Annotated in this window: 55 protein-coding genes, 1 pseudogene and 1 riboswitch (1 of these 57 only partly in view); of the genes and pseudogenes, 29 read left to right on the top strand and 27 right to left on the bottom strand. The window is 70.6% G+C overall.

The window, feature by feature from the left end; translation table 11 throughout:
* From def to IE255_RS07630, 3 genes are all read left to right on the top strand, one after another.
* A protein-coding gene (def, locus tag IE255_RS07640; protein ID WP_190049423.1) for a peptide deformylase crosses the window boundary here: on the top strand, positions 1–648 show its 3' portion. 3 nt of this gene lie to the left of the window's left edge; only the last 648 of its 651 coding nucleotides appear in the window; the start codon falls outside the window, past its left edge; it ends in the stop codon at positions 646–648.
* Between the two features lie 295 nt (positions 649–943).
* Positions 944–2,029 carry an epi-isozizaene synthase gene (cyc1, locus tag IE255_RS07635; protein WP_190049422.1) on the top strand — a complete coding sequence of 362 codons (1,086 nt, stop codon included), beginning with the start codon at positions 944–946 and terminating at the stop codon, positions 2,027–2,029.
* Entirely contained in the window at positions 2,026–3,396 is a 1,371-nt protein-coding gene (locus IE255_RS07630; RefSeq protein WP_190049421.1) for a bifunctional albaflavenone monooxygenase/terpene synthase, read from the top strand. The genes cyc1 and IE255_RS07630 overlap by 4 nt, the downstream gene beginning before the upstream one ends.
* A 14-nt stretch (positions 3,397–3,410) precedes the next feature.
* On the opposite strand, the gene IE255_RS07625 is transcribed toward IE255_RS07630, so the two are convergent.
* From IE255_RS07625 to IE255_RS07585, 9 genes are all read right to left on the bottom strand, one after another.
* Positions 3,411–4,373 (bottom strand): GlxA family transcriptional regulator, encoded by a 963-nt coding sequence (locus IE255_RS07625; protein WP_190049420.1) that lies wholly within the window; start codon positions 4,371–4,373, stop codon positions 3,411–3,413.
* 248 nt (positions 4,374–4,621) lie between these two features.
* Positions 4,622–5,629, bottom strand: a complete 1,008-nt coding sequence (locus IE255_RS07620; RefSeq protein WP_190049419.1) for a ribonucleotide-diphosphate reductase subunit beta — start codon at positions 5,627–5,629, stop codon at positions 4,622–4,624.
* Complete coding sequence (locus IE255_RS07615) at positions 5,629–7,980, bottom strand: ribonucleoside-diphosphate reductase subunit alpha (protein ID WP_190049418.1); 2,352 nt, start codon at positions 7,978–7,980, stop codon at positions 5,629–5,631. The genes IE255_RS07620 and IE255_RS07615 overlap by 1 nt, the downstream gene beginning before the upstream one ends.
* Positions 7,981–8,103: 123 nt before the next feature.
* Positions 8,104–8,232, bottom strand: a riboswitch (cobalamin riboswitch).
* Positions 8,233–8,285: 53 nt separating this feature from the next.
* Positions 8,286–8,792, bottom strand: a complete 507-nt coding sequence (locus IE255_RS07610) for a GNAT family N-acetyltransferase (RefSeq protein WP_190049417.1) — start codon at positions 8,790–8,792, stop codon at positions 8,286–8,288.
* A 72-nt stretch (positions 8,793–8,864) separates the two neighbouring features.
* Positions 8,865–10,493, bottom strand: coding sequence for a monocarboxylate uptake permease MctP (gene mctP / locus IE255_RS07605; protein ID WP_190049416.1), 1,629 nt, complete (start codon positions 10,491–10,493; stop codon positions 8,865–8,867).
* Positions 10,490–10,744 carry a DUF3311 domain-containing protein gene (locus IE255_RS07600; RefSeq protein ID WP_190049415.1) on the bottom strand — a complete coding sequence of 85 codons (255 nt, stop codon included), beginning with the start codon at positions 10,742–10,744 and terminating at the stop codon, positions 10,490–10,492. Before IE255_RS07600 ends, mctP begins: the two co-directional genes overlap by 4 nt.
* 127 nt (positions 10,745–10,871) lie before the next feature.
* Positions 10,872–11,072 (bottom strand): YbdD/YjiX family protein, encoded by a 201-nt coding sequence (locus IE255_RS07595; RefSeq protein WP_190049414.1) that lies wholly within the window; start codon positions 11,070–11,072, stop codon positions 10,872–10,874.
* Positions 11,044–13,182: a carbon starvation CstA family protein gene (locus IE255_RS07590; RefSeq protein WP_190049413.1), complete on the bottom strand. Its 2,139-nt coding sequence runs from the start codon at positions 13,180–13,182 to the stop codon at positions 11,044–11,046. The genes IE255_RS07595 and IE255_RS07590 overlap by 29 nt, the downstream gene beginning before the upstream one ends.
* 88 nt (positions 13,183–13,270) lie before the next feature.
* Entirely contained in the window at positions 13,271–14,035 is a 765-nt protein-coding gene (locus IE255_RS07585; RefSeq protein ID WP_190049412.1) for a GntR family transcriptional regulator, read from the bottom strand.
* 315 nt (positions 14,036–14,350) lie between these two features.
* Here IE255_RS07585 and IE255_RS07580 point away from each other — a divergent pair, with 315 nt between their 5' ends.
* The 6 genes from IE255_RS07580 (at position 14,351) to IE255_RS07555 (ending at position 19,962) form a co-directional block, all read left to right on the top strand.
* A complete protein-coding gene (locus IE255_RS07580; RefSeq protein ID WP_190049411.1) occupies positions 14,351–15,631 on the top strand; it encodes an extracellular solute-binding protein in 1,281 nt (426 codons plus the stop codon).
* A gap of 76 nt (positions 15,632–15,707) precedes the next feature.
* Positions 15,708–16,697: a carbohydrate ABC transporter permease gene (locus tag IE255_RS07575; protein ID WP_190049410.1), complete on the top strand. Its 990-nt coding sequence runs from the start codon at positions 15,708–15,710 to the stop codon at positions 16,695–16,697.
* The gene (locus tag IE255_RS07570; protein ID WP_190049409.1) at positions 16,694–17,539 is read left to right on the top strand and encodes a carbohydrate ABC transporter permease; all 846 of its coding nucleotides are present in this window, start codon (positions 16,694–16,696) and stop codon (positions 17,537–17,539) included. Before IE255_RS07575 ends, IE255_RS07570 begins: the two co-directional genes overlap by 4 nt.
* A gap of 9 nt (positions 17,540–17,548) precedes the next feature.
* Positions 17,549–19,114, top strand: a complete 1,566-nt coding sequence (locus tag IE255_RS07565) for a glycoside hydrolase family 3 protein (protein WP_190049408.1) — start codon at positions 17,549–17,551, stop codon at positions 19,112–19,114.
* Between the two features lie 57 nt (positions 19,115–19,171).
* Positions 19,172–19,420 (top strand): helix-turn-helix transcriptional regulator, encoded by a 249-nt coding sequence (locus IE255_RS07560; protein WP_190049407.1) that lies wholly within the window; start codon positions 19,172–19,174, stop codon positions 19,418–19,420.
* Positions 19,417–19,962 (top strand): hypothetical protein, encoded by a 546-nt coding sequence (locus tag IE255_RS07555; RefSeq protein WP_190049406.1) that lies wholly within the window; start codon positions 19,417–19,419, stop codon positions 19,960–19,962. The genes IE255_RS07560 and IE255_RS07555 overlap by 4 nt, the downstream gene beginning before the upstream one ends.
* 20 nt (positions 19,963–19,982) lie before the next feature.
* On the opposite strand, the gene nagB is transcribed toward IE255_RS07555, so the two are convergent.
* A complete protein-coding gene (nagB, locus tag IE255_RS07550) occupies positions 19,983–20,768 on the bottom strand; it encodes a glucosamine-6-phosphate deaminase (RefSeq protein ID WP_190049405.1) in 786 nt (261 codons plus the stop codon).
* 278 nt (positions 20,769–21,046) lie between these two features.
* On the opposite strand from nagB, the gene IE255_RS07545 reads away from it, so the two are divergent.
* On the top strand, positions 21,047–22,120 hold the full coding sequence (locus IE255_RS07545) for an SIS domain-containing protein (RefSeq protein WP_190049404.1): 1,074 nt from the start codon (positions 21,047–21,049) through the stop codon (positions 22,118–22,120).
* Here the strand turns inward: IE255_RS07545 and IE255_RS07540 are convergent.
* The gene (locus IE255_RS07540) at positions 22,114–22,866 is read right to left on the bottom strand and encodes an SDR family oxidoreductase (RefSeq protein ID WP_190049403.1); all 753 of its coding nucleotides are present in this window, start codon (positions 22,864–22,866) and stop codon (positions 22,114–22,116) included. The two genes, IE255_RS07545 and IE255_RS07540, sit on opposite strands and share 7 nt — an antisense overlap.
* A gap of 97 nt (positions 22,867–22,963) precedes the next feature.
* Between IE255_RS07540 and IE255_RS07535 the strand changes: the two genes are divergently transcribed.
* Both IE255_RS07535 and IE255_RS07530 read left to right on the top strand, forming a co-directional pair.
* Complete coding sequence (locus IE255_RS07535; RefSeq protein WP_190049402.1) at positions 22,964–23,614, top strand: TetR/AcrR family transcriptional regulator; 651 nt, start codon at positions 22,964–22,966, stop codon at positions 23,612–23,614.
* Between the two features lie 389 nt (positions 23,615–24,003).
* The gene (locus IE255_RS07530) at positions 24,004–25,479 is read left to right on the top strand and encodes a sensor histidine kinase (protein WP_190049401.1); all 1,476 of its coding nucleotides are present in this window, start codon (positions 24,004–24,006) and stop codon (positions 25,477–25,479) included.
* A gap of 206 nt (positions 25,480–25,685) precedes the next feature.
* On the opposite strand, the gene IE255_RS07525 is transcribed toward IE255_RS07530, so the two are convergent.
* Together IE255_RS07525 and IE255_RS07520 are read right to left on the bottom strand one after the other, a co-directional pair.
* Complete coding sequence (locus IE255_RS07525; RefSeq protein WP_003992873.1) at positions 25,686–25,943, bottom strand: WhiB family transcriptional regulator; 258 nt, start codon at positions 25,941–25,943, stop codon at positions 25,686–25,688.
* A gap of 322 nt (positions 25,944–26,265) precedes the next feature.
* Complete coding sequence (locus tag IE255_RS07520) at positions 26,266–27,234, bottom strand: diacylglycerol/lipid kinase family protein (RefSeq protein WP_190049400.1); 969 nt, start codon at positions 27,232–27,234, stop codon at positions 26,266–26,268.
* Positions 27,235–27,350: 116 nt separating this feature from the next.
* Between IE255_RS07520 and IE255_RS07515 the strand changes: the two genes are divergently transcribed.
* The gene (locus tag IE255_RS07515; RefSeq protein ID WP_190049399.1) at positions 27,351–27,803 is read left to right on the top strand and encodes a hypothetical protein; all 453 of its coding nucleotides are present in this window, start codon (positions 27,351–27,353) and stop codon (positions 27,801–27,803) included.
* A 37-nt stretch (positions 27,804–27,840) separates the two neighbouring features.
* Here IE255_RS07515 and IE255_RS07510 read toward each other — a convergent pair whose 3' ends face one another.
* The 3 genes from IE255_RS07510 to IE255_RS07500 all read right to left on the bottom strand — a co-directional run bounded on the left by IE255_RS07510 (position 27,841) and on the right by IE255_RS07500 (position 29,935).
* Entirely contained in the window at positions 27,841–28,983 is a 1,143-nt protein-coding gene (locus IE255_RS07510) for an RNA polymerase sigma factor SigF (protein WP_190049398.1), read from the bottom strand.
* Between the two features lie 17 nt (positions 28,984–29,000).
* The gene (locus IE255_RS07505) at positions 29,001–29,414 is read right to left on the bottom strand and encodes an ATP-binding protein (RefSeq protein WP_003992877.1); all 414 of its coding nucleotides are present in this window, start codon (positions 29,412–29,414) and stop codon (positions 29,001–29,003) included.
* Between the two features lie 260 nt (positions 29,415–29,674).
* Positions 29,675–29,935, bottom strand: a complete 261-nt coding sequence (locus tag IE255_RS07500; protein ID WP_190049397.1) for a UBP-type zinc finger domain-containing protein — start codon at positions 29,933–29,935, stop codon at positions 29,675–29,677.
* A gap of 62 nt (positions 29,936–29,997) precedes the next feature.
* On the opposite strand from IE255_RS07500, the gene IE255_RS07495 reads away from it, so the two are divergent.
* Positions 29,998–31,596: a Na+/H+ antiporter gene (locus IE255_RS07495; protein ID WP_190049396.1), complete on the top strand. Its 1,599-nt coding sequence runs from the start codon at positions 29,998–30,000 to the stop codon at positions 31,594–31,596.
* Between the two features lie 15 nt (positions 31,597–31,611).
* Here the strand turns inward: IE255_RS07495 and IE255_RS07490 are convergent, their stop codons facing one another.
* Together IE255_RS07490 and IE255_RS07485 are read right to left on the bottom strand one after the other, a co-directional pair.
* The gene (locus IE255_RS07490) at positions 31,612–32,520 is read right to left on the bottom strand and encodes a 1-aminocyclopropane-1-carboxylate deaminase/D-cysteine desulfhydrase (protein ID WP_190049395.1); all 909 of its coding nucleotides are present in this window, start codon (positions 32,518–32,520) and stop codon (positions 31,612–31,614) included.
* A 10-nt stretch (positions 32,521–32,530) separates the two neighbouring features.
* The gene (locus IE255_RS07485) at positions 32,531–32,995 is read right to left on the bottom strand and encodes a DUF6010 family protein (RefSeq protein ID WP_190049394.1); all 465 of its coding nucleotides are present in this window, start codon (positions 32,993–32,995) and stop codon (positions 32,531–32,533) included.
* A gap of 285 nt (positions 32,996–33,280) precedes the next feature.
* Between IE255_RS07485 and IE255_RS07480 the strand changes: the two genes are divergently transcribed.
* The 3 genes from IE255_RS07480 to IE255_RS07470 all read left to right on the top strand — a co-directional run bounded on the left by IE255_RS07480 (position 33,281) and on the right by IE255_RS07470 (position 36,871).
* Positions 33,281–34,687 carry a family 2B encapsulin nanocompartment shell protein gene (locus tag IE255_RS07480; RefSeq protein ID WP_190049393.1) on the top strand — a complete coding sequence of 469 codons (1,407 nt, stop codon included), beginning with the start codon at positions 33,281–33,283 and terminating at the stop codon, positions 34,685–34,687.
* 111 nt (positions 34,688–34,798) lie between these two features.
* Complete coding sequence (locus IE255_RS07475) at positions 34,799–35,974, top strand: family 2 encapsulin nanocompartment cargo protein polyprenyl transferase (protein ID WP_229906319.1); 1,176 nt, start codon at positions 34,799–34,801, stop codon at positions 35,972–35,974.
* Between the two features lie 285 nt (positions 35,975–36,259).
* Entirely contained in the window at positions 36,260–36,871 is a 612-nt protein-coding gene (locus IE255_RS07470; protein ID WP_190049392.1) for a GNAT family N-acetyltransferase, read from the top strand.
* 284 nt (positions 36,872–37,155) lie between these two features.
* Here the strand turns inward: IE255_RS07470 and IE255_RS07465 are convergent, their stop codons facing one another.
* Positions 37,156–37,773 (bottom strand): TetR/AcrR family transcriptional regulator, encoded by a 618-nt coding sequence (locus IE255_RS07465; protein ID WP_190049391.1) that lies wholly within the window; start codon positions 37,771–37,773, stop codon positions 37,156–37,158.
* Positions 37,774–37,884: 111 nt separating this feature from the next.
* Between IE255_RS07465 and IE255_RS07460 the strand changes: the two genes are divergently transcribed.
* The 3 genes from IE255_RS07460 (at position 37,885) to IE255_RS07450 (ending at position 40,498) form a co-directional block, all read left to right on the top strand.
* A complete protein-coding gene (locus IE255_RS07460; protein ID WP_190049390.1) occupies positions 37,885–38,469 on the top strand; it encodes a dihydrofolate reductase family protein in 585 nt (194 codons plus the stop codon).
* Between the two features lie 369 nt (positions 38,470–38,838).
* Entirely contained in the window at positions 38,839–39,252 is a 414-nt protein-coding gene (locus IE255_RS07455) for a YciI family protein (RefSeq protein ID WP_190049389.1), read from the top strand.
* Between the two features lie 25 nt (positions 39,253–39,277).
* Positions 39,278–40,498, top strand: a complete 1,221-nt coding sequence (locus IE255_RS07450; RefSeq protein WP_190049388.1) for an RNA polymerase sigma factor — start codon at positions 39,278–39,280, stop codon at positions 40,496–40,498.
* Between the two features lie 15 nt (positions 40,499–40,513).
* On the opposite strand, the gene IE255_RS07445 is transcribed toward IE255_RS07450, so the two are convergent.
* Positions 40,514–41,248, bottom strand: a complete 735-nt coding sequence (locus tag IE255_RS07445; protein ID WP_190049387.1) for a VOC family protein — start codon at positions 41,246–41,248, stop codon at positions 40,514–40,516.
* 104 nt (positions 41,249–41,352) lie between these two features.
* On the opposite strand from IE255_RS07445, the gene IE255_RS07440 reads away from it, so the two are divergent.
* Together IE255_RS07440 and IE255_RS07435 are read left to right on the top strand one after the other, a co-directional pair.
* Positions 41,353–42,507, top strand: a complete 1,155-nt coding sequence (locus tag IE255_RS07440; RefSeq protein ID WP_190049386.1) for an inorganic phosphate transporter — start codon at positions 41,353–41,355, stop codon at positions 42,505–42,507.
* A 16-nt stretch (positions 42,508–42,523) separates the two neighbouring features.
* Positions 42,524–42,757 carry a hypothetical protein gene (locus IE255_RS07435; protein ID WP_190049385.1) on the top strand — a complete coding sequence of 78 codons (234 nt, stop codon included), beginning with the start codon at positions 42,524–42,526 and terminating at the stop codon, positions 42,755–42,757.
* Between the two features lie 61 nt (positions 42,758–42,818).
* On the opposite strand, the gene sodN is transcribed toward IE255_RS07435, so the two are convergent.
* Positions 42,819–43,214 carry a superoxide dismutase, Ni gene (sodN, locus tag IE255_RS07430; protein ID WP_190049384.1) on the bottom strand — a complete coding sequence of 132 codons (396 nt, stop codon included), beginning with the start codon at positions 43,212–43,214 and terminating at the stop codon, positions 42,819–42,821.
* On the opposite strand from sodN, the pseudogene sodX reads away from it, so the two are divergent.
* Positions 43,102–43,611 (top strand): annotated as a pseudogene (sodX, locus tag IE255_RS40100) (nickel-type superoxide dismutase maturation protease); the annotation flags it as partial. The gene sodN and the pseudogene sodX overlap by 113 nt on opposite strands.
* Positions 43,612–43,676: 65 nt before the next feature.
* On the opposite strand, the gene IE255_RS07420 reads toward sodX, so the two are convergent.
* Positions 43,677–44,336: a CGNR zinc finger domain-containing protein gene (locus IE255_RS07420; protein WP_229906317.1), complete on the bottom strand. Its 660-nt coding sequence runs from the start codon at positions 44,334–44,336 to the stop codon at positions 43,677–43,679.
* 89 nt (positions 44,337–44,425) lie between these two features.
* Between IE255_RS07420 and IE255_RS07415 the strand changes: the two genes are divergently transcribed.
* Positions 44,426–45,196 (top strand): class I SAM-dependent methyltransferase, encoded by a 771-nt coding sequence (locus IE255_RS07415; protein ID WP_190049382.1) that lies wholly within the window; start codon positions 44,426–44,428, stop codon positions 45,194–45,196.
* Between the two features lie 58 nt (positions 45,197–45,254).
* On the opposite strand, the gene IE255_RS07410 is transcribed toward IE255_RS07415, so the two are convergent.
* Genes IE255_RS07410 through IE255_RS07400 form a run of 3 tightly spaced genes read right to left on the bottom strand, consistent with a single transcriptional unit; the run spans position 45,255 to position 47,943 of the window.
* Positions 45,255–46,016: an amino acid ABC transporter ATP-binding protein gene (locus IE255_RS07410; RefSeq protein ID WP_308280865.1), complete on the bottom strand. Its 762-nt coding sequence runs from the start codon at positions 46,014–46,016 to the stop codon at positions 45,255–45,257.
* A complete protein-coding gene (locus tag IE255_RS07405; RefSeq protein WP_190049381.1) occupies positions 46,013–46,954 on the bottom strand; it encodes an amino acid ABC transporter permease in 942 nt (313 codons plus the stop codon). The genes IE255_RS07410 and IE255_RS07405 overlap by 4 nt, the downstream gene beginning before the upstream one ends.
* Before the next feature lie 32 nt (positions 46,955–46,986).
* Positions 46,987–47,943, bottom strand: coding sequence for an ABC transporter substrate-binding protein (locus IE255_RS07400; RefSeq protein WP_190049380.1), 957 nt, complete (start codon positions 47,941–47,943; stop codon positions 46,987–46,989).
* A gap of 651 nt (positions 47,944–48,594) precedes the next feature.
* On the opposite strand from IE255_RS07400, the gene IE255_RS07395 reads away from it, so the two are divergent.
* The 4 genes from IE255_RS07395 (at position 48,595) to IE255_RS07380 (ending at position 52,154) form a co-directional block, all read left to right on the top strand.
* Positions 48,595–49,827 (top strand): NAD(P)-dependent malic enzyme, encoded by a 1,233-nt coding sequence (locus IE255_RS07395; protein WP_190049379.1) that lies wholly within the window; start codon positions 48,595–48,597, stop codon positions 49,825–49,827.
* A gap of 477 nt (positions 49,828–50,304) precedes the next feature.
* On the top strand, positions 50,305–51,270 hold the full coding sequence (locus IE255_RS07390; RefSeq protein WP_190049378.1) for a zinc-binding dehydrogenase: 966 nt from the start codon (positions 50,305–50,307) through the stop codon (positions 51,268–51,270).
* Between the two features lie 102 nt (positions 51,271–51,372).
* Positions 51,373–51,582 carry an HTH domain-containing protein gene (locus tag IE255_RS07385; RefSeq protein WP_003992902.1) on the top strand — a complete coding sequence of 70 codons (210 nt, stop codon included), beginning with the start codon at positions 51,373–51,375 and terminating at the stop codon, positions 51,580–51,582.
* Complete coding sequence (locus IE255_RS07380) at positions 51,582–52,154, top strand: Clp protease N-terminal domain-containing protein (RefSeq protein WP_190049377.1); 573 nt, start codon at positions 51,582–51,584, stop codon at positions 52,152–52,154. Before IE255_RS07385 ends, IE255_RS07380 begins: the two co-directional genes overlap by 1 nt.
* A 10-nt stretch (positions 52,155–52,164) precedes the next feature.
* On the opposite strand, the gene IE255_RS07375 is transcribed toward IE255_RS07380, so the two are convergent.
* Together IE255_RS07375 and IE255_RS07370 are read right to left on the bottom strand one after the other, a co-directional pair.
* Entirely contained in the window at positions 52,165–53,220 is a 1,056-nt protein-coding gene (locus tag IE255_RS07375; protein ID WP_190049376.1) for a PadR family transcriptional regulator, read from the bottom strand.
* A gap of 1 nt (position 53,221) precedes the next feature.
* Positions 53,222–54,193: a DUF4097 family beta strand repeat-containing protein gene (locus IE255_RS07370; protein ID WP_190049375.1), complete on the bottom strand. Its 972-nt coding sequence runs from the start codon at positions 54,191–54,193 to the stop codon at positions 53,222–53,224.
* Between the two features lie 148 nt (positions 54,194–54,341).
* On the opposite strand from IE255_RS07370, the gene IE255_RS07365 reads away from it, so the two are divergent.
* Positions 54,342–55,172: a hypothetical protein gene (locus IE255_RS07365; RefSeq protein ID WP_190049374.1), complete on the top strand. Its 831-nt coding sequence runs from the start codon at positions 54,342–54,344 to the stop codon at positions 55,170–55,172.
* Positions 55,173–55,380 lie beyond the last annotated feature (208 nt).

Raw genomic sequence — 55,380 nt, 5'->3', positions numbered from 1 at the left:
GCTCAGCAGGACACCGATCAGCAGCGCGCGGGTGTGCTCCCCGTCGATGACGAGGGGTACGTGATCGACACGGAGGACTGCGAGGAGCGCGAGGCTGCCTGGCGGGAGCGGGGGACCTCGCGGCCGATCACGGTGGTCGGGAACCCGGTGCTGCACAAGGAGTGCAAGGACGTCACCGACTTCGGCGAGGAGTTCCAGCAGCTCGTCGCGGACATGTTCGCCAGCCAGCGCACCGCCGAGGGCGTGGGCCTGGCCGCCAACCAGATCGGCGTCGACCTGAAGGTCTTCGTCTACGACTGCCCGGACGACGAGGGCGTCCACCACACCGGCGTGGTCTGCAACCCCAGGCTCGTCGAACTGCCCGCCGAGAAGCGCCGGCTGGACGACAGCAACGAGGGCTGTCTGTCGGTGCCCACCGCGTACGCGCCGCTGGCCCGGCCCGACTACGCCGAGGTCACCGGGCAGGACGAGCAGGGCAACCCGATCAAGGTGCGCGGCACCGGATACTTCGCACGGTGTTTGCAGCACGAGACCGACCACCTGTACGGATACCTGTACATCGACCGGCTCTCCAAGCGCGAGCGCAAGGACGCGCTGCGGCAGATGGCCGAGAACGAGCCCCGGTACCCCGTGGTCGCCAACGACTGAGATCCCAGCCGCACCAGGCGCACGGCGTCTGTTCGGGTTTCCCACCCTGAACAGGCGCCGTTCGTCTGTGTCGTTCGCCTGTCCGTCGCACGTTCGATCGCTTCTGCTCTCCTGCCGATCCCACACCAGTCACACAACGGGAGGTTCCCGGCACTGTGGGGTAGTGAATGAAGCAAATGCGTTCCCAGAACGGTCAGTTGTAGTGCTGAATGGGATGTGCGGGGTATGCAACGGCGCACGCCCGGCACGAAGGGAGGGGCGCCCGCGCCAACTGGCGGCTGAGAGGGGTTAGTTCGTGCATGCTTTGTCACACGGCACCACATCGGCACCGACCACGATCGCAGTACCACCGTCGCTCTCCCTACCGGTGATCGAGGCGGCGTTTCCAAGGCAACTCCACCCGTATTGGCCGAAGTGCCAGGAGAAGACCCGGGCCTGGCTCCTGGAAAAACGGCTCATGCCCGCGGACAAGGTGGAGGAATATGCCGACGGCCTGTGCTACACCGACCTCATGGCGGGGTACTACATCGGTGCCTCCGACGAGGTGATGCAGGCCATCGCCGACTACAGCGCCTGGTTCTTCGTCTGGGACGACCGCCACGACCGGGACATCGTGCACGGCCGTCCGGTCGCCTGGCGGCGGCTGCGGGACCGGCTGCACACGGCCCTCGACTCCCCCGGGGAGCACCTGCACCACGAGGACCCACTGGTCGCCGGGTTCGCGGACAGCGTGCTGCGGCTGTACGCGTTCCTGCCGACGACGTGGAACCTCCGCTTCGCCCGGCACTTCCACGCGGTGATCGACGCCTACGACCGCGAGTTCCACAACCGCACCCACGGAATCGTGCCGACGGTCGAGGAATACCTCCAGCTGCGCCGGCTCACCTTCGCGCACTGGATCTGGACGGATCTGCTGGAGCCGACCGCCGGATGCGAACTCCCCGACTCCGTGCGGAAACACCCGGCATACCGTCGGGCGGCGCTGCTGAGCCAGGAATTCGCCGCCTGGTACAACGACCTCTGCTCGCTTCCGAAGGAAATAGCGGGCGACGAGGTGCACAATCTCGGAATCAGCCTCATCACCCATGAGGGGCTGACCCTGGAACAGGCGGTCGCGGAAGTCCGGAGCCGTGTCGAGGAATGCGTCACCGAATTCCTCGACGTCGAGCGGGAGGCATTACGGTTCGCCGACGACCTCGCCGACGGCACGGTGCGCGGAAAGGAACTGAGCACCGCCGTCCGGGCCTGTCTGAGCAATATGCGCAACTGGTTCAGCTCGGTCTACTGGTTCCACCACGAGTCCGGCCGGTACATGGTCGACAGCTGGGACGACCGGTCCACGCCCCCGTACGTCAACAACGAAGCGGCAGGTGAGAAATGACCGTCGAGTCTGTGAAGCCGGAAGCTCCCGTGGTCCCGGAGCCGGGGGAGCCGCCCCGGGCGGGTGGCGGGGTCCCCGTCCTCGGCCACGGCTGGAGGCTGGTGCGCGACCCGCTGGCGTTCATGTCCCGGCTGCGTGACCACGGCGAGGTGGTCCGCCTCAAGCTCGGGCCGAAGACGGTCTACGCCGTCACCACCCCGGCCCTCACCGGCGCACTGGCGCTGAGCAACGACTTCATCATCGCCGGGCCGCTGTGGGAGTCCCTGGAGGGCCTGCTCGGCAAGGAAGGCGTGGCCACCGCCAACGGCCCCCGGCACCGGCGCCAGCGGCGCACCATCCAGCCCGCCTTCCGGCTCGACGCCATCCCCGCCTACGGGCCGATCATGGAGGAGGAGGCGCACGCGCTGACCGAGCGCTGGAAGCCCGGCCGGACCATCGACTGCACCTCCGAGTCGTTCCGGGTGGCCGTGCGCATCGCGGCCCGCTGCCTGCTGCGCGGCGACTACATGGACGAGCGGGCGGAGCGGCTGTGCGTCGCGCTCGCCACCGTCTTCCGCGGCATGTACCGGCGGATGGTGATCCCGCTCGGACCGCTGTACAGGCTGCCGCTCCCGGCCAACCGCGAATTCAACCGGGCATTGGCCGATTTGCATCTCCTGGTCGACGAGATCGTCGCCGAGCGCCGCGCATCCGGTCAAAGGCCGGACGATTTGCTGACGGCATTGCTGGAGGCGACGGACGAGAATGGCGACCCCATCGGGGAACAGGAGATCCACGACCAGGTCGTCGCGATCCTCACGCCCGGCAGCGAAACCGTGGCGTCCACGATCATGTGGCTGCTGCATATGCTCGCGGAACACCCGGAACACGCCGACCGTGTGCGTGACGAAGTAGAAGCCGTCACCGGTGGGAGGCCGGTGGCATTTGCAGACGTCCGAGGACTCAGGCACACCAACAATGTCGTCGTCGAGTCCATGCGTTTGAGTCCCGCCGTCTGGATTCTGACGCGTCGGGCGGTACGGGACACGGAACTCGGCGGTTACCGCATTCCGGCCGGGGCGGACATCGTCTACAGCCCGTATGCGATCCAGCGCGATCCGAAGTCGTACGACCGGCACCTGGAGTTCGACCCGGACCGCTGGCTTCCGGACCGGGTCAAGGACATCCCGAAGCACGCCATGAGCCCGTTCAGCACGGGCAACCGCAAGTGCCCGAGCGACCACTTCTCGATGGCCCAGCTGACGCTGATCACGGCGGCGCTGGCCACCAAGTACCGCTTCGAGCAGGTGGCCGGCTCCAACGACAGCACGCGCGTCGGCATCACGCTCCGGCCGCACGAGCTGCTGCTGCGGCCGGTGCCGAGGTGACGGCCCGGTGATCGTCAGGCCGCTTCGGGGCCTCTGAACGTCCGCCGGTAGGCGTTCGGCGTCGTGCCCACGGCCCGGACGAAGTGGTGGCGCAGCGCGGCCGCGTTGCCGAACCCCGTTCGACCGGCGATCGCGTCCATCGTCTCGTCCGTCGCCTCCAGCAGCCGCTGGGCCAGCAGCACGCGCTGGCGCAGGATCCAGCGGTAGGGAGTCGTCCCGGTCTCCTGCTGGAAGCGACGGGCGAAGGTGCGCGGCGACATGTGGGCGCGGGCGGCGAGCTGCTCGACGGTGACCTCCTCGTCGAGGTGCCGCTCCATCCACGCCAGCACGTCGCCGATCGTGTCGGCCTCGGAGTGCGGCAGCGGGCGCTCGATGTACTGGGCCTGGCCGCCGTCGCGGTGCGGCGGCACCACCATCCGCCGGGCGATCTTGTTGGCGACCTCCGAGCCCTGCTCCTTGCGGACCAGGTGGAGGCAGGCGTCGATGCCGGCGGCCGTGCCGGCTGAGGTGATCACCGGGTCCTCGTCGACGTAGAGCACGTCCGGCTCGACGACCGCCCGCGGGTACCGCCGGGCGAGGTCCCGCGCATGCTTCCAGTGCACAGCGCAGCGGCGGCCGTCCAGCAGCCCGGCGGCGGCCAGCACGAAGGCGCCTGAGCAGACGCTGAGCACCCGGGCGCCGCGGTCGACCCCGCGGCGCAGGGCGTCCAGCAGCTCCGGCGGGAACGTACGGGACGCGTAGCTGTGCCCGGCCGGCACCGCGATCAGATCGGCCGTCTCCAGCCGCTCCAGGCCGTGCTCGACCTGGAGTGAGATGCCCGAGTTCATGCGCAGCGCCGGGCCCTCGGCCGAGGCGACGGCGAAGTCGTAGACCGGTAGTCCGTCGTCGCTGCGGTCGGTGCCGAAGACCTCGCACACCACGCCGAGCTCGAAGGGGTTCACGCCGTCGAGGAGGACGACGGCCACGTTCTGGAGCATGCCCCCAGTGTGCACCGCCCGTGGCAGTAATTCGAGGGTCTACGGCAGTACTGCCACTGCCGGTAAGGAGTCATCGGCGCGACAGTGGTGTCCATGGACACGAACCAGGCACAGACACTCATCGCAATGGTCTTCGTACTCGGGACGCTGGTCCTCCTGGTCCTCCCGTCCGTGATCGGCCTCGTGCGCGACCGGCGCGTAGACCGTCGGATCCGGGAGGCCCAGGAGGCCCGCGAAGGCGCGCCGGCTCAGAAGTCCTCGTCCAGGTCGACGGTGCCCTCCACCGCCACCTGGTACGCGGAGGGCCGCCGCTCGAAGAAGTTGGTCAACTCCTGAACACCCTGGAGCTCCATGAAGGAGAAGGGGTTCTCCGAGCCGTACACCGGGGCGAAGCCCAGGCGGGTCAGCCGCTGGTCGGCGACGCACTCCAGGTACTGCCGCATCGACTCGGTGTTCATGCCCGGGAGGCCGTCACCGCACAGGTCGCGCGCGAACTGCAGCTCGGCCTCGACGGCCTCCCGGAGCATGTCCGTCACCTCCTGCCGGAGCCGGTCGTCGAACAGCTCCGGCTCCTCCTTGCGGACGGTGTCGACCACGTCGAAGGCGAACGACATGTGCATCGTCTCGTCGCGGAACACCCAGTTGGTGCCGGTGGCCAGGCCGTGCAGCAGGCCCCGGCTGCGGAACCAGTACACGTAGGCGAAGGCACCGTAGAAGAACAGGCCCTCGATGCACGCGGCGAAGCAGATGAGGTTGAGCAGGAAGCGGCGGCGGTCGGCCTGTGACTCCAGCCGGTCCAGCTTCTCCACCGAGTCCATCCACTTGAAGCAGAACTCGGCCTTCTCCCGGATGGACGGGATGTTCTCCACGGCAGCGAAGGCCGCCGCGCGGTCCTCCGGGTCGGGGAGGTAGGTGTCGAGGAGCGTCAAGTAGAACTGGACGTGGACGGCCTCCTCGAAGAGCTGCCTTGAGAGATACAGCCGTGCCTCGGGGGAGTTGATGTGTTTGTAGAGGGTCAGCACGAGGTTGTTCGCGACGATCGAGTCGCCCGTCGCGAAGAAGGCGACCAGCCGGCCGATCAGGTGCTGCTCCGCCGGTGACAGCTTGGCGAGGTCGGTGACGTCCGAGTGGAGGTCGACCTCCTCCACGGTCCAGGTGTTCTTGATGGCGTCCCGGTAGCGCTCGTAGAAGTCCGGGTAGCGCATGGGGCGCAGAGTCAGCTCGAAGCCGGGGTCGAGAAGGTTCTGGGTGGTCATCACTGGCAGGCCTCGCAGGACTCGGGGTTTTCCAGGGAGCAGGCGACCGCTTCTTCCGGCGCAGGCTGCTGCACGGGGACGGTGGCCTGGGCGGCGCGGGCGATGCGGGTCGCCGGGCGCGAGCGCAGGTAGTACGTGGTCTTCAGCCCGGACTTCCAGGCGTAGGCGTACATCGAGGAGAGCTTGCCGATGGTCGGCGTCTCCAGGAAGAGGTTCAGGGACTGGGACTGGTCCAGGAACGGGGTCCTGGCCGCCGCCATGTCGATCAGGCCGCGCTGCGGGATCTCCCAGGCCGTGCGGTAGAGCGCGCGGACGTCCTCGGGGATCCAGGCGAAGCCCTGGACCGAGCCGTTCGCCTCGCGCAGGGCCTCCCGGCTGCGGGCGTCCCACACGCCGAGCCGCTTCAGCTCGTCCACCAGGTAGGAGTTGACCTGGAGGAACTCACCGGACAGCGTCTCGCGCTTGAACAGGTTGGACACCTGCGGCTCGATGCACTCGTAGACGCCCGCGATGGAGGCGATGGTGGCCGTGGGCGCGATGGCGAGGAGCAGGGAGTTGCGCATGCCGGTCGTGGCGATCCGCTCGCGCAGGGCCGCCCAGCGCTCCGGCCAGGTCAGTTCCACGTCGTAGTGGTCGGGGTGCAGCACGCCCCGGGCCGTACGGGTCTTCTCCCAGGCCGGCAGCGGGCCGTTGCGCTCGGCGAGGTCGGCGGAGGCCTCGTACGCGGCGAGCATGATCCGCTCGGCGATCCGGGTGGACAGGGACTTCGCCTCGGGCGAGTCGAAGGGCAGGCGCAGCTTGAAGAACACGTCCTGGAGGCCCATGGCGCCGAGGCCGACGGGGCGCCAGCGGGCGTTGGAGCGGCCCGCCTGCTCGGTCGGGTAGAAGTTGATGTCCACGACCCGGTCGAGGAACGTGACGGCCGTGCGGACGGTCTCGTCCAGGCGCTCCCAGTCGATGTCCCCGTCGCTCACGAACGCGCCGAGGTTGACCGACCCCAGGTTGCAGACCGCCGTCTCTCCGTCGCTGGTGACCTCCAGGATCTCCGTGCAGAGGTTGGAGGAGTGGACGACGTGGCCCGGCTCGGCCGTCTGGTTGGCGGTGCGGTTGGCGGCGTCCTTGAATGTCATCCAGCCGTTGCCGGTCTGCGCGAGGGTGCGCATCATGCGGCCGTACAGCTCGCGGGCGGGCAGCGTCTTCCTGGCGAGGCCCTTGGCCTCGGCCGCGCGGTACGCGGCGTCGAACTCCTCGCCCCACAGGTCGACCAGCTCGGGCACGTCCGCGGGGGAGAACAGCGACCACTGCGCGTCGGCGTTCACGCGGCGCATGAACTCGTCCGGCACCCAGTGCGCGAGGTTCAGGTTGTGCGTGCGGCGGGCGTCCTCGCCGGTGTTGTCGCGCAGCTCCAGGAACTCCTCGATGTCGGAGTGCCAGGTCTCCAGGTAGACCGCGGCGGCGCCCTTGCGGCGACCGCCCTGGTTCACGGCGGCGACCGAGGCGTCGAGGGTCTTCAGGAACGGGACGATGCCGTTGGAGTGGCCGTTGGTGCCGCGGATCAGCGAACCCCGGGCGCGGATACGGGCGTAGGCGATGCCGATGCCGCCGGCGTGCTTCGAGAGACGGGCGACCTGGTGGTAGCGGTCGTAGATGGAGTCCAGCTCGTCCTTGGGGGAGTCGAGGAGGTAGCAGGACGACATCTGAGGGTGCCGCGTACCGGAGTTGAAGAGGGTGGGGGAGGAGGGCAGGTAGTCGAGGCGGCTCATCAGCCGGTAGAGAGCCGCGACTTCGTCCACGGCGCGGAGGGTGTCGTCCTCGGCGAGGCCGCTCGCCACGCGCAGCATGAAGTGCTGGGGCGTCTCGATCACCTTGCGGGTGATCGGGTGCCGGAGCAGGTAGCGGCTGTGCAGCGTGCGCAGGCCGAAGTAGCCGAAGCGGTCGTCGGCGGTGGTGTCGATCAGCGCGTCGAGGCGGGCCGCGTGCAGCCGGACGAACTCGGCGGTGCGGTCGGCGATCAGGCCCTCGCGGTGGCCGACCGCGACGGACTCGGTGAAGGACGTGACGCCCTGTGAGGCGGCCTCTTCGCGGATGCCGATCGTCAGCAGCCGGGCGGCCAGCCGGGAGTAGGCGGGATCCTCGGAGATGAGGCCGGCGGCCGCCTCCGTCGCGAGTTCGCGCAACTCCGTCCCGTCCGCCCGCGCGGACCGGCCGCGCAGCGCGGCGGCGGCGACCCGGCCGGGGTCGGCGTCGGGGAGGTCGGCGGTCAGCTCGGTCAGGATCCGCAGCAGCGCGGCACCGGGAGCGTCGTGCTCGTCTTCGGCGGCTGAGACCGGATCCGCTGGCGCGATGGTCACGTGGGGCTCTCCCTCGCTCGGCACGGGGCCTCGCCGAGGGCAGGGGGGAGCACGCGAGCGCACGGGGCGTCGCGTCCACCGGCCCATTCCACGAGGCCCGGAAGTCAGGGCACACCGGCCGGTTGGCCGGGTGCGCTGTCGGCAGGTCCTCGGACTGACTCCCATACACGCACAAAGAGGCATGGGTACACCGTTGCGGGACAGTTCCGGATTCGCACCGGATTCCCCTGCGGCGACAGCGAGCATGAGCATACATCTTGTGCCGGGTAAGGATCACGCCCCTATATGTTGTGTCGCAGATGACTTCAGAGCGTCAACTCGTAGGCGAGGAGAGTGATGTCGTCGAGCTCCGGAATCGGGTTCCAGTCGCGCTCCGGGACACGGACGAAGCCGAGGCGTTCGTAGATGCGGTGTGCGGAGTGCATGGTGCGCTGCGTCGACAGGACGACGCGGACGCAGCCGTCCGTCGCACGGGCGCGGTCGACGCAGGCGCGGACGAGTGCCTCTCCGGCGCCGCGGCCGCGGGCCTCGTGGGCGACGGCGAGCATCCGTATCTCGGCCTCCTCGGGCCGGGCGATGTCGGCCATGGGGCCGCCGGAGGGGACGAAGGTGACGCCACCGAGGAGGTGTTCACCCCGTGTGGCCACCAGGACGTCCGCGGCGGCGGCCCGCTTGGCCACGTCCTTGAGTTCGCCGAGGTACCAGTCGCTCTCACCGAAGTCGAGGAGGCCGTCCTGCAGGTAGGCCTGGGCGGTGATCTCGCCGAGGGCGTCGTACTCGGTGGGCTTCACTCGCCGGATGAGGATGTCCATGGTCCGAGTGTGCGGGACGGGTATGACAACGGGCCGCCGGTTTCTCACCGGCGGCCCGTTGTCACCTACAACTCAGTGCGAGGTGCCCGCCGTCGCGGGCGGAAGCTCCACCTGGACCCCGGGGTCGCCCGCGTCCGCCGTGTAGTCCTCCGGCTTGGTCTCGTCGATGCCGTCGGGGGCCTTCAGGGCCCTCAGGACGAAGGTCAGGACGACGGTGACAACGACGTTCAGGACGAACGCCGTGAGACCGATGTAGCCGATCTCGCCGATGCCCGGGATCTCCTTGGAGGAGCCGCCGAAGTGCTTCTGGGTCGGGGAGGCGACGCCGTACGCGGCGACCGTGCCGTAGATCATGCCGACCGCCCAGCCCGCGAGCAGCGCCCAGCGGTGGAACCAGCGGGTGAACAGGCCGCCGACCAGGGCCGGGAAGGTCTGGAGGATCCAGATGCCGCCGAGCAGCTGGAAGTTGATGGCGACCGTCTTGTCCATGGTGAGGACGAAGGCCAGGGCGCCCACCTTCACCAGCAGGGAGACCAGCTTGGAGACCTTGGTCTCCTGCGCGGGCGTGGCGTCGGGCTTGATGAAGTCCTTGTAGATGTTGCGGGTGAACAGGTTCGCGGCCGCGATGGACATGATGGCCGCCGGCACCAGCGCGCCGATGCCGATCGCCGCGAAGGCCACGCCCGCGAACCAGTCCGGGAACATGGTCTCGAACAGCTGCGGGATCGCCAGCTGCCCGTTCTGCACCTTGATCCCGGCCGCGATCGCCATGAACCCGAGCAGCGCGAGCAGGCCCAGCATCAGCGAGTACAGCGGCAGGATCGTGGTGTTGCGGCGGATCACCTCACGGCTCTTCGAGGACAGCGTCGCCGTGATGGAGTGCGGGTACATGAAGAGCGCGAGCGCGGAGCCCAGCGCCAGCGTGGCGTACGTCCACTGCCCCGCCTCCGGCGGCACCAGCGCACCGCGCGGCGCGCCCGTCGCCGGGTTGGTCTGGCCGTAGGCCTCGCCGGCCTTGGCGAAGATCTCGTCGAAGCCGCCCAGCTTGATCGGGATGTAGATGATCGCCACCGCGATGACGATGTAGATCAGGGTGTCCTTCACGAACGCGATCAGCGCGGGGGCACGCAGGCCCGACGAGTACGTGTACGCGGCGAGCACGCCGAAGGCGATCAGCAGCGGCAGGTCCTTGATGAACCAGTTGGTGTCCTCGCCGCCGCCGACGCCCATCACGTCCAGCACGGCTTGGATGCCGACCAGTTGGAGCGCGATGTACGGCATGGTCGCGAGGATGCCGGTCAGCGCCACCGCCAGCGACAGGCCCTTCGAGCCGAAGCGACCGCGCACGAAGTCGGAGGTCGTCACGTAGCCGTGCTTGTGGGACACCGACCACAGGCGGGGGAGGAACGTGAAGATCAGCGGGTAGATCAGGATCGTGTACGGCACCGCGAAAAAGCCGGCCGCGCCCGCCGCGTAGATCGCCGCGGGGACGGCGACGAACGTGTACGCCGTGTACAGGTCGCCGCCGAGCAGGAACCAGGTGATCCAGGTGCCGAACGAGCGGCCGCCCAGGCCCCATTCGTCGAGGCTGTGCTCGTTCTCGGCCCTGCGCCAGCGCGCGGCCAGGAAGCCCATGACCGTGACGAGCAGGAAGAAGAAGATGAAGACGGCGAGTGCGACGCCGTTCACGCCGTCCTTCATCGCGTACCTCCCCGACGGGCGCGCTGGTCACGCTGCCACAGCTTGTAGGCGACCATCGTCAGCGCGGTGGAGATCAGCACCCACGCCATCTGGTACCAGTAGAAGAACGGGATCCCGATGAACGCCGGGTCGGTCTTGGCGTACGAGCCGACCCACAGCATCGCCACGAAGGGCGCTATCAGGCACAGGGCGATGACGACGCGCACAGGCGTCACCACCGGCCCTCTGCTCTCTTCCGGGGCTTGCGACATCAGGCGGCTCCGTCCCCTCAGTGATCACCTGTGCAATGCGCAGGCAATCTAGGTCAGGGTGTGGCGAGAACGGAACCCCTCGTCCGTAATGCGGTACTCAAAAGAAATCAGTTTCCGACAGCAGTCCTCAGCAGCAGCGGAATCCCTGGCGGGGGTCCTTCTCCTGGCGTTCCGTGCGCATCCGCTCGAAGTCGCGGCGGGACGGCACCTCCGCGTCCGGATGCTGTCGCCGGACATGCGTGACATAGCGGTCGTAGGCGGACTCGCCGGTCAACTCCCGCAGGTACCAGCACACACCCCTATACGCGCGGCTCAGCGCCGACCGCATGACGGGCCTCCTCCTTCTCCTCCTTCGTCGCGAACAACCCGGCCGGGGCGACGATCCCCGACTCGACGTAGGGCGCCTCGCTCAGCGAGGACAGCGCCGGGCGGCGTACGTGCCGGACGCACACGCGGGCCGCGTCGGCGATGACGACCACGACCAGCAGGGCCAGGACCGCCGAGAGGACGCCGTCCACCGTGGAGTTGGTGACCACGGTGTGCATGTCGTCCATGCTCTTGGCGGGCGGCAGCACCTCGCCCCGGTCGATCGCGTCCTGGAACACCCGGCGCTGCTCGAAGAAGCCGACCTTGGGGTCGCTGGAGAACACCTTCTGCCAGCTCGCCGTCAGCGTCACCGCCGCGTCCCAGGCGAGCGGGATCCCGGTGATCCAGGCCCACTTGAGCCGGCCGCTCTTCACCAGCAGAGTGGTGCACACCGCCAGGGCGACCGCCGCCAGCAGCTGGTTGGAGATGCCGAAGATCGGGAACAGCTGGTTGATGCCACCGAGGGGTTCGTGGACGCCGACCCACAGGAAGTAGCCCCACAGTCCGCACACCAGCGCGCTCGTGAGCACCAGGCCCGGCTTCCAGCTCACGTTCCGGAAGGGCCGGTAGACGTTGCCCAGCATGTCCTGGAGCATGAACCGGCCCACGCGGGTCCCGGCGTCCAGCGCGGTCAGGATGAACAGCGCCTCGAACATGATGGCGAAGTGGTACCAGAACGCCTTCAGGCCGCCGCCCGTGACCCTCGAGAAGATCTCCGAGACGCCGACGGCGAGGGTGGGCGCGCCGCCCGTGCGGGACAGCAGGCTCGCCTCCTCGACGCTCTTCGCGGCCTGCGCGAGGTCCTGCGGGGAGATCTGGTAGCCCCAACCGCTCACGACCTGTGAGGCGTTCTCCACCGTCGTGCCGATCACCCCGGCCGGCGCGTTCATCGCGAAGTACAGACCCGGGTCGATGATGCTCGCCGCGATCAGCGCCATCACCGCGACCGACGACTCCATCAGCATGGAGCCGTAGCCGATCATCCGGACCTGCGTCTCCTTCTGGATCATCTTCGGGGTGGTGCCGGAGGAGATGAGCGCGTGGAAGCCGGACAGCGCGCCACAGGCGATGGTGATGAAGGCGAACGGGAAGAGCGAGCCCGCGAAGACCGGCCCGTCGCCGCGCGAGGCGAAGTCCGTCACCGCGTCCATCTTCAGCGTCGGCAGCGCGATCACGACGCCCAGCGCCAGCAGCACGATCGTGCCGATCTTCATGAAGGTCGACAGGTAGTCGCGCGGCGCCAGCAGCATCCACACCGGCAGGATCGAGGCGATGAACCCGTACGCCACCAGCCAGACGACCAGCGTCGCGGGCGCCAGCGTGAACGTCCCGGCCCAGGACGACTCGGCCACCCAGCGGCCCGCGACCAGCGCGAGCAGCAGCAGCGCGACGCCGATCAGCGACACCTCGACGACCCGGCCCGGCCTGAGCACCCGCAGGTAGAAGCCCATCAGCAGGGCGATCGGGATCGTCATGCCGATGGAGAAGGTGCCCCAGGGGGACTCGGCGAGGGCGTTGACGATGACCAGGGCCAGCACGGCGAGCAGGATGATCATGATGGCGAACGCGGCGAGGAGGGCCGCCGCCCCGCCGAACGGGCCGATCTCGTCCCGGGCCATCTGCCCCAGCGACCTGCCGTCGCGCCGGGTGGAGAAGAACAGTACGACCATGTCCTGGACCGCGCCGGCGAAGATCACGCCGGCGATGATCCAGATCGTGCCGGGCAGGTACCCCATCTGGGCGGCCAGCACCGGGCCGACCAGCGGGCCGGCGCCCGCGATCGCCGCGAAGTGGTGGCCGAGCAGCACGCGCCGGTCGGTGGGGTGGAAGTCGATGCCGTTGTTCAGCCGCTCCGCCGGGGTGGCCCGGGTCCGGTCGACCTTGAGCACCTTGTACGCGATGAACTTCGCGTAGAAGCGGTAGGCGATCGCGTACGACCCGAGAGCGGCCGCGACCATCCAGGCGGCCGAGACCTCCTCGTCCCGGGACAGCGCGAGCACGGTCCAGCCCGCCGCGCCGACCAGCGCGACGAGGGTCCATAAGGCGATGGTGCGGGGCTTCGCGGTACGCACTGGGGGAGCCCTCCCGTCCATGCGGCGACGGGAGGAACGTAGAGCAGGAACAGACGTTCCGCTACACCGCGTGCACTGCTCCTGAGGCCTACTCCTGAGGCCGCTTGAGCCGCGCCACGAACTTGTACCGGTCCCCCCGGTACACCGACCGCACCCACTCCACCGGCTGGCCGTCCCGGTCCAGCGAGTGCCGGGAGAGCATCAGCATCGGCAGGCCGACGTCCGTGCCGAGCAGGCCGGCCTCGCGCGGGGTGGCCAGCGAGGTCTCGATGGTCTCCTCGGCCTCCGCGAGGTGGACGTCGTAGACCTCGGCGAGGGCGGTGTAGAGGGACGTGTACTTCGCCAGGGACCGGCGCAGGGCCGGGAAGCGCTTGGCGGACAGGTGGGTGGTCTCGATGGCCATCGGCTCGCCGTTGGCCATGCGCAGCCGCTCGATGCGCAGGACGCGCCCGCCGGGGGTGATGTCGAGCAGCTCGGCGAGCCGGTCGTCGGCGGTGATGTACCCGATGTCCAGCAGCTGCGACGTGGGTTCGAGGCCCTGGGCGCGCATGTCCTCGGTGTACGAGGTCAGCTGGAGCGCCTGCGAGACCTTGGGCTTGGCGACGAACGTGCCCTTGCCCTGGATGCGCTCCAGCCGGCCCTCGACGACCAGTTCCTGGAGCGCCTGGCGCACGGTCGTGCGGGAGGTGTCGAACTCGGCCGCCAGCGTGCGCTCGGGCGGGACCGGCGTGCCGGGCGCCTGGGTCTCCGTCATGTCGAGCAGGTGCTTCTTCAGGCGGTAGTACTTGGGCACGCGTGCGGTACGGACGGGCGCCCCGGTCTCGTTCTCCGCACTGCTGACGTCGGTGCTCATGCTCCGCCTTCCCGGCTGGGTCTGCCGACACGATCCCACTTGTATACCGTCGGCGCCTCTTTTGGTCTAGTCCACGCATCGCTGTGGTCTACCCGCAGTATGCCGTGCCCGCCCGGGTTTTCGCTGGCTTCTTACTTAAAGGTTCCTGCATATGTAGGTCGCATAACAGCTGGTCAGCGCCGTCTCGGGAGCCTTGACAGGCTTCCTGGTCTGGTCCAAGCTCCACCTGCTGGTCTACACCATTGGTCCAGGCCCGGCCCCACGTTCACTGCGGGGAGGCAGGGGGGTTGTGTGGGCATCCCTGAGGAGGGTGGCGTGAAGCGCAAGCTGACAGCCGCGATCGGTATCGCGGGCATGATGGTCTCCATCGCGGCGTGCGGGGGCGAGGGCGGCGGCTCGGACAAGGGCGGCGCGGACGCCAAGGAGCTGACCGTCTGGCTCACCGTCGACGCCCAGAACAACTGGCCGGAGCTGGTGAAGGCCGCCGACGCCGCGATGCGGAAGAAGCACCCCGGCCTCAAGATCAACCACGAGTACTACGGCTGGCCCGACAAGAACGCCAAGCTCGACGCCGTCCTCGCCACGGACAAGGCCCCCGACGTGGTCGAGATGGGCAACACCGAGATGCTCGGCTACATGGTCAATGGCGCCTTCGCCCCGCTCGACCCGGCCGAGTTCGACAACTCGGCCGCCTGGCTGGACGGCCTCAAGGCCTCGGTCACCTACGAGGGCAAGACCTACGGCGTCCCGTACTACGCCGGCGGTCGCGTCGCCAACTGGCGCAAGGACGTGGCGGCTTCGGTCGGCGTCAAGGCGCCCCCGAAGACCTACGAGGAACTGACCGCCGCCCTGGACAAGATCCAGAAGAAGCAGGGCGACAAGTTCAGCGCCTGGTACCAGCCCACCCGCGACTGGTACGCCGCCATGTCCTTCGTCTACGACGCCGGCGGCGCCATCGCCACCGAGTCGGGCGGCCAGTGGAAGGCCTCCCTCTCCTCGCCCCAGTCCCTCAAGGGCCTCAAGGAGTTCAAGAACGTCGTCGACTCCTACATGCACGGCGACAAGACCAAGGACGAGTCCGACCGCTACATCGTCTACGGCCAGGGCAAGTCCGCCATGATCTTCGCCGCCGCCTGGGAGGGCGCGACCGCCGAGGACCCGAAGAACGACAAGACCGGCAAGCTCAAGGGCAACCTCGAGAACTTCGTGATGCCCGGCCCCTCCGGCAGGAACATGCCCGTCTTCCTCGGCGGCTCCGACCTCGCCGTGCCGGTGAAGTCCGACGCCCAGGCCCTGGCCGCCGAGTGGATCAACGCGTTCGCCGGCTCCTCGGGTCAGAAGGGCCTGATGGCCAAGGGCAACCTGCCCAACAACAAGACCGACCTCGCGACGCTGAAGAACGACCCGAAGACGGCGGTCCCCGCGACGGCGGCCGAGTCCAACTGGTTCGTCCCGATGGCCCCCGGCTGGGGCCAGGTCGAGAAGGCGCAGATCCTCCAGACCATGCTCCAGAGCATCGGCACCGGCAAGAAGTCGGTCGAGGCCGCCGCCAAGGAGGCGGACGCCGCGATCGACAAGGTCATCAACACCAAGTGACCCAGGCGGGCGGGGCTCCCCAGTCGGTGGAGCCCCGCCGCCCGTCAAGACCTGAGGGACCGCCGAGGAGCGCGCGATGAGTGCCGCAGACACCACCACCCCTGCCAAGGTGCCGCCCCCGCGGCAGGCACCACCGCCGGTCCCCGACGACCGGCGGCCGAGCGGGCAGCACAGGCCGGGCGGGACCGCGGTCCCCTGGCTGCTGCTCGCGCCCTGCCTGCTGATCCTGGCCCTGGTCATGGGCTATCCGCTGGCCCGGCTGGTCACCCTGTCCTTCCAGAAGTTCGGGCAGTCCCAGCTGTGGGGCTTCCAGCCGGCCGAGTCGGTCGGGTTCGACAACTTCGCCAAGGTGCTGGGCGACGGCGAGTTCTGGACCGTCGTGCTCCGCACGATCGTCTTCGCGACCGGCGCCGTCGTCCTCACGATGGTGATCGGCATGGCGCTCGCCCTGCTGCTCCAGAGGGTCTCCGGCTGGCTGAAGGTGCTCATCAACATCGTCCTGGTGGCCAGCTGGGGCATGCCCGTGATCGTGGCCACCACGGTCTTCAAGTGGCTCTTCGACTCGGACTACGGCGTCTTCAACGCGTTGCTCAGCAAGCTGCCCGGCATCGACATGATCGGCCACAACTGGTTCGCCAGCGGGCCCGAGGGCCTCGCCGTGATCATGTTGCTGGTGGTGTGGGGCGCCGTGCCGTTCGTGGTCATCACGCTCAGCGCGGGTCTCACCCAGGTCCCGAAGGAACTGGAGGAGGCGGCCCGCCTGGACGGCGCCGGCTCCTGGGGCGTCTTCCGCTATGTCACCCTGCCCGTCCTCAAGCCGATCATCGTGATGCTCACGACCCTGTCGGTCATCTGGGACATGGGCGTCTTCCCCCAGGTGTTCGTCATGCGCAACGGCCATCCCGAGCCGGAGTTCCAGGTCCTCAACACCTACTCCTACGACCGGGCCTTCGTCGTCAACGACTACGCCCAGGGCTCGGCCATCGCGCTGATCACCGTCCTGCTGCTGCTCGGCGTGGTCGCCGTCTACATGCGGCAGATGCTGAAGATCGGAGAGGTCGAATGAGTACGCTCGCCGGAGCCGGCCGCCGCAAGCACGCGCGGCTGGGCTGGAACCTCCTCGGCCTCCTGGTCTTCCTCACCGCGGGCTTCCCGCTCTACTGGATGCTCAACACGGCGTTCAAGCCCGCCAAGGACGCCATCGACCCGGACCCGAGCCTGCTGCCGACCGGTCTCACCTTCGCCAACTTCGGCCGGGCGCTGGACATCGCCGACTTCTGGGGCCCGGTGGGCCGCAGCATGGTGGTGTCGCTGGCGGTGGTCGTCATCGGCATGGTCGTCGGGCTGCTGGCCGCGCTCGCCATCTCCCGGTTCGCCTTCCGCGGGCGCAAGATCGTGATCGTGGGCATCCTCGCGGTCCAGACGGTCCCGCTGGTCGCCATGATCATCCCGGTGTTCCTGCTCCTCAACGACCTGGGCCAGTACGACCGCCTCACCGGCCTCATCATCACGTACCTGACCTTCATCCTCCCGTTCACCGTGTGGACGCTGAGGGGCTTCATCGTCAACATCCCGAAGGAACTGGAGGAGGCGGCCATGGTCGACGGCTGCTCCCGCACGGGCGCCTTCCTCCGGGTCGTCTTCCCGCTCCTGGCCCCCGGCATGGTCGCCACCTCCGTCTACGGCTTCATCCAGGCCTGGAACGAGTACCTCTACGCCCTGATGCTGCTCAGCCAGAAGAACCAGACCGCGACCGTCTGGCTCGGCAACTTCACCACCAAGCACGGCACCGAATACGCCCCGATGATGGCCGGAGCCACGATGATGGCCGTGCCGATCGTCGCCCTCTTCCTCCTCGTCCAGCGCAAGATGGCCGCGGGCCTGACCGCGGGCGCCGTGAAGGGATGACCTCACCCGATGACGACAATCGCCCGTGGCACCGACACCCTCACCCGCGACGCCCTGACCGTCCTCCAGCCCGGCTTCACCGGAACCACCGCCCCCGACTGGCTGCTGCGCCGCCTCGGCGAGGGCCTCGCCTCCGTCGGCCTCTTCGGCCGCAACATCGCCTCACCGGGCCAACTGGCCGCCCTGACCGCCCAGCTGCGCGCCGAGCGCGACGACGTCCTGGTCGCGATCGACGAGGAGGGCGGCGACGTGACCCGCCTGGAGGTGCGGTCCGGCTCCTCCTTCCCGGGCAACCACGCCCTCGGCGCGGTCGACGACGTGGAGCTGACCCACCGCGTCGCCCACGAACTGGGCCGCCGCCTGGCCGCCTGCGGCGTGAACCTCGACTGGGCCCCGTCCGCCGACGTGAACTCCGACCCGGCCAACCCGGTCATCGGCGTCCGCTCCTTCGGCGCCGACACCGGCCTGGCCGCCCGGCACACCGCCGCCTATGTGACGGGCCTCCAGTCCGCCGGGGTCGCCGCCTGCACCAAGCACTTCCCGGGCCACGGCGACACGGCCGTCGACTCCCACCACGCCCTGCCGCGCATCGACGTCTCCGCCGAGGTGCTGGCCGAGCGCGAACTGACCCCGTTCCGTGCCGCCATCGCCGCCGGCACCCGGGCCGTGATGAGCGCCCACATCCTGGTCCCGGCCCTGGACCCCGACCGCCCGGCCACCCTCTCCCGCCGCATCCTCACCGGCCTGCTGCGCGGCGAACTCGGCTACGACGGCCTCATCGTCACCGACGGCATGGAGATGCGCGCCATCGCGGACACCTACGGCATCGAACGCGGCAGCGTCCTCGCCGTCGCCGCGGGCGCCGACGCGATCTGCGTGGGCGGCGGCCTGTCCGACGACGCGACCGTGCTGCGCCTGCGCGACGCCCTGGTCACGGCGGTCCGCGCGGGCGAACTCCCGGAGGAACGCCTCGCCGACGCGGCCGACCGCGTGCGGGCCCTGGCCCGCTGGACCGGCTCGGCGGGCCGCTCGCCCGAGGACCCGCCCGGCGGCGAGATCGGCCTGGAGGCCGCCCGCCGCGCCCTCACGGTGACCCCCGCACCGGGCCTCGGCAGCCCCGGAGCCTTCGAGCCCCTCACCGAACCGCCCTACGTCGCCGCCCTCACCCCCGTCGCCAACATCGCGGTCGGCGACGAGACACCATGGGGCGTCGCCGCCGAGCTGACCCACCTCCTGCCGGGCACCGTCACGGGCAGCTTCTCCGCCGGGAACACTGGGGACGCCGGGGGCACCGGTCACGGCACGGAGAGGGAGGCCGGGGAGAGCGCCGGACGGGCGGCCCTCCAGGCGGCCGGTCCCCGCCGCGTCGTCGCCGTCGTCCGCGACGAACACCGCCACCCCTGGATGGCCTCGGCCCTCGACACCCTGCTGGCCGCCCGCCCCGACACCATCGTGGTCGAGATGGGCGTCCCCCAGGCCACCCCGCGCGGCGCCCTGCACATCGCCACGCACGGCGCGGCCCGCGTCTGCGGCCGGGCGGCGGCCGAGGTGATCGCCGGAATCACGGGGCGGTAAGGCTCAACCAGGACCCATGGGTTGTAAGGCTGCGTCTGAATATAGTACTTCTTATACATGAGCGAGCAGGTGCACAACAGGTTGGCCGTGGTGCGCGCCGAACGGAAGGTGTCGCGCCAGAGCCTGGCCGAGGCAGTGGGAGCCCACTACCAGACCATCGGCTACATCGAGCGGGGGCAGTACAACCCGAGCCTCGACCTGGCGCTGAAGATCTCGAAGTTCTTCGGACTGCCGGTCGAGGCCCTGTTCTCCCTCGAACCGTTCCGGCCGCTCACGGACGAGGTATACGGGAGGAACCAGCCATGACGACGACGCGCCTGACCCGCTACGACCGGAGCATGCTGCGACTGATGAACGACCGCCGCGGGGCGGCCTGGTACGCCACGGCGGCCCGCCGCCGTCTGGCCGTCGCCGCGCACATCACCCTCACCGCGGCCATCGGCGGGCTGATGACCCATCTCTTCCTCGCCGAGGGCGAGCCGCTGTGGACCATCGCCGTGATGGCGGTGCTGCTGGTGCCCTGGATGGTCGCGACCGGCGTGATCAACAGCGCCACCCGGGGCCTGCTGGAACTGCGCGAACGCGCCCTGGACGAGCGGCAGTCCGCCGAACGCAGCCGCGTCCTGGCCCGGGCCCACCGCGCGACGACCCTGCTCCTGGCGACGGCGGTACTCGGCCTGCTGGTCGCGGGCATGGCCGACGGCCACGCCCCGAAGGCCTACGCCGGCCCCCTGCTCATCGCCGTCCTGGTGGTCCACTGGCTGATGCCACTGTGGGTGGCCGGCCTGCACGCCCAGGACGAGCCGTCCGAGGACGACGCCCTGGGGACCGGGCCCCTCGGCCGCTGAGACCTGATCCGAACGACAGGCTAGATGCCCTGCCACTCCGGCTTGTTGGCGTACGTGTGCCGGAAGTAGTCCGCGAGCTTCAGCTTCGACGCGGCGGCATCGTCGACGACGACGGTCGCGTGCGGGTGGAGCTGGAGCGCGGACGCGGGGCACACCGCGGCGACCGGCCCTTCCACCGTCGCCGCGACCGCGTCCGCCTTGCCCTCGCCGGTGGCGAGCAGCACCAGGTGCCGGGCCTCCAGGATCGTGCCGATGCCCTGCGTGATCACGTGGTGCGGCACCTGGTCGATCTCGCCGTCGAAGAAGCGCGCGTTGTCGATCCGGGTCTGCTCGGTCAGCGTCTTGATCCGCGTCCGCGACGCCAGCGACGAGCACGGCTCGTTGAACCCTATGTGCCCGTCGGTGCCGATCCCGAGCAGCTGAAGGTCCACGCCCCCGGCGTCCGCGAGGGCCTTGTCGTACGCCTCGCACGCCCCCTGCACGTCCGCGGCCGTGCCGTCCGGACCCATGAACTGGTCCATCGCGATCCCGAGCGGCTCCAGCACCTCCCGCCGCAGCACCGAGCGGTAGGACTCCGGATGGTCGGCGGGCAGCCCCACATACTCGTCGAGCTGGGCGATCCGCGCCCGCGCGACGTCCACGGCACCGGAGCGCACCTTGGCCGCCAGTGCCTCGTACACGGGCAGCGGCGTCGAGCCGGTGGCCACGCCGAGCAGAGCGCCGGGCTTGCGCCGGAGCAGCTGGGCCATGGCCTCGGCGATGAGCTCGCCGCCCGCCTTGGCGTCCGGAACGATGACAACTTCCACGCTGGGCCTGCCGATCTGAGAGGAATGCTCACCTGGGACCGGACCCGGGAGGGTCGTGTGGTTTAGACCAATCTAACAGAGCGGACCCGCCCCTCCCAGGGTGAACGCCGCCCCTCCCGCAGGGACGACCCGACCGTGCCGACCAGGCCTCCGGCGGGTGAACAGAGCCGGTCCTTCCGTGACCGCGGCGTGCACATCGGCCCTCCCGCGCGGGCGTTCCGCGACCCGGGGGAGTGGAATGGGACCTGCATCCGCCCGCGCACCGGAAGGACCCCGTCATGACCGCCGCCGCCACACCGGACCCCCTCAGCGAACTCCCGGGCCGGACCATGGCCCGGGAGATGGCGGAGCAGCCCGCCGTCCTGCGCCGGATCCTGGCCGACGGCGCTCCCGCCATCCGAGACGTGGCACGGCGGATCGCCGCCCGCACACCCCGCTTCGTCCTGCTGACCGCGCGCGGCACCTCCGACAACGCCGCCCTCTACGCCAAGTACCTCCTGGAGATCCGGCTCGGCCATCCCTGCGGGCTCACCTCGATGTCCACCACCACGGCCTACGGCGCCCGCCCGGACCTCACCGACGTCCTCGTCATCACCGTCAGCCAGTCCGGCGGCTCCCCGGACCTGGTCGCCTCCACCCGGGCCGCCCGCGAGGCCGGCGCGATCACGCTGGCCGTCACCAACAACCCCGACTCACCGCTCGCCGGCGTCTCCGAGTACCACATCGACATCATGGCCGGACCGGAGAAGGCCCTCCCCGCGACCAAGACCTACACCGCCTCCCTCCTCGCGCTCTACCTGTTCGTCGAGGGCCTGCGCGGCGGCGACGGCGCGCAGGCGCACGTGCTGCCGGACCTCGCCGAGCAACTGCTCGCCCGGCAGGACGAGGTGCGCGCCCTCGCCGCCCGCTACCGCTTCGCCGAGCGCATGGTGATCACCTCACGCGGCTACGGCTATCCCACGGCCAAGGAGGCCGCCCTGAAGCTGATGGAGACCAGCTACATCCCCGCCCTCTCCTACTCCGGCGCCGACCTGCTGCACGGACCGCTCGCCATGGTCGACAACGTCTCCCCGGTCATCGCCGTGGTCACCGACGGCAAGGGCGGCGAAGCGCTCCAGCCCGTCCTGGACCGGCTGCGCGGCCGCGGCGCCGACCTCGTCGTCATCGGCCCCAGGAGCCAGGTCGAGCAGGCGTCGGCCGGCTTCGTCCTGCCGACGGAAGGCGTCGCCGAGGAGGTCCAGCCCATCCTGGAGATCATCCCCCTCCAACTCCTGGCCTACGAGGTCACCATCGCCCGCGGCCAGGACCCGGACGCCCCTCGCGCCCTGGCGAAGGTGACGGAGACTCACTGAAGCGAACCCCCCGTCACATCCACCCAGCTCCCCGTCACCCACCGCCCGCCGTCCGAGACCAGGAACGCCACCACGTCGGCGACCTCGGCGGGTTCGCCCACGCCGCCCAGCGCCGATATCGCCGCGGCCTTCGCCCAGCCGTCGGCACTGCCGCGCAGCAGCCCGGCCGTGTTGTCCGTGTCGATGATCCCCGGCGCCACCGAGTTCACCGTGATGCCCCGCGGGCCCAGCACCTTGGACAGGTCCCGGGAGAAGACGTCCAGCGCGCCCTTCGTCATCGCGTACGCCATGTTGTCCGGCATCACCGCGGTCCGGGCCAGCCCCGACGAGATGTTGACGACCCGGCCGCCGTCCCGCAGTCGCGTCATGCCGTGCTTGAGGATGAAGAACGGTGCTTTCACGTTCACCGCGAAGACCTTGTCGTACTCCCGCTCGCCGAGTTCCCCGATCGGCCGCGTGTTGCCGATCCCCGCGTTGTTCACCAGGATGTCCAGCCCGTCCGCGTGCCGGTCGAACTCCTCCCACAGCGCCTCGGCGTCTCCCGGCACACCCAGTTCCACACCCAGCGTGAACGCCGAGCCGCCCGCCGCCTCGATCGCCGCGACCGTCTCCTTCGCCGCCGCCTCGTTCCTGCCGTAGTGCACCGCGACCCGCGCGCCGTCGCGCCCCAGCCGCTCGGCGATCCCTCGCCCGATGCCCCTGCTCGCCCCCGTGACGAGTGCCGTCCTGCCCGTGAGCACGCCCATGGCGGCGCCCCCTTCGTATTTTCCTAGCGGTCGCTACAGAAATGACCGTACAACAGCCCGCCGACATTTCTCTAGTGCCCGCTATAAAATGCACCCCATGGTGAACGAGGACGGAACCGCCCGCGCCGAGGGCAAGACCAGAGGCAGGCCCCGCGGCCGCCCCCGCTCCTTCGACCGCGAGACCGCCCTGGAGAAGGCGCTGCTCGCTTTCTGGGAGCACGGCTACGAGGCCACGTCCGTCTCGGACCTCACGCGCGTCATGGACATCGGCGCCCCCAGCCTCTATGCGGCCTTCGGCGACAAGCGGTCCCTCTTCGACGAGGTCGTGCGCGTCTACGGCACGAGGTACGGCGCGTTCACCGACCGCGCCCTCGCCGAGGAACCCACCGCGCGGGCCGCCGTCGAGCGCACGCTGCGGGAGGCCGCCGTCGCGTACACCGAACCCGGCCATCCGCACGGCTGCCTCGTGGTCCACGCCGCCGCGAACTGCTCGAACCCCGAGGTCGAACAGTCGCTGCGGGACCGCCGCAACGCCAACATCGCCGCCTTCGAGAGCCGTATCAGGGCCGATGTCGCCGCCGGCGTGCTGCCCCCGAGCACCGACGCCGCCGCCCTGGCCCGGCACACCGGAGCGATGATCCAGGGCATGTCACAACAGGCACGCGACGGGGCGAGCCGGGAGGAACTGGAGGCGGTCGCGGAAATTGCCATGTCCATCTGGCCCCGCACAGGAACCCACACGGGTTAGGCTGCGTGGTGGACGCCGGTGCGCCCGGCGCGTCGCGGAAATAACAACAACGAACAGCCTCCAACGCATGGACACCCCCGAGTGGTCTAGTCCAGAATGCGTGACGAGAGCGCGTGTGCAGCGTGCACCAGCCTCCGCCTTCCCCGCACAGGAAGGCGGACCGAGGAACCGAGGCTCTCTGCCCTGACTGCCCCGGCTCCTCATCCTTCGGCCGACCGGGACCGCACACCCCACGGCCGATACTGCTCCGGGCTGCGGTGCCGGGAGGGTTGAGGGTCCCTCTCAGGCGCCGCGGCCCGCGGGTGTTTCCGGCGGCCGGCCGTTCCAGGGCCGTACCATCCCGGTCCCGGTATTTCAGAGCCGTACAAACGCCCGGGTACGCTCGCCACGTGCCCTCCATGAACGAACTCGTACGCCAGCACACCGCCCTCGACGACACCGACCTCGAGTGGCTGCACCTGCTGGTCTCGGAGTGGCAGCTGCTCTCCGACCTCTCCTTCGCCGACCTGGTCCTGTGGGTCCCCACCAGCGACGGCACCCGGTACGTCTCGGTCGCCCAGATGCGGCCCAACACCGGCCCGACCTCGTACCAGGACGACATGGTGGGCCATCTCGTCCCGCGCGGCCGCCGCCCCATGCTGGACGCCGCCCTCGACGAGGGCCGCATCGTGCGCGAGGGCGACCCCGAGTGGCGCGAGGAGGTCCCCGTCCGGGTCGAGTCGATCCCGGTACGGCGCGAGGGGCGCGTCCTCGGTGTCATCGCGCGCAACACCAACCTCCTCACCGTGCGCACCCCGAGCCGCCTGGAGCTCACCTACCTCCAGAGCGCCTCCGACCTCGCCCAGATGATCGCGGCCGGTGCCTTCCCGTTCGCGAACCAGCAGCTCGACATGGACGCCTCGCCCCGCGTCGGCGACGGCCTCATCCGGCTCGACGCCGACGGCATCGTCCAGTACGCCTCCCCGAACGCCCTGTCCGCCTACCACCGCCTCGGCCTCGCCTCCGACCTCGTCGGCCAGCACCTGGGCCGGACCACCGCCGAACTCGCCCCGACCCGGGGCCCGGTGGACGAGGCGCTCGCCAAGGTCGCCAGCGGCTGGGCGCCGCGCGAGTTCGAGATCGAGGCCAGGGACGGGGTCATCCAGCTCCGGGCGATCCCGCTCAAGCCCAAGGGCACCCGCATCGGTTCGCTGGTCCTGCTGCGGGACGTCACGGAACTCCGCCGCCGCGAGCGCGAGTTGATCACCAAGGACGCGACGATCCGGGAGATCCACCACCGGGTCAAGAACAACCTCCAGACGGTGGCGGCCCTGCTGCGTCTCCAGGCCCGGCGCATCGAGTCCGACCGCGGCCGGGAGGCCCTCGAAGAGGCGGTGCGGCGCGTCGGATCGATTGCGATCGTGCACGAGACGCTCTCCCAGAACCTGGACGAGCGCGTGGAGTTCGACGACATCGCCGACCGTGTCCTGGCGATGGTCGCCGAGATCTCCCCGGGCAAGGTCACGGGCCGGCGCACCGGCCGCTTCGGCATCCTCGACGCCGAGGTCGCCACCCCGCTGTCGATGGTGCTGACCGAGGTGCTGCAGAACGCTCTGGAGCACGGCTTCCGCGAGGGCGACACCGGCACGGTCGAGGTGTCGGCGATCCGCGGCGGCACGACGAAGGAGGCCCGACTGCTGGTCACCGTCCAGGACGACGGCGTCGGCCTGCCGGCGGGCTTCGATCCGCACACCGCCGGCAACCTCGGCCTCCAGATCGTACGGACCCTGGTGGAGGGCGAGTTGGGCGGCACCTTCGACATGGTCCAGGCCCCGGAGCGCGGCACCCGAGTGATCCTCGACATTCCGGTGCGGTCACAGAAGTAGCAGGTCACCGCGGTAGGAGGGGCCCCAGCCCGTCAGGGAAGGGGCCGTGAACAGCATTGAGCCCCGGGCCACTTGGTGGCCCGGGGCTTAAAGCTCGCTGCTGCTGTGTAAGCGCATCGGGGGAACTGCGCGCTGCGGCTCGGGGGCGGGAGATGCGTACTCGCTGTACGCGCCGCCAAGCTCAGGCTGTCAGCAGGGGTGGGGTGTCAGGCGGAGGCCTGACGGGCCCGGTTGCGGGCGGCACGGCGCTTCATGGCGCGGCGCTCGTCCTCGCTGAGACCACCCCAGACGCCGGAGTCCTGGCCGGACTCGAGCGCCCACTGCAGACACTGCTCGATCACCGGGCAGCGACGGCAGACGGCCTTGGCTTCCTCGATCTGCAGCAGCGCAGGACCGGTGTTGCCGATGGGGAAGAAGAGCTCGGGGTCTTCCTCGCGGCAAACGGCGTTGTGACGCCAGTCCATGGCTGCTACCTCTCCTTGGTATTACGTGCAGGGTGTGCTTGTGAATGTGAACGCTTTCACGAATCCCTCAACAAGTGAAGGGCCGACCGCCAGGTTCCCTGGCGTGGGTCCTGTGAATTGAAGAGGGGTTCTGGTGATCAGTGGAGGCCGGTGTTGCGGGCCGTCCCGATCGCCACGTAGAGACTCGCAAACCTCAGCGGCGGATACAACCCCTTCCGGAAAGTTTTTTTTGATTCTTCGGTGTCGACTAGGTCACAGCCGTACTTCCATGGGGTGGATCCTGGCCTAAACGTTCGAGTGAAAGGACTTTAGCCAGTTCTGCTCACACAATCACACGCAGTGCACGGCGTACGCCTGTGAACGTCACGCTCGTTCGCAGCCCCAGGTGGTCACCGTCCATCTGGAGGGGGAGCGGCACCTTCGAATGCAAGGTGAACTCCGTCAAGTCGTGCAGAGAGGTGGCGTGCTTTCCATGGGGTCCGCGCTCGGGGGACGAAGTGAGCAACTGGGTGCCATACCGGGCAACCGCCGCGGTGGACAGGCGGCTGAGACCGAAGAGATCGAGGCCGGTATCGAACGAGGCCTTAGGTGCCGCATAGATCGGGCGATTCCCCAGAAACGTCCACGGTGAGGTGTTCGAGACTATGGACAGCACCAGATCGGTGACCGGGTCTTCCCCGGCCCGCTCCAGCGTGATCGTCCCGTATCGGCGGTTCGGTTCACCGAGGAGTTGGCGCAGGACCTGGCGTACGTAAAGAGCGTGTGTGGATTTCCGGCCGCGCTCGCGGTGCTGCTCCACCCGGCCGACCACGCCGGCGTCGAAGCCGAGGCCCGCGTTGAAGGTGAACCAGCGGGCCGGCACGGCCTCGTCCTCCGTGCCCGGCGTGCCCGAGGTCAGACCCAGGCCTACGGTGCGTTCGCTGCCGTCGCGCAGGGCGTCCAGCAGGGCGCCGGTGGCTTCCACGGCGTCGTTGGGCAGGCCCAGGGCGCGGGCGAAGACGTTGGTGGATCCGCCCGGCACCACGGCGAGGCGGGGGAGGTGTCCGGGGGCGGGGCCGGCGTGCAGCAGGCCGTTGACCACCTCGTTGACCGTGCCGTCGCCGCCGAGGGCCACCACCAGGTCGATGTCGTCGCTGTCCGCCGCATGGCGGCCCAGGTCGCGCGCGTGGCCGCGGTACTCGGTGGTGACCGCCTCCAGCTTCATCTCGCTGGCGAGCGCGTGGATCAGTACGTCGCGTGTGCGCGCACTTGTGGTGGTTGCCGCCGGATTGACCACGAGGAGTGCACGCATGACTGGCAGCGTACCTACTGGGGGGTACCGGGCACAGGCCGAGGTAGGGATCGGGTAAGAGAGCGGGAGCGAACCTCGCCACGGGGGGCGCGTACGACGAGGGCTACCCTTCAGGGGTGAGCAGTGAGCAGACCCCCACCACCACCGTGGAAACCACCGGCCCCCGCCCGCGGCGACTGACGTACGCCGCGCTGCTGGCCGCACTGGAGGGGCTCGCGCTGGTCGTCGGCGGCGTCTGGATTCTCGTCCTCGGCTTCACGGGCCACCCGGACGACCGGCAGCAGGCCGTGACCGGGGGCATCACGCTGGTCGTGCTCGCGCTGCTGCCGCTGCTCGCCGCGCGCGGGCTGCTCGGGCGCCGCAGCTGGAGCCGCGGCCCGGCCGTCATCACCCAGCTCATGGCGCTGCCGGTGGCCTACAACCTGCTCCAGGCCGACAGCATGGCCATCCCGGGCGGGATCGCCCTCGCGGTCGTGGCCGTCGCGGCGCTCGTGCTGCTGGTGAACCCCGAGACGACCCGGGCCCTCGGGATCCGCGGGCCCGGCAACTCCGGCGATACGGCGAAGTAGCCGTCACTCCTCAGGCGTCACTCCTCGACCTCAGGCGTCACTCCTCGACGAGGAGCTTCTCCCGCAGCTGCGCCAGCGTGCGCGCCAGCAGCCGGGAGACGTGCATCTGCGAGATGCCGACCTCCTGCGCGATCTGCGACTGGGTCATGTTGCCGAAGAACCGCAGCAGCAGGATCCGCTTCTCGCGCGGCGGCAGGTCCTCCAGCAGCGGCTTGAGGGACTCCCGGTACTCCACGCCCTCCAGCGCCTCGTCCTCGGCGCCGAGGGTGTCCGCGACCGCCGGGGACTCGTCGTCGGTGTCGGGGACGTCCAGGGACAGCGTGGAGTACGCGTTGGCGGACTCCAGGCCCTCCAGGACCTCCTCCTCCGAGATCGCCAGCTTCTCGGCGAGCTCGTGGACCGTGGGGGAGCGGCCGTGCAGCTGCGAGAGCTCGGCCGTGGCCGTGGTCAGCGACAGGCGCAGCTCCTGGAGCCGGCGCGGGACGCGCACCGCCCAGCCCTTGTCGCGGAAGTGCCGCTTGATCTCGCCGACGACCGTCGGGGTCGCATACGTGGAGAACTCCACGCCGCGGTCCGGGTCGAAGCGGTCGACCGACTTGATCAGCCCGATCGTGGCGACCTGGGTGAGGTCGTCCAGCGGCTCGCCGCGGTTGCGGAAGCGGCGTGCGAGGTGCTCCACGAGCGGCAGGTGCATGCGGACCAGCTGGTTGCGCAGCTCCGCGTACTCGGGACTGCCGTTGCTCAGGGTGCGCAGTTTGAGGAACATCTCGCGCGCCCCGCTGCGGTCCGGAGAGCCGTGCTGCGCACCCTGTGCCTGGTGCGCGCTCGGCGTCTCGTCCTCGGAGTGTCGCTCGTGCTCGCTCATCGTCCCGCCCGTCGCCCTTCCCCGAGCCCTCGCCTCCTCCGCCACTCTCGACTTCCCGCGAGTGGGAGGACCCCCCTGGACAGGGGATGCGGTGATCCCCCCGCCCGGAGGCGCGCTCCGCATGGCACTGTCCCGGTCCTGCCGCCCGCCGTCCGGGAGGACGGCCCCCGCGGAGTCGTCCTCCGGATGCGGGCGGGCCTGCTCGGGGATGCCGTCGATGCCGTCCGCCATGGGCCGGGCCCCGCTCGGACCGCCCGTGCCCGTGCCTGTGCCCTCGGCCGGCAGCTCTCGTGTGCTGCGCTCTTCGTCCCGCACCGGCCCGTCCTCGTTCCTCACGCCGGCCCGGGTCCCGCGCCGCGCTGTTTGTAGAGGCTGATCGAAACGGTTTTGTCCTTGTCCACGGCAGAGGAGACCTTGCCCGCCAGAGCGGACAGGACGGTCCAGGCGAAGGTGTCCCGCGAGGGGGCATGACCATCCGTGGTCGGTGCCGAGACGGTGACCTCGAGTGAGTCGTCGACGAGGCGGAAGACACAGCTGAGCACCGAGCCGGGCACGGCCTGCTGAAGCAGGATCGCGCAGGCCTCGTCCACCGCGATGCGCAGGTCCTCGATCTCGTCGAGGGTGAAGTCCAAACGGGCCGCGAGACCGGCCGTGGCCGTACGCAGCACCGACAGGTAGGCACCCGCGGCCGGCAGCCGGACTTCCACGAAGTCCTGGGTCGCGGGCTCGCCTGCGATCTGGGACACCCTCACCTCCATGGTGGTACAAGCGTTCTAGGGCCGAGGGTTGCCCCCCGGAGGTAACGCGATACGTGGTTCAGCGGTGACGCTATCGCGCTCTCGACGGTCCTGTCCCCGGGACCCCAACCCCTGTCGTCACTCACAGTAAACCTGTGGACACGCTCCGTGTCTAGGGGTTGGGCGGGCCCAAATGGGAAGAGCGCGCGCCGGATTGACGTACCCAGACGTCAGACGGTCGAACCGTCCTGCGCCGGGGTCCTGTCGAGTCACACAAGGACATGGTCGACGAAACACCACCGCCAGGTCTCCCCGGGCTCGTGAGTCCGCATCACAGGGTGCCCGGACTGATTGTGGTGCTCCGCCGCGTGCCTCCCCGGGGAGGAGTCGCAGCAGCCGACGTGACCGCAGGTGAGGCACAGCCGTAGTTGCACCGGATCCATGCCCTCCGCCAGACACTCCGGACACGTCTCGCTGAGCGGGCCGGGTTCGGGGTGCGGCAGCGCGTCGGCATGCGTGCACTGTTTCATGATTGCCAGGTTACGACGGTCGGGCGGAAGACCGCGTCGAAAAAGAGGGTGGGGCGAGAACGATGGGCGTGATGCCACTGTTGCTGCTGGTGGCGGGCAGCGCCGTGATCGCCGCGGCCGCGCGGCGCACGCCGGTGCCGGCGCCGCTGCTGCTGGTGGCGGCCGGGCTGCTGGTCAGCTACGTCCCCGGAGTGCCCGACTACACCCTCGACCCGCACATCGTCCTGCCGCTCATCCTGCCCCCGCTGCTGCACACGGCCGCCACCGACAGCTCCTACCTCGACCTGCGCGCCCAGCTGCGGCCGGTGGCGATGCTGTCCGTCGGGTACGTGCTGTTCGCGACCTTCGCCGTCGGCTGGGCCCTGTACCTGATCGTGCCGGACCTGCCGCTGACGGCGGCCCTGGTGTTCGGCGCGGTGGTGGCGCCGCCGGACGCGGTCGCGGCCACGGCCGTGGCCCGCCGGGTCGGACTGCCCTCGCGGATCACCACGATCCTCCAGGGCGAGTCCCTGCTGAACGACGCCACCGCGATCACGGCCTACCGGGTCGCCCTGGCCGCCGCCGTCGGCGAGGGCGCGACCTGGGCCGGGGGCATCGGCGAGTTCCTGCTCGCGGCGGTCGGCGGCGTCCTGGTCGGGCTGGTGCTGATGGCGCCGATCCACTGGCTGCGCACGCACGTGAAGGAGGCGCTGCTCCAGAACACGCTCTCCCTGCTGATCCCGTTCGTCGCGTACGCCACCGCCGAGCAGGTGCACGCCTCCGGTGTCCTCGCGGTCGTGGTCGTCGCGCTCTACCTGGGACACCGCGCGTGGCAGGTCGACTTCGCCACCCGTCTCCAGGAGGAAGCGGTGTGGAAGATGGTCGCGTTCGTCCTGGAGTCGGCGGTGTTCGCGCTGATCGGCCTCCAGCTGCCGGTGGTGCTGAGGGGGCTCGGCGAGTACGAGGGCGCCGAGGCGGCCTGGTACGCGCTCGCCATCTTCCTGGTGGTGGTCGCGGCCCGGTTCGTGTGGGTGTACCCGGCGGCCTTCCTGCCGCGGCTGATGTCGGCACGGATCCGTGAGCGCGAGGAGAGCCTCACGTGGAAGGGGCCGTTCATCATCGCGTGGGCCGGGATGCGGGGCGTGGTCTCGCTGGCCATCGCCTTCTCCATCCCGCTCACCATGCACGACGGGGAGGAGCCCTTCCCGCACCGCAACCTCATCCTGTTCCTGACCTTCACGACGGTCATCGGGACCCTGGTCGTGCAGGGCCTGACCCTGCCCCCGCTGATCCGTCTGCTGAAGTTCCCCGGGCGGGACGCGCACGCCGAGACGCTCGCCGAGGCCAACGCCCAGGCCCAGGCCTCCCGGGCCGCCGAGCGGCGCCTGGACGAGCTTCTCTCCGACGAGCGCAACGCCCTGCCCGCCCCGCTCGCCGACCGGCTGCGCACCGTCCTGGAGCGCCGCCGCAACGCCGTCTGGGAACGGCTCGGGCAGGCCAACCCGGTCACCGGGGAGTCCGTCGACGACACCTACCGGCGGCTGTCGCGGGAGATGATCAGCGCCGAGCGGGAGGTGTTCGTCAGGCTCCGGGACGGCCGCTACATCGACGACGAGATGCTGCGGACCCTGCTGCGCAGGCTGGACCTGGAGGAGGCGGCGGCCTTCCGGGAGGCGGCGTAGGGACCGCGCCGACCGTCAGGGGAAGGGGCGGCCGGTGACCACGGCCGCCACCGTCGTCCCGCGCGGGAAGGCCCCTTCCCCGGCAAGCGCGACGAGCCCGTACAGCAGCTTGGCGACGTACAGGCGCTCGACGGGCAGGCCGTGACGGTGCTCGAAGTCCGCCGCGAAGGCGTCGAGCTCGTCGGGCACGCGCGCGTAGCCGCCGAAATGGAAGCGGTCGTCCAGGTTCCAGGCGCCGCGCGGGCCGCCGAAGGCCCGCTGCTGCAAAGCCTCCGTGTCGGCGGTCAGGAAGCCGCCCTTGAGGACCGGCACACCCAGGGCGCGCTGCCCGGGGCCGAGACCGGCGGCCAGTCCCGCCAGCGTGCCGCCGGTGCCGCAGGCCACGGCGACGACATCGGCCCGGCCGCGCAGCTCGGCGCCGAGCGCCCGGCAGCCGCGTACGGCCTCGGCGTTGCTGCCGCCCTCGGGGACGACGTAGGCCTCCTCGGCGTCCGCCGCGCGCAGGACGTCGGCCAGGGTCCGCGGCTCGGACTTGCGGCGGTACGTCGCCCGGTCGACGAAGTGCAGCCGCATGCCGTCCGCCGCGCAGCGGGCCAGCGAGGGGTTGAGGGGCCGGCCGGCCAGCTCGTCGCCGCGTACGACACCGACCGTGGGGATGCCGAGTAGCCGGCCGGCCGCGGCCGTCGCGCGCAGGTGGTTGGACCAGGCGCCGCCGAAGGTGACGACCGTACGGCCGGCCGCCGCCGCGAGGTTCGGCGCCAGCTTGCGCCACTTGTTGCCGATCAGCTCCGGATGGATCAGGTCGTCCCGCTTCAGCAGCAGCCGGACGCCCCGGCGCTCGAACCGGCCGTCGACGACCTCCTGCACCGGCGAGGGCAACCGGGGGCGCAGTGCGGCGAGGCCGGGAGGGCCGGGGCTGGTCACCCGGCCATTGTCACCCGGGGGTGGGGGAGGGGGACTCGGGGCCGAGACCTTCCCGGGAGCCCGGCTCGGGCCGCGGCCGCCCGGGCCGGCGCCGGTCGCGCACCAGCTCGATGAGCGACGGTCCGCCCCGCAGGCACCAGAGCGCGATCACCGGGTCGCAGATCGCGCAGCCCAGGGACGAGGTGTGGGCGGACGGGACGATCGGGTTGCCCTTGACGTGGTGGACGATGTCCCACGCCGTGTGCAGCAGCCAGCCGACGCCGATCCACGTCCACGACTCCAGGCCGCGGAAGGCGACATAGGTGACGAGCGCGGTGAAGGCGAACTCCCAGCCGCCCAGACCGCCGCCGCTGAGATACGCGGCACCGGCACCGGCGACCATCAGCGCGTTCAGACGCCGCCGGTGAGGCTCTCGGACGAGGGACATCAACAGGGCGTAGAGGACGCCGATGCCGATCGGCGCGATGTACTGCATGGAGGGGGCCGTTTCTGGAGTGGGTGGCGGGGACGGTTCACCACGCTAGGTCCGGCCCCGGACGCGCCCCAGAGGCATTACCGACAGGTTCCCACGGGTTGTCGCCACCCGGTCCGGGGCCGGGTCGCGGCTCCTTCGAACACCCGAAATGTGCCCCCTCTGCCCAGGGGTACGAAGATCCATTCCCGCTCTTTCGGGTAATACCACCGCGGCGCCGCGTGCGGAAGGCTTGCGCATGCACGTCGATGCCCGGGGCGTCGATCACAAACGGGAGGGCAGTTCTCTATGTCGGTAGGCGAAGAGGTCCGCGCGGAGGAGACCAAGCCGCAGCAGAGTCTCGGCACGGCGGCCGCGCGGAACCTGGCCACCACGACCAAGTCCGTGCCGCAGATGCAGGAGATCAGCTCCCGCTGGCTGCTGCGCATGCTGCCCTGGGTGGACATCCAGGGTGGTACGTACCGCGTGAACCGGCGACTGACCTTCGCCGTGGGCGACGGACGGATGACGTTCGTGAAGACCGGCGACCGCGTCGAGATCATCCCCGCGGAGCTGGGCGAACTGCCCGCGCTGCGGTCGTACGAGGACGAGGAGGTGCTCTCCGAGATCGCCCGCCGCTGCGAGCAGCGGGAGATCCAGGCGGGCCAGGTGATCGCCTCCTTCGGAAGCCAGTCCGACGAGGTGTACCTGCTCGCGCACGGCCGGGTGGAGAAGATCGGCACGGGCCCGTACGGGGACGACGAGTCCCTCGGAGTCCTCGCCGACGGCGCCTACTTCGGCGACGAGGCCCTCCTGAACGAGGACGCCATCTGGGAGTACACGGCCCGCGCGCTCACCGCGTGCACCGTACTCGTGCTGCCCCGCCAGGAGTTCGAGCAGATCGCGGAGCGCTCGGACACGCTGCGCGAGCACCTCGAGCAGCGCCGCGCGATCCCCCGGCAGCGCTCCAACAAGTACGGCGAGAAGGAGATCGACCTCGCCTCCGGCCACTCCGGCGAGCCGGACATCCCGCACACCTTCGTCGACTACGAGGCCCGGCCCCGTGAGTACGAACTGAGCGTCGCCCAGACCGTGCTGCGCATCCACACGCGCGTGGCCGACCTCTACAACCAGCCGATGAACCAGACCGAGCAGCAGATCCGGCTGACGGTCGAGGCGCTGAAGGAGCGCCAGGAGCACGAGCTCATCAACAACCGCGACTTCGGGCTCCTGCACAACTGCGAGTACGACCAGCGGATCCAGCCGCACGACGGCGTCCCCGGCCCGGACGACCTGGACGAGCTGCTCAGCCGGCGCCGCGGCACCAAGCTGCTCCTCGCCCACCCGCGCGCGATCGCCGCGATCGGCCGGGAGCTCAACAAGCGCGGGCTGGTCCCCGAGACCATCGACATGGCCGGCAACCGCATCCCCACCTGGCGCGGGGTGCCGATCTTCCCGTGCAACAAGATCCCGGTGACGGAAGCCCGTACGACGTCGATCATCGCCATGCGTACCGGCGAGAGCGACCAGGGCGTCATCGGCCTGCGGGCCTCCGGCATCCCGGACGAGATCGAGCCGAGCCTGTCGGTGCGCTTCATGGGCATCAACGAACAGGCCATCATCAAGTACCTGGTCACGGCCTACTACTCGGCCGCGGTCCTGGTACCGGACGCGCTGGGCGTCCTGGAGAACGTCGAGATCGGCCGCTGGACGTGACGCTTCCGGTGCGTCGGCCGTGTCCCCGCCCGGCAGGGCGGGTACATCCTCGGGGCACGCGCCCAGCGGCAGCGGAAGCGCCACCGTCCGCTCGTTCTCCGAGGCGGTCCCATGGGTGAGTCCCTCACGGATGTGGAGTTCGAGGCGGAGACGACGCTGCCCGCCCCCGGTGGGCAGCGCGGCGCCGAGCCCCGGCGAGCGGCCGGGGCTCCGGAAAGGCGGGGCCCCATCGGGACGCAGCAGGACGGCCGGCCGGGACCGGCCGAGGGGCACGAGGCGGTCATGCTCCTGGAGCGGGCCCGGGCGGAGGTCGATCCGGTGCTGCGGGCCGCGCTCGGCTCACTGCCCGGGCCGATGCGCCGGATCGCGCGCTACCACTTCGGCTGGGAGCGGGCGGACGGCACCCCGGACGAGGGCGGCTCCGGCAAGGCGATCCGTCCCGCGCTCGTCCTCGCCGCGGCGGCCGCCCTCGGGGGACCCGAGGCACGGGCGGAGGCGGTCCGGGCGGCCGCGGCGGTGGAGCTGATCCACAACTTCACGCTGCTGCACGACGACGTGATGGACCGGGACGCCGTCCGCCGCCACCGGCCCACCGCGTGGACCGTGTTCGGCGACGCGGACGCGATCCTCGCCGGGGACGCCCTTCAGGCGCTGGCCCTGCGGCTGCTCGCGCAGGATCCGCATCCGGCGGCCCGGGTCGCCGCCGCCCGGCTCGCGGACTGCGTGGTCGAACTGTGCGCGGGGCAGCACGCGGACACGGCCATGGAGCGGCGCGGCGCCGGCGAGGTCACGCTGGACGAGGTGCTCGCGATGGCGGAGGCCAAGACGGGCGCGTTGCTGGGGTGCGCGTGCGCGATCGGCGGGCTGTACGCGGGCGCCGGGGACGCGGACGTGGCGGCGCTGGACGCGTTCGGCCGGGAGGCCGGGCTCGCCTTCCAGCTCATCGACGACGTCATCGGCATATGGGGCGACCCGAGCCGCACGGGCAAGCCCGTCGGTGCGGACCTGGCCGCCCGCAAGAAGTCCCTGCCGGTCGTCGCGGCCTTCGCCTCCGGCACAGCGGCGGCGGCCGAACTCGCCGAACTGTACGCCCGCCCCCGCGAGAAGGAGGACCTGGACCACATCGCCCTGACCGTGGAGCGCGCGGGCGGCCGTGACTGGGCACAGGGCCAGGCGGCCGACCGGATGGCCCGGGCGATGCAGCAACTGGCGCGCGCGGTGCCGGACCCGGAGGCGGCGGGCGGTCTGCTGGCCCTCGCCGAGTTCGTGACGCGGCGCAGCAGTTGACGGCCGGCGCGTGGCCGGCGAACGGCAGCACCCGGTGACCCTTCGGGCGTCCGAAGGGCAGGACCCCGGAGCGCCGGGGCCGTGCGGCACCTGACTTCGCACGGCCACCGGACTCCGGCCGGCGGGTCCCGCACTTCCCCACGGTGTGCGGGGCCCGCCCCCATCCGGGCGCCTGGCTCGATCAAGTCGTTCGACGGAATCGCGCCAAGCTGCCGCCCCAGCCTCCAGGGCGGCCCCCGACCGTCCTACGATCAACGCCCGTCGGGACGAGCGAAGGGGCGGGACATGGGCGTGGCGATCCGGACGGCGGGCGAGGGGGACCGGGAGCTGGTCGTCCGGCTCCTGGACGAGGCGTTCCGGGACGACCCCGTGAGCGGCTGGGTCTTCCCCGGTGCGGAGGACCGCCGCGCCAAGCACCCCGGGCTCATGGCCGCCTTCACCGACACCGTGCTCGAGGCCGGCCGGATCGACGTCACCGAGGACGGCTCGGCCTGCGCGCTGTGGCTGTCCGTGCCGGCCGACGACCATGACGGCGACGCCGAGGACGACGGTCCGGCCCAGGCGCGGGAGGCCGTCGACCCGGACAACGAGCGCATCGAGGCGATCGGCCGGCTGACGGCCGCGATCCACCCCTCCGGGCGGGCCCACGAGTACCTGTGGATGATCGCCGTGGCCCCGGACCGCCAGGGCGAGGGCCTCGGCACCGCGCTCATCGAGTCGGTCCTCGACCGCTGCGACCGCGAGGGACGGCCCGCCTACCTGGAGGCCAGCAACGCCCGCAGCCGCAAGCTGTACGAGCGCCTCGGGTTCGAGCCGGCCGGCCCGGCCCTCGACCTCCCGGACGGCCCGCCGATGTGGCCGATGTGGCGCGAGCCCCGGCCACACGAGGCTTCCTAGACCGGTTCGGCCCGGTTCGGCCCGGCCCGGTCCTGGTCCTGGGTCCTGCGCGGCCCGGTCGTGGTCCTGCCCGGTCGGTCCTGGCCCTGCCCGGCCAGTCCTAGCCCTTGCCCGACCAGTCCTAGCCCCGACCGGTCGGGGCTGGCCCTGGCCCTGACCGGCTGGCGCTAGTCCTCCTGGCCGGCCCGGCCCTCCTAGCACCGGCCCTCAGGCCTCTCCGGCCTCTCCGGCCTCTCCGGCCTCTGACCCTCCGGCCCCTCGGACCTCTCCTGCCTCTCTGGGGCCTAGGTCCCTCTGGCCTCTCCGCCCTCCGGCCCCTCCCGCAGCACCGTCGCCACGATCCGCTCCACCAGCCCGTCCGGTACGCCCACCCCGGGCAGTACCCCCTCCAGGACGCCCGGCAGGGTCAAGTGCTCCAGGAGCAGTCCGAGCATGGCCAGGTACAGCACGGTGACGGACTCGTCACCGCCGGGCAGCCCGGCCGTGCGGTGGAACTCCATGGCCTCCTCCAGGTCGCCGCGTACCGACTTGGTGTAGGAGGCGAGCAGTTCGGGACGCCGGGTGGCCTCCAGGCGCAGCTCCATCAGGGCCAGATAGCCCGTGCGGTCGCGGGTCGCGCGGGCCATGAGGTCGTGCATGAAGGCGGCGACCAGCGAGCGGTCCTTCGGCCGGGTCATCAGCTCGGCGACCACGTCCGGATCGGGCGCGAGCCGCACATGCAGCCGGGTGTCGATCTGGCGCAGCAGGTCGGCCCGGTCGGTGAAGTAGTTCGAGGCGGTGCCCACGGGCACGCCCGCCTCCGCGTCCACCGCGCGGTACGTCAGCCCTCGCGCCCCCTCCCGGGCGAGCACCTCGACACCGGCGTCGATGAGCGCGGCCCGGCGCTCGGGGTTGCTGGCCATGCGGAGTCCCTTCTCCCACTTCGACGGATCGCGGTTATTCCCTTGCAACCACTACATCAGAAGTACTACAACTGAAGTCGTTGCGCCGACAGCCTACGAAAAGAGACCGGCTTGCGAAAGCTCACGTACTTCATCGCCTGCTCCATCGACGGCTTCATCGGGGACCCGGGCGGCGACGCGTCGTCGATGATCCCCTTCGTCGACGAGGAGTTCCTCGCCTTCCTCAAGGCGGAACACCCCGAGACCATCTGGACCCAGGGCCGCCGCGCCATCGGCATCGACGACCTGGAGAACAAGCGGTTCGACACGATCATCCAGGGCCGCGCCAGTTACGACATCGCCCTGAAGGACGGCATCACCCGCCCCTACGCCCACCTGCGCGAGTACGTCGCCTCCACCACCCTGAAGGAGTCGCCCGACCCGAACGTCGAGATCATCGCGGACGACCTGGTCGGCAAGGTCCGCGAACTGAAGGCGGAGGAGGGCGAGTTCGGCATCTACCTGTGCGGCGGCTCGCGCATCGCGGGAGCACTGCTCGACGAGATCGACGAGCTCGTCATCAAGACGTACCCGCTCGTGTACGGCACGGGCATGCCCATGTTCGGCTCCGGGTTCGCCATCTCGGAGTTCACGCTGGAGTCGGTGCGTGCGTTCGGCAACGGCGTGCTGGTGCGGACGTACGGCAGGAAGCGCTGAGTCCCCGACCGGCCTACTCTGAGGACATGGGCAGCGAAGAACACGCCTGTCCGGCCTGCGGACAGCCAGTGGAGACAGTCGTCCGGCGCCACAAGACCCTGGGCGCGTGGGTACCGCGATGGGTGGCGGGTCCCTGCCACAACCCCGCGTGCGCGGCCCGCGCAGCGGAGGGCACGGTGAGCGGCCACACCGCTGAGGGCGCCCGGCCCGCCGCGGGCACCGCCCCAGCTGCGACGACCCCGCACGAGGCGGCCCCGGGAGAAACCGTCGCCAGGAATTCCTGAGTCCGTGTCGAGAAGCCCGGCCCGGCTCCGACGTCCCCTGTGAAGAGCCGCCCGGCAGGGCGGTGCGAGCCGAAGGAGCGGACTGATGAAGTACCTGGTCATGGTGCAGGGCGCACAGGCGGACTACGACGCCATGCGCGGCAGGGCGTCGGCGCACTCCCCGGTGTGGAGCGAGGACGAGCTGAAGGCGATGTTCTCCTACATGGGCGCCATCAACGACGACCTCTCCGAGACGGGCGAGCTCGTCGACGCGCAGGGCCTGGCCGAGCCGGCGCAGACCCGGCATGTCACCCTCGGCGACGACGGCAAGGCCGTCATCACCGACGGCCCGTACAGCGAGACCAAGGAGCTGCTGGCCGGCTACTGGGTCCTGGAGTGCGAGAGCCTGGAGCGGGTCACGGAGATCGCCGAGCGCGTCGCCCGCTGCCCCCAGCCGGCCGGTGCCCCCGAGTACCCGGTCGTGATCCGCCCGATCATGGACGGCTCCGGGGACATCTGACGAGCCCGGGCTGACGGCACCGCCGGTGAGGAGCACACCCGAGATCGAGGACCTGCTGCGCCGGAACGCGCCGCAGGTCCTCGGCGCGCTGGTCAGACGGTACGGGCACTTCGACGCCGCCGAGGACGCCGTACAGGAGGCGCTGCTCGCGGCGGCGGGGCAGTGGCCCTCGGCAGGCGCGCCCGGCAATCCGCGCGGCTGGCTGATCAAGGTCGCCTCGCGGCGGCTGACCGATGCCCTGCGCAGCGAGGAGGCCCGGCGGCAGCGCGAGGAGCGGGCGGCGGCCCTCACGCCCCGGGACGCCTTCAACGCCCCGCCGCCCGGGGAACGGGCGCCCCGCGAGGACGACACGCTCTCGCTGCTCTTCCTGTGCTGCCATCCGGACCTGTCGCCGTCCGCGCAGATCGCGCTCACGCTGCGCGCGGTCGGCGGTCTGACCACGGCGGAGATCGCCCGCGCGTATCTGGTCCCCGAGGCGACGATGGCGCAGCGCATCAGCCGGGCCAAGCAGAAAGTGCGGGGCGTGCGCTTCGGACGCCCGGACCGCTGGGAACAGCGGCTGCCGTCCGTGCTCCAAACCCTCTACTTGATCTTCAACGAGGGGTACACGGCCACCTCCGGCACCACCCTCCAGCGCCGTGACCTGGCGGGCGAGGCCGTACGGCTGACCCGCACGGTCCACCGGCTGCTCCCCGACGACTGCGAGGTGGCCGGACTGCTCGCGTTGATGCTGCTGACCGACGCCCGCCGCGACGCGCGCAGCGGACCGCACGGCGAGCTGATCCCCCTCGACGAGCAGGACCGCGACCGCTGGGACAGGGCGGCGATCGAGGAGGGCGTCGCCCTGGTCACCCGGGCCCTGTCCCGAGGCCGGCCGGGCCCTTACCAGCTGCGTGCCGCGATCGCCGCCGTACACGACGAGGCGCCGTCGCCCGCCGAGACGGACTGGGCCGAGATCCTGGGCCTCTACGACGTCCTCGTCGGGCTGGTCCCCGGCCCGGTCGAACGCCTCAACCGCGCGGTCGCCGTCGCCATGGTCCACGGGCCCCGCGCCGGACTGGCCGAACTGGACCCCCTGGAAGACGAGTTGACGGGCCACCGCCTGGACGCCGTACGAGGTCACCTCCTGGAGCGCGCGGGCGAGCCCCGGGCGGCCCGGGCCGCCTACGAGTCGGCGGCCGCCCAGACCCTCAGCCTGCCCGAGCAGCGCTATCTCCAGGCACGCGCGGCACGGTTGAGGAACTAGGCCCTTCTGATGGCCCTAGACCCGCAGCTTCCCCGTCTCCGGATCCCGGGTCGTCAGGCAGTACGTGCCGCCCGCCGGGTCGCGCATCACCGTCCAGCCGGAGAAGCGGGCCACGAACCTGGCCCCGAGTTCCTCGTGCCACGCCCGGGTCGCCTCGACGTCCGCGCAGGCGAGGTCGAGGTGGGCCGAGGCAGGGCGCTCCTCGCCGAGGCGTTGCAGGAGCAGCCGGACCGGCAGGCCGGGCGGTGGCTCGACCACATGGAACTCCGGGAGGGCGCCGGGCCGCGACTGCCAGCCGGCCAACAGCCCACTCCAGAAGGCGACTTCGGCGTCGTAGGCCGAGGGCGGGACGTCCACGCACACCTGGTCGAGTCGGCTGCCCCGCACCACGCCCGGACGTGACGATTGCCCGCGCCAAGGGTCCGCGCAGAACAACTGCCCACCGGGTGAGCGCAGCACGACGAGCGACCCGAGGTCCTCCACGACGCGTGCGCCGAGCCGCACCGCCGAGGCGGCGAACTCCGGCAGGTCGTCCACGCAGAAGTCGAGATGCGCGCCGCCGTCCCCCGAGCGCACCGCCTGCGCCTTCACGCACGCGTCGGCGTCGTCGGGGAGCAGGGTGACGAACTCGCGGTGCTCGCCGCGGAGTTCGGAGAGCCGGGTGCCGGTGGCGGCCGTCCAGAAGTCACAGGCGGCGTCGAAGGCCTCGCGCGGCCGGTCGGCGAAGGCGTAGGTCCAGTGGATCCTCATGGGCGCGATCGTAGAGGCAGTCGCCACGGCCACCCGCGTGAACCTTGACCAGCCTTTGCCTCGCCGTTCCCCGCCCATTGGCCTGCGCTTGTTTGCATTCAGGAATGGACCACATCACGTTCCTCGTGGCGGTCGTCATCGTCACGGCACTCGCGTTCGACTTCACCAACGGATTCCACGACACGGCGAACGCGATGGCCACGTCCATCGCCACCGGCGCGCTCGCTCCCCGAACGGCGGTCCTGATCAGCGGTGTCCTCAACGTCGTCGGTGCCTTTCTGTCCACCGAGGTGGCCAAGACCATCTCGGGCGGCATCGTGGACGACACCCTCGTCACCCCGGGAATGATCTTCGCGGGGCTGGTCGGGGCGATCCTGTGGAACCTGCTGACCTGGCTCGTCGGACTGCCCTCCAGCTCCTCGCACGCCCTGTTCGGCGGGCTGATCGGGGCCGTGTGGGTCGGGGCGGGCAGCCAGGGCGTCGACTTCGGCAAGGTCGTCGAGAAGGTGCTGGTGCCCGCGGTGGCCTCGCCGCTCGTGGCGGGGATCGCCGCGCTGCTCGCCACCTACCTCGCCTACCGGCTCACCGACCGTGCCCGCAAGGACTCCGTCACCAAGGGCTTCCGCGTCGGCCAGATCGCCTCCGCCTCGCTGGTCTCCCTCGCCCACGGCACGAACGACGCGCAGAAGACCATGGGCGTCATCACCCTCACCCTGATCTCGGCCGGCGCGCTCGGCCACGACGCCGGCCCGCCCCTGTGGGTCATCGCGTCCGCCGGTCTCGCCATCGGCCTCGGTACGTACCTCGGCGGCTGGCGGATCATCCGCACCATGGGCAAGGGCCTCACCGAGATCCAGTCGCCGCAGGGCTTCGCCGCCGAGACCGCCTCCACCACCGTCATCCTCACCTCCGCCCACCTCGGCTTCGCCCTGTCCACCACCCAGGTCGCCTCGGGCAGCATCCTCGGCGCGGGGCTGGGCCGCAGGCTCGCGGAGGTCCGCTGGGGCGTCGCGGGCCGCATGGCGGTCGCCTGGATGATCACCCTGCCCGCCGCCGCGCTGGTCGGCGGCCTGGCCGCGGCCGTCGTCCAGAACGGCGGCGACCTCGGTACGGCGGTCGTCGCGCTCGTCGGCGCGGCCCTCGCCGCGGGCATCGTGGCCGTCTCGCGCCGCAACCCGGTGCACGCGCACAACGTCAACGACGCGCACGAGGTCACCCTCCGCAGCGAGCCGCCGGCCAAGGTCGGCACGGCCGCCTGAACTACCGGGAGTCGACATGCATCTGGACTGGACCGCACTCGGCCAGGTCACCGCGGTGAGCATCGGCGCCACCGTCGCCGTGGTCGTCGTCTTCGCCCTCGGCGTCCTCGGCCTCGCCCGGCTGGAAGGCGCCCGTGAGGACCGGGGCGGCACCAGCGCCCTCGGCCTCGGTCAGGCCGCCCTGTGCTTCCTCGCCTGCGCGGCCGTGGTGGCGTACGGGATCTATCTGATCGTGCCTCAGTTCCACTGAGCACGTACGCCGAAGGGGCCCGGCCGGATCGGCGGCCGGGCCCCTTCGCCGTACGGGGCGATCAAGCCTTCTTGGTCTCCCAGAAGATCTTGTCGATCTGGGCGATGTAGTCCAGCGCCTTCTGGCCGGTCGCCGGGTCGGTGGAGCCCTTGGCGGCCGACAGGGCCTTCAGGGTGTCGTTGACCAGCTGGTGCAGCTCCGGGTACTTCTCGAAGTGCGGCGGCTTGAAGTAGTCGCTCCACAGCACGGACACGTGGTGCTTCGCGAGCTCCGCGCGCTGCTCCTTGATGGTGGTGGCACGCGTCTGGAAGTGCGGGTCGTCGTTGCCGGCCATCTTCTCCTGGATGGCCTTCACCGACTCCGCCTCGATGCGGGCCTGGGCCGGGTCGTACACACCGCAGGGAAGGTCGCAGTGTGCGCTGACCTTGACCTTGGGGGCAAACAGGCGGGAAAGCATGGAGCATTCCTTCCTCGTGATCGTCTTCTCACAGGGGACATTACTCCCTGGGGCAAGGGTTTTCGCGAGTGCCCCCTTGGGCTTAGGACAAAAGTCCGGGGTGAGACTGAGACTGGTGGAGGAAGAACCGGGGAGGTGCCGGGTGATGCCGGAGCTGTCGCAGGAGTCCGAGCGGGAAAGGCCGGCCGCGCCGTTCGGGGTGGCCGAGGTGACCGGGCCGTCCATGGTGCCCACGCTGTACCACGGGGACCGGCTCCTGGTGCACTACGGGGCCCGGATCAAGCCGGGTGACGTCGTCGTGCTGCGGCATCCCTTCCAGCAGGACCTGCTGGTCGTCAAGCGGGTCGCCCAGCGGCGCGAGAACGGCTGGTGGGTGCTCGGGGACAACACGTACGCCGGCGGCGACAGCACCGACTACGGCGTCGTGCCCGACGACCTGGTGCTGGGGCGGGTCCGCTTCCGCTACCGGCCGCTCCGGCCCGGCCGGCGTTCGCCCTGGGCGCTGCTCGGCTGGGCGCTGTCGGCCGCCAGGCCGGTCTTCTCGGGCAGGTCGGGCCGGGCCGCCTCCAGGCGCTTGCGGGCCCGGTAGGCCGCCACGTTGGCGCGGGTCGCGCAGCGGTCGGAGCAGTAGCGCCGGGAGCGGTTGGTGGAGGTGTCCAGGTAGGCGTTGCGGCAGGGCGCGGCCTCGCACAGGCCGAGCCGGTCCACGCCGTACTCGGTCAGGTGGAAGGCCAGGCCCATCGCCGCGATCGCCGCGTAGCCCGCGGTCGCGTTGGACGGGTGGTCCGCCAGGTGCATGTGCCACAGGGGCCGGCCGTCGTCGTCGCGGAAGTCGTGCCCGGAGATCTGCGGGCTCACCGGGAACTCCAGCAGCAGCGAGTTCAGCAGGTCCACGGCGAGCTGCTCGTCACCGCTGTCGGCCGCCTCGAAGACCGCGCGCAGCCGGGCCCGGACCGAGCGGAAGCGGGTCACGTCCGCGTCCGTGGCGCGGCGGGCCGCCGACTGCTGGCCGCCGAACAGGTCACGGACGGCCTCGACCGACGTCAGGGTGTCCTTGCCCCGGGCCGGCTCCTCGGTGTTGACGAGGCGCACGGCGTAGTCCGAGTAATAGGCCAGTTCCACTTGTAGTCCTTACGGAGGGGCTTTATTGTCGTGAGCGCGCACTTGTAACAGCTGATGGTGCTTCCAGGGTATTACGAGGGAGGGGCTCGATGACGGACGCGGACACCACGACCGCCACCGCCGACTGGCAGGCCTGGCAGAAGAGCTGGGACCGGCAGCAGGAGTGGTACCTGCCCGACCGCGAGGAGCGGTTCCGGATCATGCTCGACATGGTCGAGGCCCTCGTGGGCACCGCCCCGCGCGTGCTCGACCTCGCCTGCGGCACGGGCAGCATCACCGCCCGGCTGCTCGCCCGGTTCCCGGACGCCACCAGCACCGGCGTCGACCTCGACCCGGCGCTCCTCGCCATCGCCGAGGGCACCTTCGCGAGCGACGACCGGGTCACCCTCGTCACCGCCGACCTCAAGGACCCCGACTGGCCCGCGAAGCTGCCGTACGACTCGTACGACGCCGTCCTGACCGCGACGGCCCTGCACTGGCTGCACCGGGAACCCCTCGCGGACCTCTACGGCCAGGTCGCGGGAGTCGTCCGCGACGGCGGTGTCTTCATGAACGCGGACCACATGATCGACGAGACGACGCCCCGGATCAACGCCGCCGAGCGCGCCCAGCGCCACGTCCGCATGGAACAGGCCAGGGAATCCGGTGTCCTCGGCTGGACCGAGTGGTGGCAGCTCGCCGCCAAGGACCCGGTCCTCGCCGAGCCCACGGCCCGGCGCTACGAGATCTACGGCGACCACGCGGACGGTGACATGCCGTCGGTGGAATGGCACGCGCGCGTGCTGCGCGAGAAGGGATTCGGCGAGGCCAGGCCGGTGTGGTGCTCGCCCTCGGACACCCTGCTGCTGGCCCTGAAGTAGACCGCGCGAAGGGGGCGGTACGGAGATTTCCGTACCGCCCCCTTCGCCGTGCGTACCGTCAGAGGACCTTGGACAGGAACGACTTCGTCCGCTCGTGCTGCGGGTTGGTCAGCACCTCGCGCGGGTGACCGGATTCGACCACCACACCGCCGTCCATGAAGACCAGGCTGTCGCCCACCTCGCGGGCGAAGCCCATCTCGTGGGTGACGACGATCATCGTCATGCCGGACTCGGCGAGGTCGCGCATCACGTCCAGGACGTCACCGACCAGCTCCGGGTCGAGCGCCGACGTCGGCTCGTCGAACAGCATCAGCTTCGGGTCCATGGCGAGCGCCCGGGCGATGGCGACGCGCTGCTGCTGGCCGCCGGAGAGCTGCGAGGGGTAGCTGCCCGCCTTGTCGGCCAGGCCCACCCGGTCCAGCAGTTCCAGGGCGCGCTGCCGGGCCTGGCCCTTGCTCACGCCCTTGACCTGGACCGGTGCCTCCATGACGTTCTCGACGGCCGTCATGTGCGGGAACAGGTTGAAGCGCTGGAAGACCATGCCGATGTCCCGGCGCTTGCGGGCGACCTCGCTGTCCTTCAGCTCGTAGAGCTTGTCGCCCTTCTGCCGGTAGCCGACCAGCTCGCCGTCGACGTACAGGCGGCCGGCGTTGATCTTCTCCAGGTGGTTGATGCACCGGAGGAAGGTCGACTTGCCGGAGCCGGAGGGGCCGATGAGGCAGAACACCTCGCCGGACTTCACCTCCAGGTCGATGCCCTTGAGGACCTCGACGGGGCCGAAGGACTTGTGGACGCCCTCGGCCTTCACCATGGCGGTCATGCGGTGCCTCCCGTCGACGCCGAGCGGTTGGACAGGGACAGCAGGTTCGCCTTGATCTTCTGGAACGGCGTGGCCGGGAGCGACCGGCTCGAGCCACGCGCGTAGTACCGCTCAAGGTAGTACTGGCCGATGCTGAAGACCGAGGTCAGCAGCAGGTACCAGGCCGCCGCCAGGAACAGCATCTCGGCGGGGGCGCCGGAGGTCTGGCCGATGTCCTGGGCGGCGCGCAGCAGCTCGGGGTACTGGACGACCGAGACCAGCGAGGTCGTCTTCAGCATGTTGATGACCTCGTTGCCCGTCGGCGGCACGATCACGCGCATCGCCTGCGGGATGACGATCCGGCGCAGCGTCTTGGTGTGGCTCATGCCCAGCGCGTGCGACGCCTCGGTCTGGCCCTCGTCGACCGAGAGCAGACCGGCCCGGCAGATCTCCGCCATGTACGCGGCCTCGTTGAGGCCGAGGCCCAGCAGCGCCGTCAGGAACGGGGTCATGAAGTCCGACCACTCGTCCTTGTAGAACGGCCCGAGGTTGATGTACTCGAAGACCAGGCCCAGGTTGAACCAGACGATCAGCTGCACCAGGACCGGGGTGCCGCGGAAGAACCAGATATAGAACCACGCGATCGACGAGGTCACCGGGTTCTTCGACAGGCGCATCACGGCGAGCAGGACGCCGCCGACGATGCCGATCACCATGGACAGCACGGTCAGCAGGAGCGTCTTGCCCACGCCGTCCAGGATCCGGTCGTCGAAGAAGTAGTCCGGGATCGCGTCCCAGTTGATCTTGCCCTGGGAGAACGCGTAGACGACCCCGGCCAGCAGGGCGATGGCGACGACGGCGGAGATGTACCGCCCGTAGTGCCGGACCGGGATGGCCTTGATGGCCTCCGGCCCGGCCGGGGGCGTGTCGCCCGTCGTCTTGTCGATGTCAACAGTCACGGGTGTTGCCTTTCAGTGCCGCTGTGTCGCGGTCACTTGCCGCCGTTGATGGTGGCTTCCTTGACGGCGCCGTCCGTGACGCCCCACTTCTTCATGATCTTGTCGTACTCGCCGTTGTCGATGATCGCGTCCAGCGCGGCCTTGAGGGCGTCCCGCAGCTGCGTCTGGTTCTTGGCGACCGCGATGCCGTACGGCGCGGCCTCGACCTGCTCGCCGACCAGCTGGAAGTCCTTGCCGCCGCCGGAGGTCTTCACGGCGTAGGCGGCGACCGGGAAGTCGGACGAGCCGGCGTCGGCGCCGCCCGCGCGCAGGCGGGTCTGGGCCTGCTGGTCGTTGTCGAAGGGCTCGATGGCGATCTTCTTGCCGGCCGGGCACTTCTTCGACTCCGCCTTGGCGAGGTCCTCGGAGACCGTGCCGCGCTGCAGCACGATCTTCTTGCCGCACAGGTCGGACCAGGTCTTGATGCCCTGGTCGTCACCCTTCTTGGTGTAGATCGAGACACCGGCGGTGAAGTAGTCGACGAAGTCGACGCCCTCGCCGACCTGCTTGCCGGTGTCGGAGTCGATGCCCTCCTGGCGGTCCTTGGTGTCGGTCATCGCGGACATGGCGATGTCGTACCGCTTGGAGCGCAGACCGGTGATCAGCGTGTCGAAGGTGCCGTTCTCGAACTGGAAGTCGACCCCGAGCTGCTTGCCCATGGCGGCGGCGAGGTCCGGGTCGATACCGACCGTCTTGCCCGAGCTGTCCTTGAACTCGACCGGGGCGTAGGCGATGTCGGAACCGACCTTGATGACGCCCTTGTCGCGGATCGACTTCGGCAGCTTGTCGGCGAGCGGGGCCGCCGCCGTCGCGGTCTCGCTGTCCGACCCGTTGTCCTTGGTCTGGTCACCGCATCCGGTGAGCATCAGTGCGCCTGCGACCGCGATCGCACCGACCGCTGCTAGCCGGGAACGCGCGGCGGTCGTACGACGGGTGGAGCTTGCGGTCATGGTGGGTTCCTCCGGCGGATGGGTGGAGTTGCCGATGGGGCGGGCGCTGCCGATGCGTTCGGCAGTGCCGTGGACTGCCGGCGGTGCCGGCAGAGCCGTGGACTGCCGAGGGGTCGGCAGTGCCGTGGGTCGACGAGAACACACGTCTTCGAGTGTCGCGACCTCGTGTGATTACGGCATCTTGCCATTCGGACGGCGCCATTCTGGGGGCCAGCCATGTCAAAATCGGATAACGGGCGACCCCCGAACCGCACCACTCCGGTACATCACGGCCGGACCTTCTGTGGGAATCTCTCCCTCCGGCCGGAAGATCTTCGGCATATCCCGGGATTTCGCTACGGGAGCCGAGGGCTTCGCCGACGCTTGAGTGGTTTTCGATCGTTTGTCCAGACCTTGTCCCGATTTTGGACGATGAGTCAGGGCGCCGGTGTGTGACCTTCGCGTTATGGACTCGTCGTCGGTGCCGTCCGTCCGGTAAGAAGGGTCTTTACACCCCTCATCCGGGGCTCAGGGCGCGTGTGCGGCGCGCCCGTCGCGTACGCGCCCGTACGTATCACGTACACAGCACGACCATGGCCGTACGCGGTCCCGCCCACGCCTCACCAGGAGTGGCCACCCTCAAACCGATGAAGATTTAAGGGGTAAAACGAAGTGGCAGCGGAGATTGTCAATCCTCGCAGCGAGAGCAAGACCGGCGATACGGGCCACGAGGGCGGTGCGGAGCCCCTCGACTCCTTCGACCCGGCGTTCGCGCTGCACCGCGGCGGCAAGATGGCCGTGCAGGCCACGGTGCCCGTCCGTGACAAGGACGACCTGTCCCTGGCGTACACGCCCGGCGTCGCGAAGGTGTGCAGCGCGATCGCGGAGCAGCCGGAGCTGGTGCACGACTACACGTGGAAGTCGTCGGTCGTCGCCGTCGTGACGGACGGTACGGCCGTGCTGGGGCTCGGTGACATCGGGCCCGAGGCCTCCCTCCCCGTGATGGAGGGCAAGGCGATCCTGTTCAAGCAGTTCGGCGGCGTGGACGCCGTTCCGATCGCGCTGAACTGCACGGACGTCGACGAGATCGTCGAGACGGTGGTGCGGCTCGCGCCCTCGTTCGGCGGAGTCAACCTGGAGGACATCTCGGCGCCGCGGTGCTTCGAGATCGAGCGGAAGCTCCAGGAGCGGCTGGACATTCCGGTCTTCCACGACGACCAGCACGGTACGGCGGTCGTGACGCTGGCCGCCCTGCGGAACGCTGCGCGGCTGAGCGGGCGGGCGCTGGGGGATCTGCGGGCCGTGATCTCAGGCGCGGGTGCGGCCGGGGTCGCCATCGCGAAGATGCTGGTCGAAGCCGGGATCGGGGATGTCGCGGTGGCCGACCGCAAGGGCGTGGTGTCGGCGGACCGGGACGATCTGACGCCGGTGAAGCGGGAGCTGTCCGGGTTCACGAACAAGGCGGGGATCAGCGGGTCGCTGGAGGCTGCGCTGGCCGGGGCCGATGTGTTCATCGGGGTCTCGGGCGGGACGGTGCCGGAGTCCGCGGTCGCGTCGATGGCCGAGGGTGCGTTTGTGTTCGCCATGGCGAATCCGAACCCTGAGGTGCATCCCGAGGTCGCGCACAAGTACGCTGCGGTTGTCGCCACCGGGCGGTCGGACTTCCCGAACCAGATCAACAACGTGCTGGCGTTTCCGGGGATCTTCGCGGGGGCGCTTCAGGTGCGGGCGACTCGGATCACCGAGGGGATGAAGCTGGCTGCGGCGGAGGCGCTGGCGGCGGTGGTCGGGGACGACCTCGCGGCCGACTACGTCATTCCCTCGCCGTTCGACGAGCGGGTCGCGCCGGCGGTGACGGCGGCTGTGGCGGCGGCGGCCCGGGCTGAGGGTGTGGCTCGGCGCTGACGTTGCCGGTTGGTTGTGTTGTGAGGTGGCCCCGTCCGGGTGTGGGCGGGGTCATTTCTTTGCCGTTGGGTGCGGCTGTTCGGGTGGTGTGCGGGTGCCGGGTGCCTGCGGCGGCCTGCGCGGGTGGGGTGGGGGTGCGCGTCTTCGCCTTCGCGTCGGGTGTGGGTCGGGGCCGCGCCGGGGGGTGTCCGTCCTCGGAACGGCGCGATGGGGTTGGACGCCGACTGACTGTCCGTTGACGCGCCAACCGCTGCGGGCGGACACCCCCCGACACGGCCCCTTGCGTCGTCCGGCGGGTGCGGGCGCGTGGTCGCTCACCCTAGCTGCGGGCAAGCGTGCCGCTAAGGGTGGCACCCCGTTCCGCCGGGCTGTGGGACCCACCCGGCAGCGGACCGAACTGCCCGGACCTGGCAAGAGGGCGTGTCTCACAGGGCCGTATGGTTCCTTCGGTTCGTCGGGGAACCTATCGTCAAGGTCATGTTCGCTGTCTACGCCGCCCGAATCGACCGCGACCAGCCGCTGTCCGGCCTGGAGTTGGGAGAGCGCCCGGCTCCCGAGGCCCGCCCCGGCTGGAGCACCGTCACGGTCAAGGCCGCCTCCCTCAACCACCACGACCTCTGGTCCCTGCGCGGTGTAGGCCTCGCAGAGGACAAGCTGCCGATGATCCTCGGCTGTGACGCCGCCGGCGTCGACGAGGACGGCAACGAGGTCGTCCTGCACTCCGTGATCGGACAGAGTGGGCACGGGGTCGGGCCGAAGGAGCCCCGTTCCATCCTGACCGAGCGCTACCAGGGCACCTTCGCCGAGCAGGTCGCCGTGCCGACCTGGAACATCCTGCCCAAGCCCAAGGAGCTGTCCTTCGAGGAAGCCGCCTGTCTGCCCACGGCGTGGCTCACCGCGTACCGGATGCTGTTCACCAACGCGGGGGTGCGTCCCGGCGACTCCGTGCTCGTGCAGGGCGCCGGCGGGGGTGTCGCCACGGCCGCCATCGTGCTGGGGAAGGCCGCCGGGCTCCGGGTCTTCGCCACCAGCCGGGACGAGGCCAAGCGGAAGCGGGCCGTGGAACTCGGGGCCGTGGAGGCGCTGGAGTCGGGGGCGCGGCTGCCGCAGCGGGTCGACGCCGTGATCGAGACCGTCGGGGCCGCCACCTGGTCGCATTCCGTGAAGTCGCTGCAGCCCGGCGGCACGCTGGTGATTTCCGGTGCTACCAGTGGCGACCGGCCCTCGCACGCCGAGCTGACCCGGATCTTCTTCCTCGAGCTCAAGGTCGTCGGGTCCACGATGGGGACCAAGGACGAACTGGAGGATCTCCTCGCCTTCTGTGCCGCCACGGGTGTGCGGCCCGTCATCGATGAGGTCCTGCCCATGGACCGGGCGCGTGAGGGCTTCGAGCGGCTCGCTTCTGGTGAGCAGTTCGGGAAGGTCGTGCTGACCAATCCCTGAGGTGCGTCGGGTGTGAGTCGAACGGCCGGTCCGGTTTCGGGCCGGCCGTTTGGCGTGTCAACTGCGGTTGACATTCGCGGGGTGTCAACGTAGGTTGACGTCATGACCGAAGCAACCGATCTGGCCGAGCGGGCCGGTGACCGTGATCCGCGGGTCGGCCTGCGGGCCGTCGCCGCGCTGCGTCGGCTGCTGGAGCAGTTGGAAGCCGTGCAGGTGCGCAATGCGCGCAACCAGGGCTGGTCGTGGCAGGAGATCGCCACCGAACTCGGTGTGAGCAGGCAGGCCGTGCACAAGAAGTACGGGAGGCATTGATGTTCGAGCGGTTCACCAAAGACGCCCGGGATGTGGTGAAGAGCGCCTTCGAGTATGTGGAGGGGGGTGGTGGGGGCGGGCAGTGTGTGGAGCCGGAGCATCTGCTGCTTGCCCTGCTCGACCGGGACGGCAGTCGTGGAGCCTTCGCGCTCGCGGCTTCGGGGCTCGGTGAGGGAAGGGAGTTCGTGCGGGAGGCTCTGCGTGAGGCGCAGAGGCGGGCCGGGCTGTCCCGGGCCGAGAGTGACGCGCTCGCCGGGCTCGGGATCGATGTGGGGGAGATCGTCGCCCGGGTGGAGGAGGTGCACGGGGTCGGTGCGATGGCCGGTGGCCGGAAGGGCAAGGGGTGGTGGTCGGGGCGTTCCTCCTTCGGTAGTGGGGCCAAGGACGTGCTGGAGAGGTCGCTGCGGGTGGCTCTCGCCCAGCGGGACCGGCACATCGGGGACGAGCACATCCTGCTGGCCCTGACCATGCGCCCGGGCGTGCCGGCCGAGGTCCTCGCCGACCACGGGGTGACGTACGAGTCCCTGGTGCGGGTGCTCTACGGGCGTGGTGGCGAGGCCAAGGCCGGATGAACGCGGTCTCCTACTTCTTCGGGGTGCGCAGGAGCGCCCCTATGTGGGCCGCCGCCGCCGACAGGTGGCGGCGGGCGTCGCGGAGCTGGTCGGGGGTGACGCCGTGGTCGCGGGCCGCGTCGCGGATGTCGTCCCGGAAGCGGTCGAGGAGGCGGTCCAGGTCGCGGGCGGGGTCGCCGGTGGAGTCTGCGGCGTCCTCGTGGGCCCAGGCCGGTTCGTAGGAGGCTGGGAAGCCCTCCGCGGGCTGTGAGCCGGCCGGCCCCGGCGCCGGCTTGGCCGTGCCGGTCCAGTCGAAGCCGAACTCCTTGCCGTAGTCCTTGCCGAACTCGCCCATCTCCTTGGCCAGTTCGCTCAGGCCTTCGCGCAGGCCCGTGGGCCAGTCGCCGCGGGCGAAGTGGTCCTGCACCTGCTCCTGGACCCGGCGGGCGATGCGCTGCACCTGCTCCTGCGCCTGGGCGCGGGCCTGCTCCTGGGCCTCTTTCGCCTGGCGGCGGGCGCGCTGGGCGTCCTCGCGGGCGCGGCGGCTCTCGTCCTTGGCGCGCCGGGCCTGTTCCTTCCACTCCTGCCTGGCGCGCCGCATCTCCTCCTTGGCGACGCGCCAGGCCTCCTTGTCGCCGTACTGGGAGAAGTCGCCGTAGGGGGCGTCCTCCGCGCCGGGGGGCCGGGTGCCGTTGTCCCGGCGGGCCTCGGTCGCCGCCGCGCGCATCTCGCGGCGCAGGTCGCCCGCGGCTCCGCGTACGTCGGCCTGGATCTCGGCGGCCAGTTCCGCGACCGATTCCCGGATCTCCAGCTCGAGGTCGGCGAGCTCGCCGCTGCGGTCGGCCAGTTCGGCGCGGCCCGCGTCCGTGATCGAGTAGACCTTGCGGCCGCCCTCGGTGGTGTGGGTGACCAGGCCCTCGGCCTCCAGCTTGGCCAGGCGCGGGTAGACCGTGCCCGCCGACGGTGCGTACAGCCCCTGGAAGCGCTCCTCGAGGAGGCGGATCACCTCGTAGCCGTGACGGGGGGCCTCGTCCAGCAGCTTCAGCAGGTAGAGGCGGAGGCGGCCGTGGGCGAAGACGGGGGGCATGTCAGAGCACCTTCTTGTCGGTCGTACCGTCGGCCGGGGCGCTGGTGGCGTCGGCGCCCGGGCCGGAGACGGAATTGTCTCCCGAGTCGTCCTGCGGGCCGCTTCCCGGGGTTGCCGGGGAGCCGTCGCTGCCGGGGCGCGCGTCCCAGGGGGCGTCGTCCTCGTCCTCATGGGCCGGCCGGCGCAGCAGGGCGATCGAGCCGGAGACGGTGGTGGCCCGCAGTTTGCCGGTGCCCGCGCCGAGGCGGCCTGTGATCTTGTGGGCGCCCCACTGGCCGTGCACCCGCAGGCCGTCGAAGGCGTTGGAGACGGCGCCGCTCGCGGTGTTGGCCTCGACCTCCGCGTCCGCCGGATACGGCAGCCGGATCGCGATCTCGCCCGAGACGCTGGTCAGCCGCACGTCCGTCGGGCCGTCCGGGTCGAGGTCGACGATCATCGAGCCGCTGACCGAGTCGGCCCGCACGGAGGGGCCGGAGCCCTGGACCACGGTGAGGTCGCCGGAGACGGAGTTGAACCGGAGATCGCCGGTCACGTCCTGGGCCTCCAGGCTGCCCGACACCGTGTCGGCGCGGACGGGGCCGGAGAGGCCCACGAGGGTCGTGTCGCCCGTGACCCCCTTCACCGCCGAGGGGCCCTGGATGCCGGAGATGACGGCTGCCGCGCCTACCACTCCCACCTCCACCCGCGTGGCGGCCGGGACGGCCAGGGAGACCACCGCGCTGCGGCGCCAGCCCTTGCGGTCCAGCCACTTGAGGAAGCCCTTCCAGGGCAGGTCCTCGTAGGCGACCGTGAGGGTGCCGTCCTGATGGGTCACCACCAGGGGCGGTCCCTCGATCTCGGAGATCTCCAGGCGGGCGGAACCTTCGTCCGTGCCCACCACGTTCACCGTTCCGTTGACGAGGCGTACGTGAAGGGTGCTCACGGGCTCGTCGAACGTGAGCTTGCTCGGTTCCGCGACGGACCACTCGGACATGGTGCAGACCTCCCCGATTCGACGCGCCATATCGCGTCTTGTCCCATTCACGATATATCGTGGTCGGGGAAAGTCAAGACACTCGTTCTGGGGATGGCGGGGTGAGCAAAAGTGCTCAAAGAGGGGTGAATCGCCCTAGCGTGTGACCATGACGGAAGCTGCCCGCGCCGGTCCCGCGCCCGGGGCACTGCTGCTGTGCCGGGCGGCGCCCGGGGCCGTCGCCCCCGTCGCGCACCTGCTGCGCGAACCCATGCAGCTCACCCGGGCGGGTGACGACTGGAGTGTTCTCGTCCCCGAGGGGCGGCCCTGGCGGGACGGCGCCGAGCCCGTCGACCGCGTCGTCACCGGCTGGGCCACGGCCCTCGCCGTCGGTGCGCCCTGGTCCGTCCTCGCCCTCTGGTGGGACGCCGACCACGCGGGCTTCACGCTCGCGTCCGGCTTCCGCCGCCCGGTCGGCTTCGTCTGGCTCACCAGCGGTGTCCCGGTGGGGGAGGACGAGGCGATGCGCACCTTCGCCGCGCGCGTGGGCCTCGACCCCGTCCTGGACCTCCAGGCCCTCGACCAGCTGACGAAACCCGACTCCTCGGGAGACGCCCGCACCCGCCTGCGCGGCCTGCTGGCGGTCCTCGCGCGCGTGGGCGTCGCGCTGCCTCCCGGACTGGCCCCCGGAGAACCGGCCCACCGGCTCCGGGAAGCCGCCGCGCTCCGGCCGGACAGCCTCCCGGTCGAGTGGCCGGGCTGGCGTGCCGCGGTCCGCGCGGACCGCGGCACCGTCGACCACAGCCGCCTCGGCCCCTGGATGCCCTGGACCGGCGGCCCCAGGGCCCGCGCCCTGGCCCTCGCCCAGATGGCGGCGGGCGTGTCCCTCACGGCCTGGGGGCTGCGGCGGCGCAGCGGCGGCTGGATCACGGCCGGGGCCCTGCTCCTGGCCCACGGCACACGGGGTCTGGCGTACGGCCTCACGCATCCACGCGACTGACGCCGCGGATCAGCCGGCCCGGTCGGCTCCTGCCCGTCGTCCTGGTCATCGAGCGGTCGGGCCCGACGCCGTCGCCCCCTCGCGCCTGGCCGAGGTCCACTCTCGCGCCTGGCCGTCGAGCGGTCAGCGGCCGGCGTCACCGTTCGCCGGGGCGCGGCCGAGGTCCACTCTCGCGCTTGGCCATCGAGGTCAGCGGCCGGCGCCGCCG

The sequence above is a fragment of the Streptomyces lomondensis genome (genome assembly GCF_014651035.1).
Lineage (GTDB): Bacteria > Actinomycetota > Actinomycetes > Streptomycetales > Streptomycetaceae > Streptomyces > Streptomyces lomondensis.
Note: the sequence above shows the minus strand (reverse complement) of the source record. Positions and strands in the feature narration are given on the sequence as shown.

Bases quoted from the DNA above. Each gene is read 5' to 3' on its own strand.
- IE255_RS07630 (WP_190049421.1), top strand. From the start codon at position 2,026: ATGACCGTCGAGTCTGTGAAGCCGGAAGCTCCCGTGGTCCCGGAGCCG.
- IE255_RS07625 (WP_190049420.1), bottom strand. From the start codon at position 4,373: ATGCTCCAGAACGTGGCCGTCGTCCTCCTCGACGGCGTGAACCCCTTC.
- IE255_RS07620 (WP_190049419.1), bottom strand. From the start codon at position 5,629: ATGACCACCCAGAACCTTCTCGACCCCGGCTTCGAGCTGACTCTGCGC.
- IE255_RS07610 (WP_190049417.1), bottom strand. From the start codon at position 8,792: ATGGACATCCTCATCCGGCGAGTGAAGCCCACCGAGTACGACGCCCTC.
- mctP (WP_190049416.1), bottom strand. From the start codon at position 10,493: ATGAAGGACGGCGTGAACGGCGTCGCACTCGCCGTCTTCATCTTCTTC.
- IE255_RS07600 (WP_190049415.1), bottom strand. From the start codon at position 10,744: ATGTCGCAAGCCCCGGAAGAGAGCAGAGGGCCGGTGGTGACGCCTGTG.
- IE255_RS07595 (WP_190049414.1), bottom strand. From the start codon at position 11,072: ATGCGGTCGGCGCTGAGCCGCGCGTATAGGGGTGTGTGCTGGTACCTG.
- IE255_RS07585 (WP_190049412.1), bottom strand. From the start codon at position 14,035: ATGAGCACCGACGTCAGCAGTGCGGAGAACGAGACCGGGGCGCCCGTC.
- IE255_RS07575 (WP_190049410.1), top strand. From the start codon at position 15,708: ATGAGTGCCGCAGACACCACCACCCCTGCCAAGGTGCCGCCCCCGCGG.
- IE255_RS07570 (WP_190049409.1), top strand. From the start codon at position 16,694: ATGAGTACGCTCGCCGGAGCCGGCCGCCGCAAGCACGCGCGGCTGGGC.
- IE255_RS07565 (WP_190049408.1), top strand. From the start codon at position 17,549: ATGACGACAATCGCCCGTGGCACCGACACCCTCACCCGCGACGCCCTG.
- IE255_RS07560 (WP_190049407.1), top strand. From the start codon at position 19,172: ATGAGCGAGCAGGTGCACAACAGGTTGGCCGTGGTGCGCGCCGAACGG.
- IE255_RS07555 (WP_190049406.1), top strand. From the start codon at position 19,417: ATGACGACGACGCGCCTGACCCGCTACGACCGGAGCATGCTGCGACTG.
- IE255_RS07545 (WP_190049404.1), top strand. From the start codon at position 21,047: ATGACCGCCGCCGCCACACCGGACCCCCTCAGCGAACTCCCGGGCCGG.
- IE255_RS07540 (WP_190049403.1), bottom strand. From the start codon at position 22,866: ATGGGCGTGCTCACGGGCAGGACGGCACTCGTCACGGGGGCGAGCAGG.
- IE255_RS07535 (WP_190049402.1), top strand. From the start codon at position 22,964: ATGGTGAACGAGGACGGAACCGCCCGCGCCGAGGGCAAGACCAGAGGC.
- IE255_RS07525 (WP_003992873.1), bottom strand. From the start codon at position 25,943: ATGGACTGGCGTCACAACGCCGTTTGCCGCGAGGAAGACCCCGAGCTC.
- IE255_RS07520 (WP_190049400.1), bottom strand. From the start codon at position 27,234: ATGCGTGCACTCCTCGTGGTCAATCCGGCGGCAACCACCACAAGTGCG.
- IE255_RS07500 (WP_190049397.1), bottom strand. From the start codon at position 29,935: ATGAAACAGTGCACGCATGCCGACGCGCTGCCGCACCCCGAACCCGGC.
- IE255_RS07495 (WP_190049396.1), top strand. From the start codon at position 29,998: ATGGGCGTGATGCCACTGTTGCTGCTGGTGGCGGGCAGCGCCGTGATC.
- IE255_RS07485 (WP_190049394.1), bottom strand. From the start codon at position 32,995: ATGCAGTACATCGCGCCGATCGGCATCGGCGTCCTCTACGCCCTGTTG.
- IE255_RS07480 (WP_190049393.1), top strand. From the start codon at position 33,281: ATGTCGGTAGGCGAAGAGGTCCGCGCGGAGGAGACCAAGCCGCAGCAG.
- IE255_RS07475 (WP_229906319.1), top strand. From the start codon at position 34,799: ATGGGTGAGTCCCTCACGGATGTGGAGTTCGAGGCGGAGACGACGCTG.
- IE255_RS07470 (WP_190049392.1), top strand. From the start codon at position 36,260: ATGGGCGTGGCGATCCGGACGGCGGGCGAGGGGGACCGGGAGCTGGTC.
- IE255_RS07465 (WP_190049391.1), bottom strand. From the start codon at position 37,773: ATGGCCAGCAACCCCGAGCGCCGGGCCGCGCTCATCGACGCCGGTGTC.
- IE255_RS07455 (WP_190049389.1), top strand. From the start codon at position 38,839: ATGAAGTACCTGGTCATGGTGCAGGGCGCACAGGCGGACTACGACGCC.
- IE255_RS07445 (WP_190049387.1), bottom strand. From the start codon at position 41,248: ATGAGGATCCACTGGACCTACGCCTTCGCCGACCGGCCGCGCGAGGCC.
- IE255_RS07440 (WP_190049386.1), top strand. From the start codon at position 41,353: ATGGACCACATCACGTTCCTCGTGGCGGTCGTCATCGTCACGGCACTC.
- IE255_RS07435 (WP_190049385.1), top strand. From the start codon at position 42,524: ATGCATCTGGACTGGACCGCACTCGGCCAGGTCACCGCGGTGAGCATC.
- sodN (WP_190049384.1), bottom strand. From the start codon at position 43,214: ATGCTTTCCCGCCTGTTTGCCCCCAAGGTCAAGGTCAGCGCACACTGC.
- IE255_RS07415 (WP_190049382.1), top strand. From the start codon at position 44,426: ATGACGGACGCGGACACCACGACCGCCACCGCCGACTGGCAGGCCTGG.
- IE255_RS07410 (WP_308280865.1), bottom strand. From the start codon at position 46,016: ATGACCGCCATGGTGAAGGCCGAGGGCGTCCACAAGTCCTTCGGCCCC.
- IE255_RS07400 (WP_190049380.1), bottom strand. From the start codon at position 47,943: ATGACCGCAAGCTCCACCCGTCGTACGACCGCCGCGCGTTCCCGGCTA.
- IE255_RS07390 (WP_190049378.1), top strand. From the start codon at position 50,305: ATGTTCGCTGTCTACGCCGCCCGAATCGACCGCGACCAGCCGCTGTCC.
- IE255_RS07385 (WP_003992902.1), top strand. From the start codon at position 51,373: ATGACCGAAGCAACCGATCTGGCCGAGCGGGCCGGTGACCGTGATCCG.
- IE255_RS07380 (WP_190049377.1), top strand. From the start codon at position 51,582: ATGTTCGAGCGGTTCACCAAAGACGCCCGGGATGTGGTGAAGAGCGCC.
- IE255_RS07375 (WP_190049376.1), bottom strand. From the start codon at position 53,220: ATGCCCCCCGTCTTCGCCCACGGCCGCCTCCGCCTCTACCTGCTGAAG.
- IE255_RS07370 (WP_190049375.1), bottom strand. From the start codon at position 54,193: ATGTCCGAGTGGTCCGTCGCGGAACCGAGCAAGCTCACGTTCGACGAG.
- IE255_RS07365 (WP_190049374.1), top strand. From the start codon at position 54,342: ATGACGGAAGCTGCCCGCGCCGGTCCCGCGCCCGGGGCACTGCTGCTG.